This window comes from Prolixibacter sp. SD074 (assembly GCF_009617895.1).
In the GTDB taxonomy this organism is placed as follows: domain Bacteria; phylum Bacteroidota; class Bacteroidia; order Bacteroidales; family Prolixibacteraceae; genus Prolixibacter.
Genome location: NZ_BLAW01000001.1, coordinates 518,701 through 576,371, shown reverse-complemented (window position 1 = coordinate 576,371; position 57,671 = coordinate 518,701). Strand labels below are relative to the sequence as shown.

Sequence of the window (57,671 nt, the reverse complement as noted above, 5' to 3'; positions counted from 1 at the left end):
ATCCGTCATGATCCGGATATTCCGCCACCGGATTTGCTTACCGGCATGTGCCTGATCATCGCCAATGGAATGTACCTGCAAAGCAATAAAACCTTCGGGGTCCATGTCGTCCACCAGGTTGGCACAGGGCACACCGTTCAACCAGGTCCGGATAGTATTGCCAATGGCCTCGACCCGGTATTTGTTCCAGCCACCTTTTTTGAAAGCCGTCTTCGCCTTCTGATTATACTCCATCGGATAGAGCCAGCCACGACGAGCTTCGTCATAAATTCCAGCCGACCAGGCCCGCTCCGAATCGTCGCACTCCACCTGGTAGCCATGTACACGGCCATTTTGATAACCCGGTGTACTCAAACTACGGATCTGTACGCCAGAGTTCAGGCCTTCATCCATTTTCATTTCATACTCGAGAATGAAATCACCGTAATTTTTCGTGGTGGCCAAAAACGAGTTGGAAGTATTGGTAACGGTCGTTCCCACAATCTCTCCATCGACAACTTCATAGGGAGCTTTACCATTTAATTGTTCCCAACCGGATAAATCTTTGCCGTTGAATAGATTCTGCCACTGACCGTTTCCCGCGAGAGCGGGTGTAGCTATTAAACAAAAAAACAGGGAAAATAATGTGTGTGTTTTCATACGATTAGTTTTGTTTATCGGTTAAGTGTCCGTATTGAATTCGCATGGTTCCAATCATTACCTGTTGAAGTTGATTTTCTGTCATGCTCATTTCACGTGTCCGGTTTGTTCGCTAATTGATCCGATGAAGACGAAAATAACAGAAAATCATGGATTTTCGTTAGCACAAAAGGATTTTTTGCCTCCACATGACGTTATAAAAAAAGGGCTATTATTCCAACTTCGAAATAATTGCCCTTCCCGATATAACAAAATGACGACTTAACCCCTTCAGACTGCTTGCATGGTAACAGCTTCAGACGAAGCTGATTCCCCTTGCGTATCAACGCTTCTCATCACATAACTATGCGCCTGATTATCGTTTACCACGTCTTCGTAAACAAAAGGTTCCATGGTGGTTTGCGGGCGATAAGGCACTTGTCCTACCTTTTCGCCATCACGCCATACATCATACCGATCGAGGGGCGATGCACCGGCATACGCAGTTTGCCAGGTCAGGACCGCTTTCCGGGCACTACCTTCATTTCGTTGCTGAAGGGCCACATCCCGTGGAGCTGACAGCGGCTTGTAGCTCATCTGAAAATAGTTGGTCTTTCCGCTTTTCACCATGTTCGCCATCTTTTCAATCTTATCCCGGTCGGATAGCGACAAACTATCCGGTCCCACTTGAGCTGAAGCTAAGTTTTGGGTCAACTGACAATCGTGGTGCGTTTCACTGATGTGACCAATTCCGATAATGGCGGTGTGAATGCCGGGTGTGGTGAGCGAGTACTGGACCAGTGGCGTACTGGGCAGCGAGGAACTTCCCACGGTCCGCACCACATCTTCCGGGTTGTTCGACCACGTGGCCGGCTTGGTGTACATGGCACCATCCGCAAAAACCTTCATGGCAATTACACCCATATTTTTGGCTGCTGCCACCGGAATCACATTGTTCTGCATATTAAAGTTCAGCTTGTCGTTGGCATTAATCGCCACCAACATGCCATCCAGCAATTCGTATTTATCCCGCTGAATCATCGCCATCATCAAAGCGGCGTCGTAGTGTCCCGAAAAGCCAATGTGCCTGATTAGCTTCTCTTCTTTCGGATTGAGGCCGGTCAAATTGGTGCCATCGCGCACATCACGCAAAGCTGCCAATGCGCCGATCCGGTCCGCATTCGGGTCCGGGTTATCCAGGCCTTCGTATACGGCATCCAATTCCTGCCATGTCGACAAACTGTGGATCAGCACCATATCGAGGTACGCGCCTTGCGGATAATTGCCTTTGCCATCGCCAAATATCTGCGAGAGCGAACGGTGGACATCATCCAGGGTCTTCGAACCATCGGGCCCGTTGGTACCGTTATGGATTCCCTCCACGTTATCGCCACCTTTGGCATAGCGAAGGTGCGTTTTGGAAGTCAGAAAAATATCCCGGCGGGCGTTTTCCCGATATCCGGGCAAACCGGGAACCATATTTAACTTACGGAATGCCTTTCCGTAATTCATCTGGCTGGGACCGTATACATTCGAAGTATCGTAATAATTCACGCCCAGTTTGTGCGCTTTCAGAATAATGGCCACCGGATCAACATCCGACGGCGTCCACTGAATCGATGCCTGGCCGCCCAATCCAAGGGTAGTGACTTCGAAACCCGTGCGGCCAAATACCCGTTTCATTGGATTTTCGACCACCAGGCTACCCCGGCTGATGTAGGGAATCATGGAAATGCCAAAAGCGGCCGTTGCTGAAGTACGGATAAAACGGCGCCGGGAAATGTTTTTGGTTGAATTTGCTGCCATCCTGAACAAGTTTAATGTGTTTTGAACATCGTTAGTTATGCTACTTTCCGGGAATAAAAGCCATCAGTGCCCCGGCAGGCGGTGCACGTCTCCCCGGTATCACACTTTCGTGAAGCTCTTCTATTCTCCTCCGTAGAATTCACTTTGTATCAACAACAAAAACAAAGGAAAAGTTCACCTTGCGTGCTGGAAATCAACACAAAGCAACAAACACCAATGAAAGTAAGGCGTTACAAAGCTTCGGCAACCGGATGTTCTTCAAAATAGCGATACACCTCGTCGTAATTCTTCGTTTCCATGAGTGCTGCCCGTATGTGAGCCGCATTGGTAAATTGATTGAGGTAGATCTTGTAGAAGCGTTTCAGGATATTGAAATTCTTTTTACCACTCCAGGTTTGTTCAAAAAGCCGGGTATGGTATAGCAGCATGTCAGCGCGCCCGGCGGGTGTTGGCGAAGTCCTGCCGGGTTGAAAAAACCAGGGATCATGAAAAATACCACGTCCAATCATCACACCGTCCACACCGGTTTGTGCCACGCGGTCGATTCCCTCTTTCCAGGAAAAAACATCACCGTTCCCCAAAACCGGGATATCGGTTTCCCTTTCGTTGCGTATCCGAACGGCCTTAGCAATTTCGTTCCAATCCGCCCTTCCATCCGATTGCTGATTTTGGGTACGGCCATGCAGGGTAAGGGCCGCCGGATGGGTATCGAGCAATTGATTGATCCACCGCTCCGTCTCGTGCTGACGAATTCCGGTCCGGGTTTTTACACTCACCGGAAGATGCGTCCCCTCTTTGGTTGCCAAAACAATCTCCTTCGCCAAATCGGGTTGGTCAATCAGCGCACTGCAAGCTCCCTGCTTCACAATTTTCTTCACCGGACATCCCATATTGATATCCAGGCCATCGAAATCGTAATGCCTGGTAATAAACTGTGCCATATCGTGGTAGATCTCCGGCGTTTTTCCCCAAACCTGGGCCACCAGTTTGATGTTGAGCTTTCGCAACAGTTCCCGCTCCGACTCATTTACAATCAGACGCTCACTTACGCGCTCACGTCCTGCCGGGTGGTTCAACCCTTCCACCGAAGTGAACTCCGTAAAAATCACATGCAATTTTCCCGGATCGGCCATCTTCATCACCACTTCCCGAAAAACCGTATCGGTTACATCTTCCATCGGGGCCAAACAAAAAATGGGCCCCTCAATCCGGGTCCAGAAATTCTCTGCCACTTGCTGCATGTCACATCTAAAAATTAAGAATGGTCCTTAATAACGGAATGCAAAAATAATCCATCCGTCCGAAACTGCAAATGAGAGAACAACCCAAGGTTAAAGTTGCCAAAGTTAGAGGTTAAACTTCGTCGTTACAAGGTTTCTGTTGCTCGAAGAGTTTTAAGGGCCCGGGCGTAAGGGTTAAGAAAATCCATGGGACACCGTCACTGCAAGGCCGACATAAGAAGCCGCGGCAATCTGTTCGTAATTCCCCTGGCTTAAGACGTAAGGTGAAGGGCCTTCAGCATTTTCCTTCCGAACGTTCCCGCCCCATGTAAAGGGCGCTAAGATTTTCGCGGAGAACGCAGCATCCGTCCACCAAGACATTGTTCCCAAAACAGTGACCACATGGCACAGGCCTGTCAACTGCATGTGCCCCACAACAGTCACCGGGTTGGTTTTAGTAGCGCCACTTGGTTTTCTCTCCAAAAGTATAGCTGACTTTCACCTGGATGGTCATAAAATGCTCCTTGGCTTTGAAGTACGCAAAATCAATTTTGCCCGTGGTTTCATTTACATGATAATCCTGAAAGCCATCCAATCTATCCGTATCTACCAGTGTCCATTGTCCTTCCAAACCGGCCCTCCAATGATCATCAATATGATATTTCAAACCACCTGAAAAGAGATAAACCAACCGACGCTGATTATCGTCCGGCGGCAATCCCTCCCAGGAGTCAATCAGGTTGGTGGTCAGCTGGCCAATGCCGGCCTTCACAAAAACATCTGTTTTTTATTTTGCCTGGCCGGCATGAAGAATGAACTTAAATACCCTACGGCTGACAATGAATAGCAGGTTGTACCCGTAATAAAGGAGAGCGGAGGAAACTTATCCTTTGCCGGGTCATAGTCTTGCCAACACTAAACAATTAACAAAACGAACGATCCCGCCAGAAATTGTGAATGCAAATCTAATTTATTTGTTACGTTGGATTACTTATATGTCTTCTAAATTGCGTAAATGATATGGGATCTTATTATTGACAAGGTTTAAAAATAAAAAGTCCGGGCAATGACTGCCCAGACCTTCTTTTGGTGATCCCAGCGGGATTCGAACCCACATCGTCAGAACCGGAATCTGAAATTCTATCCATTGAACTATGGGACCAATGGTATGTTTGCAAATATGACAATACGCCGTGATTTTGCGAACACAAAAATAGCAATATTCTTCAAACCCAAAATCCTGCGTTCCGTATTTTTCTCGGGACCCCCGAAATTATTCAGCCTGTCAGCCCATCGTTGGCCAGAAAAACCTGGAAACCAGCGGGGCTATTTCAACAAAAAATTAAATAAATTCGGGATGGCGTAATATACACAAGAAAACCATAATTTTGGTAAATACTGCTTAACACGAAATTTATGATTTCGCAAAAGACACTTGAACAATTCCGCGAGGAATACAACCAGATTCTGAGTTCAGTTGAAACAACTGGTTTTACACAACAACAACAAACTTTTGAGCAATGGAAAACGCACAATGAAAAAGTAGTGGAAAATATCCTGCTGCTGGGGCAATCGTTGGATATGGAGGATGGGGAAATGCGCATGGCCGAAATTCTGGCGTTGTTTCACGACATTGCGCGCTTCCGCGATGTTTCAACCTCGCCGTATTACCCAAAATTAACTGAAACAGGGCACGCTGAAGCCGGTGCCGAATTGCTGTCGTTGCTTCCCCCGTTTAAAGGGCTGGAAGCCGCCAAACAGGAGATATTGCAAAAGGTTACCATCTTCCATAACAAACCCGAGTTGCCCAAAAAAGAAAATGAGTTGGTGCTGTATTACCTCAAACTGCTGCGCGACGCAGATAAGCTGGATGCCCTGCGCATGACAGCGGAATTTCTGACCTTCCGGGATGTCAGGCTGGACCCGGCCGACACATTGCATTTATCGAAAAGCCCGGCCATCTCGGACAACATTTGCAAAGCCATCATCAATGATATGGTGCCAAAGAAGGAAGAGATCGTCACGTATAACGACTACGTTCTGATGCAGCTCTCGTGGGTTTTCGAGTTAACCTACCGGAAAACCTACCTGATGCTGAACCAGAGACAATACATAAAGCGGTTGTACGACGCGCTGCCCAAAAACGATAATATTATTGACATATACCGAAAAATACGTATTCATATCGAAAACCAACTTTTCTGATGATGCAACAGATCATCCACATCGAAACCGACAAACACAACGGATTACATGGTCCGCGTAACTACCGTTCGGTTGTCGTAACCCTGATTGAAAGCCGTTAGCCTATGACCCGTCAGCTATTCTGTTTGTGTAACGAAGTGGAGGAACCGGAAGTGAGAAAAGCTATACGGAAGGGAGAACTTTATTTTGTCCCTGCCGTATCGGAGGCCACCGGTGCCGGTACAGGCTGTGGCCGGTGCCGTTCGCGCATTCAGGAGCTAATCGACGAAGAAAAGGAACGGTTGCCCGCCATCCGGCAGCTGAAGTTAGAGTTTTAACTTCGTTTCAGGTTGCGCTGCGCGATTGCCAAGGTTACTGGTAGTTTCTGTTACCACTATTGTCCGGTTCTCAACAACGACTGCTCAGTTGCGGTCGAAAGGACATTTCTATTTCAATCTCAATTAGCGTAATTTGTGCGGGATTGGCCTGTGCGTTGGAAAATTCAGGTAATCCGTTTTTATAAAGAAAAGGGCAGCCCGAAAAACAGGCTACCCTTGAATATATCAATCAACTCTTTTTCTACATGAGGAAGCTGAGCAAGACACCGGCAGCCACTGCCGAACCGATCACACCGGCAACGTTTGGCGCCATGGCGTGCATCAGCAAGTGGTTTGAGGGATCTTCCTTCAGTCCCATTTGTTGTACCACACGGGCCGAATCGGGCACAGCCGAAACACCGGCAGCTCCAACCATCGGGTTAATCTTGTTCCCTTTCTTAAAGAAAAGGTTCATAAACTTCGCTCCCAAAACTCCTCCTGCTGTAGCAATAACAAAGGATAATGCCCCCAGGACAAAAATCTTGATAGACGAAGGCGTCAGGAACACGTCAGCCTGCGTAGAAGCACCAACAGTGATTCCCAACAAGATGGTAATGATATCGATCAACGCATTGGAAGCCGTTGCAGCCAGTCGCTTGGTCACACCCGATTCTTTCAGCAGGTTACCGAAAAAGAGCATTCCCAGCAACGGGAGCGCCGTCGGGGCAATGTAAGCCGTCAGCAATAGTCCCACAATCGGGAAGAGTACTTTCTCCAGCTTGGTTACGGCGCGTGGAGGTTTCATTTTGATGAGACGCTCTCTTTTACTGGTCAGCAATCTGATAACGGGCGGCTGAATTACGGGGACCAGCGCCATGTATGAATATGCTGCAATAGCAATGGGGCCAATCAGGTTTCTCACCACATGTCCGTTGGCCATCACATTAATACCGTTGGCCAGCTTGGATGAAATAAAGATAGCGGTTGGACCGTCAGCGCCACCGATAATACCGATAGCACCAGCTTCCGGCGGAGCAAACCCGAGATACAATGCACCAATCAATGTGAGGAAGATACCAATCTGGGCAGCTGCTCCCAACAACATTAATTTCGGATTGGAAATCAACGACGAGAAGTCGGTCATGGCCCCAATGCCGAGGAAGATAAGCGGCGGGTACCACCCCTGTACCACTCCCTGGTAAAGGTAGTTCAACACCGAACCCGGTTCGTAAATTCCCAGTTGCAGGTTAAAATCGGTTACCTGGAACATCGGGATATTCCCGATAAGGATACCGATACCGATGGGAATCAGCAACATCGGTTCAAAATCGTAACGGATAGCCAGGAAGATAAAGAGCAATCCCACGATGAGCATGACAAAGTGTCCCCAGGTAAAGTTGGCAAAACCGGTAAATTCCCAAAAATTAAACAATCCGGAGAGTGCCCCGTCAACATTTTCATATACCTGGCGGCTATCACCCGGTTGGCCCACCAGTTCTCCGTTTTGAAGTGCCAGGGACCGCTGGGGAAGCTGCAACGTAAAATTCTGAGTAGAATAACCTGAACGCTGATTCGGATTGGTGTTTTTCCGAAGGTGCATCAGTTTTTTGGGATTGAAGCTCATGATGATGTGATCATCAGCTATCCTCCATTTTCCTGTATATCGTTCCTTGGCCGAGTCCAGGGTAAATGAACCACTGCCATCAAACTCCAGGGTTTTAAACCGCTCTACCATGTCCACACCGGACCGGGCCGTAACCGTATCGGGGTCGATTATCGGGTTAGCGATATACCCACTCGAACGGTTAACCCACTTCCCTTCCGTTAAATCAGAAGGTTTCACCTGATCCTGGGCGAAAAGGCCGGAAACAGCGAGAAACAAGGTTAAAATTGTTAATCGTAATTTATTCATTTCAGCAAGTCTTTTCCGGGTTAAGCAATTTCGACCAAAACATCATCCTGGAGAACACTTTGTCCGGCAGAAACTTTAAGGGCAGCTACGGTGCCATCAGCTTCGGCCATAATCAAGTTCTCCATTTTCATGGCCTCCATCACCATGAGGGTCTGTCCTTTGGTGACAGTATCCCCTTCCTTCACCGCGATACTGAGAATGGTTCCCGGCAACGGGGCTTTAATGGCTTTGGCCTTCGAGCTCATTTTCCGGATTTCGCCTTCGCCGGGCGCTTTTTGAACAGGTTTCCGGACAAGCTTAGGTGTTTTGTTTCTTTTCACCTCCTGGTGAATTTCCACCTTGTATTGGGTGCCATTCACCTCCAGATCGGCGATATTATCCTCAATATCATTAATCTGAACATCGTACTGGTTTCCGCTTATGGTAAATTTGAACTTTTTCATTTTGTGTCAGTTGTGAATTTAATTTTGACAAGGACAAGGATTAGCGTGCCCAGCGGTCGTAAACTCCGTAAATTTTCGAACTCCATGGAGAATAACGCCTTCTTACCCGCTTTATCGTTACCACGTTACTTTCTTCGTCGTGCGCTGCATTCAAATACATATGAATAGCCAGCGCGATGGCGGCATTGACGTTTCCTTCGAGGTGAACTTCTTCCGCAGGTTCATCCGGACCATCCCCTTTTTTTCTTCGGAACCCTTTTAGTTTAAGAAGTTTTGGGGCATTGGTAAAAACCAATACGAGCAGTGACAAAGCAATGAAAACAATGCCAAAACCAACCACTGCAATGGTTAATCCCAATCCCTGAACATCCGCTAGTAGTATGCTTGCTATATTCATCGGTCAGTTTTTTACAATGGTATGTTCGAATGTTTTTTGGGCGGATTGGTCAACTTTTTGGTTGCCAATGCCTGTAATCCACGAACAATGCGGAAACGCGTGTTGCGTGGCTCAATCACATCATCGATGTAACCATATGATGCAGCCTGATAGGGATTGGCGAAGTTGGATTTATATTCATCCTCATGCTGCTGAACGTATGCAGCCCGCTCTTCCGGGTCGGTAATCTCAGCCAGCTTCCTTCCATGCAGGACCTCCACAGCACCCGATGCACCCATAACGGCAATTTCAGCAGAAGGCCATGCATAGTTCAGGTCGCCGCGCAACTGCTTACAAGACATCACATCGTGCGCCCCACCGTATGATTTACGCAGCGTCACGGTAATTTTCGGCACGGTGGCTTCGCCATAGGCAAACATCAGTTTCGCACCGTGGATAATAATACCAGCGTATTCCTGTCCGGAACCGGGGAGGAATCCGGGTACATCAACCAACGTGATAATCGGAATATTGAAGGCATCGAGGAAGCGAACAAAGCGAGCTGCTTTGCGCGAAGCATCCACATCAAGCACACCCGCCAGGTAGTTCGGCTGATTGGCCACGATACCAACAGGCTGTCCATCAAACTTGGCAAAACCGGTTACGATGTTTTTTGCATAGTTCCGGTGTACTTCCATAAATTCACCCACATCAACGATGGCATGAATAACATCTTTCACATCGTACGGCTGGTTCGGATTATCCGGAATAATTTCGTTCAAGGCATCTTCCAGACGATCGATCGGGTCGTAGCAATCGGTAATGGGCGGTTCTTCCAGGTTATTCTGCGGCAGGTATTCCAGCAATTTACGGATAAGCAGAATACCTTCTTCTTCGTCCTCCGCAAGGAAGTGTGCTACACCGGACTTTTGCGCGTGTACTTTCCCACCCCCCAGATCGTCAATAGAAATGTCTTCACCGGTAACGGTTTTCACCACTTTCGGACCGGTAACAAACATGTACGAGTTTTCCTCGGTCATCATAACGAAATCGGTAAGGGCCGGAGAATAAACCGCGCCGCCGGCACACGGACCAAAAATGGCTGAAATCTGTGGAATAACTCCGGAAGCCAGGATGTTCCGCTCGAAAATCTCGGCGTAACCAGCCAGTGAAGTCACTCCCTCCTGGATACGAGCACCGCCCGAGTCGTTAATTCCGATAACCGGGGCACCGGCTTTCATGGCCATATCCATCACTTTGCAGATTTTCTGTGCAAATGTTTCGGACAACGAACCTCCAAAAACCGTAAAATCCTGAGAGAAAACGAAAATCATCCGTCCATCAATGGTACCGCGCCCCGTCACGACGCCATCGCCCAGGAATTTCTTCTTCTCCATTCCGAAGTTGGTACAACGGTGGGTAACGAACATGTCAAATTCTTCAAAGCTACCTTCATCCAGCAGCATCTCGATACGTTCGCGTGAGGTAAATTTGCCTTTTTTGTGCTGGGTTTCGATGCGCTTTTCGCCGCCACCCAATTTAGCTTCAGCACGAAGGTCTATTAGTTTGTTGATTTTATCCTGATTGCTCATTGTGTTAAACTATAGATAGTGAGTATATGAAAGATTAATCACTGCAAAGTTCTGTTAGTACGCCAAAAGTGGATTTGGGGTGTAAGAAACCGATGTTCAAGCCTTCGGCCCCCTTGCGCCCTTGCTTGTCAATCAACCGGGTGCCATTCTCTTCTGCTTCGGCCAACGCCTGGTCAACGTTATCTACAGCAAAAGCAACATGGTGAATGCCAGGTCCTTTTTTCTCGATGAACTTACCAATCGGGCCTTCCGGATCGGTTGATTCCAGCAGTTCGATTTTTGTCTGTCCTACCTTGAAGAACGCCGTTTTTACTTTCTGATCGGCCACTTCCTCTACCGCATAGCATTTTGTACCCAGCAGTTTTTCATAGTAAGGAATAGTTTCTTCCAGCCTTTGAACGGCAATTCCAATGTGTTCGATATGTGATACGCTCATTGTGATTGATGTTTTAAGGTTACATCCTAATGATTAAGAATAGAATAATATCTTACAGAGGTTACATGATATCTGTCGTAGATACTTATTATAAATAAAAGAAAATTTAATTTACTAAATAATGAAATCATTCAAAAACAGAAACGGATTTTCATAGTAATTATACAAGTGCGAAGGGTTCCGCCAACCGGCGCGTGTATTGATGCGACCGGGGTCACGCAACACCTTTATGACCTCAAAAACCAATATTTCCGGGAGTAATTACAGAAATAACAGGAAGGAGGCAGAATGTCGATCCCGCCTTGCTTTCTTTATATGAGATGTATTTACTTCGCGGAAATAAATTTATAGTGCGGCCCGAAGCGTTCGAATGCTGCTTTGTCCAACTCTTCCTGATGATTCGGATGGGCAATAGATATCAACAAACGTGCACGTTCCTGCAGTGTTTTACCGTAAAGGTTTACTGCACCGAATTCGGTTACCACCCAGTGCATATTGGCACGGGTACTTACCACACCTGAACCGGGCAACAACGTCGGCGAAATCTTCGACATACCCTTGGCTGTCACCGAAGACATGGCGATAATAGGTTTGCCCCCTTGGGAATATCCGGCCCCACGGATGAAATCAATCTGTCCGCCCACACCTGAATAATGCTTAATACCTATTGAATCGGCACAAACCTGCCCGGTGAGGTCGATGGCTAAAGCCGAGTTGATAGCAGTAACTTTGTCCAGCTTACGAATGACATTCACACTGTTGGTGTGTGCCACATCCATCATGGCCACCTGAGGGTTATCATCAATAAAATCGTACAATTTCTGCGAGCCCATCAAAAAGGTAGCGACCATTCGTCCCCGATCAATGGATTTTTGTTTTCCGGTTACAACTCCCTTTTCTACCAACGGGAGAATACCATCAGAAAACATCTCGGTATGAACACCCAGATCTTTGTGATTTCCCAACTGGGCTAAAACAGCGTTGGGAATACCACCGATTCCCATCTGCAGGCACGCGCCATCTTCAACGAGTGCGGCAACATTTTTACCAATTTGAATATCCGTTTCGCTCAATTCGCCCATATCGTGCAGATGAAGGGGACTGTCATCTTCCACAAAAAAATCAATGGCATCAGTTTGAACCATTGCATCGCCAAAGGCGCGCGGGACGTGAGGATTAACGGCAGCTATTACAACATCTGCATTCTCAATGGCGGCCAAAGTAGCATCAACGGAAGTTCCCAATGAAACATAGCCATGTTTATCCGGAGGAGAACACATCGTTAAAACTACATTTACTTTCAGGTAGCCATCGCGGATTAATTTCTGTGTCTCACTTAAAAATACGGGGATATAGTCAGCATACCCGGCCTGGGTTTGCTTGCGAAGATTCGCTCCGACGAAAAACTGTTCAACAGCGAAAATGCCTTCAAATTCCGGCTTGGCATAATCAACCTCTCCTTCAATATGAAGGTGTTGGATCTTTACGTCGTGCAACTCTCCGGCACGACCCCGGTCAACCATAGCGCGAATGAGTTTATGCGGGGTTACGGCCACACTACTCAAATGCACTCGATCACCGGATTTAATTACTTTTGCAGCGTCACCTGCGGTTACATACTTGATCGGTTTCATGTGTAAATCTTTTGCATTTCGTTGCCACATGGAACTAGCTATCGTTAATCACGCCTCTATGTAAGATGCACTCCAATCGCTCGTTTCATGTAGAAAAATTTTTCTGTTTTCAAAATCACTGCAAATGTAGAACATATTACAGTTGTGTGGAAAGATTTATGTTCCCAATGTCCTTATTTATTAAAAATCAAAATAAATAAGTAAAATGTTTGAAATGCTTTTAATTTTGGCGAAATAAAACCATTAACAGCTAAGTCTGTTTTACGATAAGAATCAGAATAACAAACTATGGAAAAATACGATTTAGCGGTCATAGGAAGCGGGCCGGGAGGTTTCTCTGCGGCTGTCCGCGCCCTGGATTTTGGAAAGGATGTTTGCCTGATTGAAGCCGGACATGTTGGCGGGGCGGGCGTTATGAACGGAGCGTTGACCTCGAAAACCATGTGGGAGCTGTCGCACGATTATGCAGTTGCCGCAGCAGTCGACAGGGGATACCGTGCTTCAGGGCTTCAGGTTGATTTTACCAAGGTCAATAAATCGGTAATGAAGGCCGCGAAAACCAAACAATATCAGATTCTTTCGCAGATTGAAACCTATTCGAAAAAGCCGGGGCAAAAAGGAAGTTTAACCATAAAATACGGTTTTGCCAGTTTTAAAGATCGCAACACATTGGAGATTAATCATGGGAAAGGTGAAGAAAAGGAACTCATCGGGGCCGACTATATTATAATAGCCACCGGATCCCGTCCGCGGGAACTTGCCGATTTGAAAGTCGACCAAAAACGGATTATCAACTCCGACGGTATTCTTAACCTGAAAAAGTTCCCGGAAAGGATGATGGTTATCGGTTCGGGAATTATCGGCTGTGAGTTTGCCACCATCTTCTCCAATTTCGGGCACACCGAAGTCCACCTGCTCGACCGTGCACACCGCGTTATCCCGTTTGCTGACGATGACGTTAGTGATTTTGTATCCGAAAACCTGCAGAAAAACGGAGTTGTCATTCACCATACAGCCAACTTACGCACCGTTAATAAAAAGAAAGATTACCTGGAGGTCGTACTCGACTACGAAGACGGCCACAGCACCGTTATCGAAGTAGATGTGGTTCTTGTTTCCATCGGCCGCGAGCCCAATACCAATGGTCTGGGATTGGAGAATGTCGATATTCAAACCGCCCCGTATGGTTATCTGAGAGTAAATGAGGAAGGTGCTACCAGCGACTCTGAAACATGCAACATCTTTGCGGCAGGAGACGTCACTGGCCACAAAGCACTCTACTGTGTAGCTGAAGAACAGGGCCGTTTTATTATCGAAGCTATCTTCGGTAAATTGGAGTACCCAACCGATTATTCGCACATGCCTACACTAATGTTCTTCAAACCCGAATTAGCCTCGGTAGGTGTCAACGAGAAAATACTTCATGAGAAAAAAATACCATACAGAGCAGCCTTCTATTCCAATGAAATGGTGAACCGGACCATTGCCATGCGCAACACCAACGGCTTTGTGAAAGTACTGGTTAGCGACGACGGTCAGGGCCGGATATTGGGAATGCAAGCCGCGGGCCCCCAGGCATCTGCTTTCATTGTCTCGGTTTCGTACCTGATGAATTCGAAAAGTGGCATGAATGAAGTGCTCCGAAGCATTCATCCGCACCCAAGTGTAACGGAGGGAATACAGGAGTGTTTCCGGGTGTTTAACAATCGTTCCATTTTTAAACCCAAAGCTTTCCCTGATAAGATAAAAAGCTGGGCATGGAAGCCACTCGAACTGCAAAACGAAAAACCGTGAAATAACGCCGCAGATTGACCAGCTCAGTCTGCGGTTTTTTATGCTGCGAAGGAAACCAAAACAATAGTGATCCGCATCTGCCTGTAACAACAATTGCCCGAATCCATATACCGAATTTCCTTATATTTGTGGCATCCGAATTATCTGATTTCGTAAACGAAAACAACCCACAATGATCCTGTTCTTTAAAGGCAAATCGTACACGATTGCTGTTGATGCACAAGAGGAACTAAACCCACAGGACCTCGAAAAACTAATCTGGCTCTTCGACCATGCGCATCCCGTCGAATCGGGGCACCTGAATAATAATTTTGTCGGTCCGCGCAAAGAGATGGTTACTCCATGGAGCACCAACGCGGTCGAAATCACGCAAAACATGGGGATTAGCGGCATTACCCGCATCGAGGAGTTTTTCCCGGTCGACTCCGATTCCCCGCAATTCGATCCGATGTTGCAGGCATTTTATAAAGGACTCGATCAGCAGGCGTTTTCCATTGACTGGAAACCAGAGCCAATTATTTACATCGACGATATCTCGCAGTACAACCAGCAGGAAGGGTTGGCGCTCAGCAACGAAGAAATTGATTATCTGGAAGGTGTAGCGAAACGAATTGGCCGGAAACTTACTGACAGCGAAGTGTTCGGGTTTTCGCAGGTGAACTCGGAACATTGCCGCCACAAAATTTTTAACGGAAATTTCATAATCGACGGCAAAGAACAACCCTCCACCCTCTTCCACCTCATCAAAAAAACCACCCAAACCAATCCCAATACCATCGTTTCCGCATACAAAGACAACTGCTCGTTCAGCAAAGGCCCGAAAGTGGAACAGTTTGCGCCGGCCACGCAGGATAAACCCGATTATTTTGTTGTTGAAGATATCGATACCGTGCTTTCGCTGAAAGCGGAAACGCACAATTTCCCTACAACGGTTGAGCCGTTCAATGGTGCCGCTACCGGAACGGGTGGCGAAATCCGCGACCGGATTGCCGGTGGAAAAGGAAGTTATCCGATTGCAGGAACGGCTGTATACATGACCAGCTACTCACGCTCGGAGGACGGCCGTGAGTGGGAAGAGGCCATGGAAGCACGTCCCTGGTTGTACCAAACACCGGAACAGATTCTCATCAAAGCATCCAACGGTGCTTCCGATTTTGGAAATAAATTCGGACAGCCCCTCATCAACGGTTCGTTGCTAACCTTCGAACACACAGAGAATTTCAAGAAATACGGATACGACAAAGTCATCATGATGGCTGGTGGAATCGGTTTCGCCCGCAGCGAAGACAGTTTGAAAGATACACCTTCAACCGGCGACAAAGTAGTGCTTCTCGGAGGAGATAACTACCGCATCGGAATGGGCGGTGGCGCAGTTTCGTCAGTCGATACCGGCGAGTTCGAAAGCCACATTGAGCTAAACGCAGTGCAGCGCGCTAACCCCGAAATGCAGAAACGTGCCTACAACACCATTCGCGCATTGGCGGAATCGGGCAAAAACCCGATTGTTTCCATTCATGATCATGGCGCCGGAGGCCATCTCAATTGTTTATCGGAGCTGGTGGAAGAAACCGGGGGAAAAATCCATCTGGATAAATTGCCCATTGGTGATCCAACCCTTTCTGCCAAAGAAATTGTGGGGAACGAATCGCAGGAACGCATGGGACTGGTCGTCCGGGAAGAAAACCTCCAACTCATCCGCAGGATTGCCGATCGCGAACGTTCGCCTATGTACGATATAGGTGAAACCACCGGCGATCACCGGTTCACCTTCGAGGATTTCAGGACCGATGAAAAGCCCATCGACCTCTATTTGGCCGACATGTTTGGAAAACCGCCCGTTACCGTGTTGAAGGACACAACTGTGAATGAAAAATTTGCACCGGTTTCCTACGAAAATGAAAAAATTACCCGTTACCTGGAGCAGGTACTGCAATTGGAATCTGTTGGTAGCAAAGACTGGCTGACCAACAAAGTGGATCGTTCCGTAACCGGGAAAATCGCTAAACAGCAATGTGCCGGCGAACTGCAGCTTCCGCTGAATAACCTGGGCGTAATTGCCATCGATTACCAGGGAAAATATGGCATCGCTACTTCCATTGGCCACGCACCCGTAGCCGGACTGGTTGACGCGCCAAAAGGCTCCATTCTCTCCATTGCCGAGTCGTTGACCAACATCGTTTGGGCTCCATTAACTCATCGCATCAAAGGTGTTTCGCTCTCAGCTAACTGGATGTGGCCGGCGCGTAATCCAGGAGAGAATGCCCGTTTGTACAACGCTGTGGAAGCCGCTTCCGATTTTGCCTGTGAGTTGGGAATCAACATTCCTACCGGGAAGGATTCCCTTTCGATGACACAGAAATATAAGGACGATGTGGTCCTTGCTCCCGGAACGGTTATCATTTCCGCTTCCGGCGAAGTTTCCGATATCCGCAAAGTAGTCGAACCTGTGCTCGTCAACGATGTATCGAAACCGCTGTATTATCTCGATTTATCGGGTGTGCCCAAATCGCTGGGCGGAAGCTCATTTGCCCAGATTGTGAACAAACTGGGGGATGAAGCACCTACCGTGAAAGAGCCTGCTGCTTTTGTGAAAGCGTTCAATGCAGTACAAGATGCGATTGACAATGGATTGGTAGCGGCCGGTCACGACATCTCAGCCGGCGGAATGATTACCGCCCTGCTGGAAATGTGCTTCGCTCAAAACAAAGGAGGTATTCAGGCTGACCTAAGTGCACTGAATGAAGCCGATTCAGTGAAACTCCTGTTCAGCGAGAACCCCGGGTTGTTGATTCAGGCGAACAATGCTGAGAAGCTTGAAGCAATGATGGTAGAAAAAGGTGTCCATTTGATTCAGGTTGGACAACCTTCAGCTAAACGCGAAATCGCCATCACAAACCAGGAAACGGAACTAAACTTCGATATCGATCCGCTCCGTGAATTGTGGTACAAGCCATCCTACCTGCTCGACCGGAAACAAAGCGGAAGCAAACTGGCTTTGGAGCGTTATCGCAACTATAAGAAACAGGCACTTCAATTCAATTTCCAGTCATTTGATGGAAAATTTGCCAGTCTGGGCATCGATCCCAAACGCCGCAAACCTTCAGGAGTGAAAGCGGCTATCATTCGCGAAAAGGGAGTGAATGGTGATCGTGAAATGGCCTGGAGCCTTTATCTGGCCGGTTTTGATGTGAAAGACGTTCACATGACCGACCTTATCAGCGGAAGAGAAACACTGGAAGAAGTCAACATGGTCGTTTTTGTCGGCGGCTTCTCCAATTCCGATGTGCTGGGCTCAGCGAAAGGTTGGGCCGGTGCTTTCCGTTACAACGAAAAAGCACGTACGGCACTTGAAAATTTCTATCGTCGTCAAGACACAATTAGCCTGGGTGTTTGTAACGGTTGCCAGTTAATGATTGAACTCGACCTGATTTACCCGGAACACCGTGAAAAAGGCAACATGCTGCACAACGAATCGCATAAATTCGAATCCGGGTTCATTAATGTGGATATTCAGAAAAACGATTCGGTTATGTTGAAAAATATGGCCGGTAAACGTTTAGGAATTTGGGTGGCACACGGAGAAGGAAAGTTCAATCTTCCGCTTGACGAAAGCAATTACCACATCCCAATGAAATATACGCATGAAGGCTATCCGGGTAACCCGAACGGTTCGGCCTTCAATACGGCAGCTGTTTGCTCTGTTAATGGACGTCACCTGGCCATGATGCCGCACCTCGAACGTGCCATCTATCCATGGCAATGGGGCACGTATCCGTCAGGGCATAAAGATGACGAAGTGGCACCGTGGATTGAAGCATTCACCAACGCCCGAAAATGGATTGAGAACCATCAAAAATAAAGAAAAGGAGCCGACTCAATAGTCCGGCTCCTTTTCTTTATTTCACCATCTGATATTCCCTCAAAGTTTACTAACTTTATGATGAATATCGAAAATGTATCTCTAACCTAACAGAGCTCAATGAACCTTAAATCTGTTTTTGTTGCTGTTATTTTCATGTTTATCGGCCTGGCGGTCCGAAGTCAGCCATTGTCTGTTCCCGATTCGCTGAAACAAAAACTAAATGGTTTGTCTGACGCAGAACAGGCCCAAACGCTTATTGAGAACTCCACCTCCTTTCTGCCGGCCAAATCCGGCCTGGCCCGTTTTATTTGTAATGAAGCGCTCACCAAACTGGAACAAACAGAAAAAGACCATCCCAAATTAGTCGCTAAAGCGAATTACGTCATCGGGGAATCCTATTACTACGAAAGCGATTTTAAAAGCGCCCGCCCCTATTATGAGAAGGCATGCAATATATTTCAGCGTGTTGGCGATACTTCCTTGTGCGCTGAAACCAAAAATTGCATCGGTTTGACCTACTATTACACCGGTGAATTTAACAAAGCCATCCAGGAATTTATTAATGCCTACAACCTCTACTCCGACCTGAAACAAAGAAGTGACATGGCCGATATGCTGACCAATATTGCCATGATTCAAAAGGAAACCGGAGACAATGAGAAAGCGATGGAAAATTATGTCGACGCCCTGGCTGTGGAAGAAGAGTTGGGCGACAGTGCCAGTATCGCGAGCATTTCCAATGGTATCGGTTTGCTAAATATGGAGCGTGACAGCCTCGACCTTGCATTACAATATCTTAACCGGGCAAAAGATATTTTCCATCGCCTCGGGCAGGTTTCGCGTGAAGCTTCGGTATTGCATAACCTGGGGATGATTTTTCAAAAAAAGAATGAATATCAGCGTTCTCTGCCTTATCTCCGCAAAGCAAAAGAGATGTTTAAACAGGAAGGTGATATAATGGGAGAAGCTTACGTTTTACATGGTATGGGCTCGGCAATGGCCAAATTGAAGAGGTATGGCCAGGCAGAAAACGATTACCTCGAAGCATTGTCTCTCGCGAAAGGGCACAATCTTCCGCTACTCATCCGGGATACCTACAAAAATCTGTATGAATTTCACAATGACAGAAACGATTACAAAAAGGCATTGGAATATCATGTAATGTACACTCAACTGAAAGACAGTCTTTTTAATAAAGAAAAAGCTGACCAGTTGGCCAAAATACAAACACTGTACGAAACAGAAAAGAACGCCAGAGAGGTACAGAACCTAAAACTCGAAAATGAACTAAAAGAGAGCCGGCTGAACAGGAACATCCTTGAAAATAAAATTGCATATGGCCTGGCAGGTATCTTTCTCATTATCTTGATCATTTTACTGTATCGTTTTCTGGAAAACCGGCAAGCGAACAGGCTACTCGAATCAAAGAACAAGGAAATAGAAGCGCAAAAAAAAGAGTTGGAAGGCCTCAACCAGGCTTATCGGGAAATGAACAAGGAATTGCGTACCCTGAATTCGGAAAAAGATACCTTCTTCTCCATTATCGCCCATGACTTAAAAAATCCTTTTCATGCATTGCTGGGCCTATCTTTTCTACTGAAAGAAGATTATCCAAAACTAACTGACAACGAGCGGGTAAGTTTTGCCGGAGAGATCAACCAGACCAGTATCAAACTATTCCAGATACTCGAAAACCTGTTGGCGTGGGCACGTACCCAAACCAATCAAATTGAGTACAACCCGGAATACATCAATCTAAGTGATTTTGCAGAAGAAGTGTACGAGAATACCATTACGCAAGCTCAGCAAAAAGATATTTCCCTTTCGGTTGACATACGGAAACAACATCAGGTATTTGCCGATACCTTAATGCTGGAAACAATCCTGAAAAACCTGATATCAAACGGAATAAAATTCACTTCCAAAGGAGGAGCTGTCCGGTTAAAATCAGAATTGGAACCAGAAAGCGATTTTCTGAAAATATCAGTATTCGACACGGGTGTAGGGCTAACTCCGGAGGAACAAGGCAAGCTGTTTCGTATCGACAGGCATTTGCACAAAACAGGAACCGAAGGAGAAGAAGGTTCCGGACTTGGCTTACTTGTATGTCAGGAATTCGTTAAAAAAAACGGAGGGCAGATTGGAGTAAACAGCGAACCCGGCAAAGGCAGCCACTTCTGGATTACATTGCCCATCTCTAAAAAATCTTCTGCAATATAATGCTTAAAATAGACTACCTCCCATTTCCCTTTCGATGAACAGATCCATACGTTCGTCAGAAAGTTTTCGACCTTTATCAACAAAACTTTTATCTCGCTTCCCCTTTTCATAAAAAAAAAGTCAAATTAAATCGATGATGGGGCATTTCCGTAAAATAAATTATGCTCATATAACGGATTCTATTTCTTTTCGGAGCAAAAGAATATCTTTTATAAATACGAACACGCCGCTGTTACTGTTTAGGTAATTTTCGTACTTTGCGGGGTCAATCGTATACCATGGGAGTTTTGATCAGAAAGAATGATCCAGTGGGAGCTGCCATATGGGATTATTACACAGCTGCCGGAAAGCATTTGATTACAGTAAAGACAGATATTGCGGAAGATGAGGAGCTTTCCCCCGAATACCTTTTAAGGGATTTTAGTCAGATGCCCGATATCGAGCAAACGGCCCTGGAAAAAAGCACGGGGCATGTGCTTGATGTAGGTGCAGGTGCAGGTTCACATGCGCTTTGGCTACAGGGAAAAGGGTTGACAGTAACTGCCGTAGATATTTCGCCATACGCATGCCAAACGATGGAAGAGAGAGGAGTCAGAGACGTCCGCCTTCTGGATGTCATGCAGCTAAAGAATGAACAATTTGACACCATTTTGTTGTTGATGAACGGCCTTGGTATAGCTGGCACTCCCGAAGGATTGAACCTCCTCTTCAAACACCTGAAAACATTGTTAAAACCAGGCGGCCAGATTCTGGCTGATTCAGCTGATTTGCTTTATCTCTTTACCGATGAAGCCGGTGAAACCTGGATAGATTTGAATGCAGATAAATATTACGGACAAGTTGAGTACCGTTTAAGCTACCTGGATATTAAAGGCAATCCTTTCAATTGGCTTTTTATCGATCAGGAAACACTCACCGTTATTGCACAAGAAAACAATTTACAGGTAATCGAAATGATAGAAGGTTCCAATCATAATTACCTAACTGCATTAAAAAATATTTGAAATGGACCACACCAACAGAAAACTGACATCTGAAGAAATTGAACAGCTGGAACAACGTCACTGTACAGCAGAAAATTGGAATCAAATCAGCGTTCCGCACGACTTCGACATCAAAAACCTCCGAAATGTGCATTTCTACGGAACCAATGTTCTGGGACGGTTCGATAAAAAAATAAAATTCTTTAACGGAATCGAAAAACCCTCCGGGATTTATGATGCTTCGTTACACAATTGCAACGTTGGAGACAATGTACTTATCCGTGGCGTACAACACCTGATAGCCAATTACGATATCGAGGAAGATGTCGTTATTAAAAATACGAACCAGGTCGTGGTGACCGGGCCTTCCACCTTTGGGAATGGCACCATGGTAGCCGTTCTTGATGAGGCCGGCGGACGCGCCATCCCTATCTACGACCATCTTTCAGCGCATTTGGCATACATGATGACGCTGTACCGCCATCGTCGTGATTTGCAGGAAAAACTGTTCAGTTGGGTGGAGAAGTATGCCGAAAGCCGTCGCTCAGATAGAGGGTTTATTGGAAAAGGGACCAGAATTCTTAATTGCCATTCCATTATCAATGTGTATTTTGGTCCATATGCCGTAGCTGAAGGTGTTCACCGGTTGGAAAATGCCACCTTAAACAGCAAGATGAAATCTCCGGTAGCGCTGGGTTCAGGTGTGATTGCCCGCAATTTTATCGTCAGTTCCGGTTCCGAAATCTCGGATGGTGCCATTGTCGAGAATTGTTTCATTGGACAAGGCTGCCAACTAAGTAAACAGTATTCGGCTGAGAATTCGCTTTTCTTTGCGAATTGCCAGGGCTTTCACGGTGAAGCCTGTTCCATATTTGCAGGACCGTATACCGTGACGCACCATAAATCCACATTGCTGATTGCCGGAATGTTCTCGTTCCTGAATGCCGGTTCCGGTTCCAATCAGAGCAACCATATGTATAAACTGGGCCCGATTCACCACGGCATCGTGCAGCGAGGTTCCAAAACAGCCAGTGATTCCTACCTTCTTTGGCCCGCCAAAATTGGCCCATTCACGCTGGTTATGGGGCGTCACTATAAAAACTCCGACACATCCGATTTGCCCTTCTCTTACATGATAGAAAACAAGGATGAAAGTTACCTGATGCCGGGAATCAACTTACGTAGTGTAGGTACCATTCGCGATGCCATCAAGTGGCCCCGAAGGGACAAGCGGACTGATCCGGATATACTCGATTTCATTAATTTCAACCTGCTCAGTCCGTTTACGATTCAAAAAATGTTACGGGGCCAGCAAGTTCTGGAGGACTTGCAGAATATTTCAGGGAGAACCTCCCAAACCTATTCCTATAGCTCGACCATTATTAAAAATTCATCCCTCCAGAAAGGCTGGCAATTGTATAACATGGGAATCACCAAATTTTTAGGTAATTCCGTAATTACACGACTGAAAGATTCCGGGATAAAGACAGAAGCAGAGATGCGCCAGCGCCTTACCCCCAGCACTAAGATTGGCGAAGGAGAATGGATTGATCTGGGCGGGTTGATTGCACCGAAACGCGAAATTTCTTCACTGATGAATCAGATTGAATCCGGTGCAATCGAAGATCTAACCACGACATGGCAGTGGTTCGCCCGACTTCATCAAAATTACTACGAATACGAATGGACCTGGGCTTCTCACCTTTTGGAAGAAAGACTCGGGAAAACGATTTCAGAAATGACCGTCAGCGATATCAAAGGAATGGCAGAACGTTGGAAAGAAAGTGTCGTTTCGCTCGACCGTATGCTTTATGAAGATGCCAGGAAAGAGTTCACCCTCAAGTCACAAACAGGGTTTGGCTCAGACGGAAATGAAGAAACCCGTTCGCGAGATTTCGAAATGGTCCGGGGAACGTTTGAAAACAATCAGTTTGTCAGGGAAATTCTGGATCATATCGAACGAAAATCCCGTTTGGCCGATATCATGCTCGAACAGTTAAGTCAACTCAAATAAATGAAAGTGGGTATCCGAAAAGTTGAATTGAAAAAGTGCTAACTTTCAAATTGAAAACAATCTTGGATTTACCCCTCCTCCCGACGTACATCGCGGATAGGGGTAAATAACTTAAGCTGTACTTACAATTTTATAGTTCTGAAAATGCCCTTTGGACTTTTCGGACACCCTCTTTCATTTATCTCTTTCTTTGTCACTTATTTTTCCATCCTTTTTAGTAAACGAAATTCCGTTCTCCGGTTACGGGCCCGCCCATCTGCCGTCGCATTGTCGGCAACAGGCTGAGTAGCTCCATAACCCTTGGCAACCAAACGCTGTCCGGAAATACCTTTTTCTTCCAAATAACGAACGGTTGATTGCGCCCGTTGTTTTGACAAAGCGAGATTATGAGCGTCTGTACCGGTATTATCGGTATGGCCGGCAATTTCCACTACCCACTGCGGGTTCTTCTCCATAAATGTGACAACCTGTTTCAACTGCAGGAAAGATTCTGTTTTTAGCGTTGCCGAATCCGTATCGAAAAACACATTTCGCAAAGCGGTTACACTTCCGGCTTTCACTGGCTGAAGTGCAATTTCCAACTGAAATGGTTTCGATTTTTCGTAGGACTTTGTTAAATCAAAATGTTCGGAATAAAACAGGTAGCCGGGAGTTTCTACATTTAGTCCATAGTCTTTTCCTGCCGGAAGGCACAAAAGGAAATGTCCGTCAAAAACATCAGGCCGGGATTGCTGGTAAACACTGTCATTCTCCATGTTAATAATTTGAACAACCGGAGCCAGTGGTTTGGATGTTTCCGCATCGAACACTTTTCCGGCAACGTAGCTAACGGCATCAGGCCGTAACTCTTCCGGAAGGATAAAATGAAAAATATCTCTTCCTCCATATCCTTCCCGTTTCGAAGCAAAATAAGCATTCCGGCCCGTCACATCCACAATCAGTCCGTCATCATCTTCATTCGTGTTAATTGGGTAACCCAGATTTTCGGGAACAGACAAACCGTCTCCTACATTTCTGGATACAAACAAATCCTTCCCACCCAAACCGGGCCAGTAATCAGAAGCAAAGTAGAGTGTATTACCATCGGCATGAATAAACGGTGATGATTCATTTCCGGGCGTATTAACCGCTTCCTGATTGGTTACTTTTCCATAAACTGGTAACCCCGATGGCGTGATGCTGGTCCGCTCAGCACGCCAGATATCCATTTTCCCTTTTCCACCTTTCCGGTTACCGGCAAAATAAAGATAGCGGCCATCGGCTGAAACGGATGGCTGCGATTCCCAGCCGCTGGTATTCACAGGCGACATCAGGTTGAGTGGCTTCATCCATTTGCCGTTACGCTTTACCGCAAAATAAATATCACAACTCCCATAGCCATCCTTCCGGTTACAAGCCGTGAAAAACAATAATTTTCCGTTTGCCGAAATGCATTGTGCACCTTCATTATCCGGAGTATTCACCGGTTTCCCCAAGGGTCCGGCCACCGGCCAACCGGCACTGTCCAGATGCGAAGAATAGAAATCTTCCTGGGGAAAACGCAACAGCTGTCCGGTCGAATCGACGGAAATCAGCCGGGTAAACACCAATTGATTCGCTTCCGCATTCAGGCTTGGCCAATATTCGTTTTCGCTGGTATTAATTGCCGGGCCAAGATTCTCTGGATGAAAAGGAACCGGATGCTGCACGGCATAAGCAGCAAATTCGGCCGCGTTCAGCAAATGCCTTGCACCATTCTCCTTTTTTGGCGAAAGCCGGAAATAACGTTTTAGGTTAACAACAGCTGTATCGTACACTCCTTTTTGATATTCCAGCAATGCCAGGAAATAGAATCCCTGCGGGTAACCAATCGAATCAACCGCCAAACCAGCCCTTAAATGTGCTGCTTCCAAGTCTGTCTTCTTTTCCCAATGATAAATATCGGCCAAAGCAAAGTGAGCCAAAGCAAAGTGATTATCCATCCGAAGCACAACTTTAAGTTTAACAACCGCTTCATTGTTTTTCCCTTGCTGAAACAGCTGTTTTGCCTCGTTAAACTCACGCTGAACACGGAGATTTACTTTTTTTTGTGACTGCCCATTGCCAGAAACAGAGAAGCACAATACAAAAAACAGAATAAAAAATAGGTGGCGCATATAATGTTAACAGATTCTTCCCGTTATTATAGAGAGTGTTACAATGAAATAAATGTTTATTTTTTCGATTTTAGATTGCAAACTAATTAAAAAGATTTGTATAATTACCAATAAATAATCAAAGTCGCATCTACGAACATAAACACTTAACAACTAACAAATTAAAAATTAAAAGAATAAATAAGCACCCAGAACAGGACAAACGCCAAATGATGAAAAGGCGATATTCCTTCAGCCCTGGAATTATTCCAGAAGATATCCATCCGAATTAAGTTTAAAGGACATATTTTTTCCTTGAATTTAGATGTAAATTTTAAGTTGAAATTAATATCAGAATTTGATCGTTTTATTCCGATATCGCAAGCCGAAACGGATATTAATCATCACGTTATGAAAAAAAAGAATTTTAAAAGAAACCGGGATGTAATGGATGGCCGAAATGATTCGCCCCGTCCGAAAAGAATTCGCAGAAAAGAGAAAAATGCCTATCTCTTAAGCGAAGAAGAACTAAATGAAGATCTGGACGATTGGGAAGAAATTAAGAGTTATAATCAATTAAATGATGACGACGAAGATGATTTCGACGACGAGGATGATTTTTAGTCAGACGCTCCGTCATTCCTAACCATTCAAACCAACTAAAAATATACAGAGGAGAGGCTACTCTCCTCTTTTTTTATCCTTCTCGCCGACATAGCGATGCCATACAGCATGCAAACCATGTTTCACTCTTGTATGTTTCATAAATTAAAACAGTCACATATCATGATATTTTGTTAATTTGGTACATCGGCTGTACACAAGTCAAACACTAATAGGAACGTCATGAAAACAGAAGCCATTACCGTTGATGAGTATCTGACAATGATTCCCGAAGATCGGGCGCAGGTTATTGCCAGGGTCCGTTCGATGATTCAAAAGTACTTTCCGGATATTGAGGAAACAATGGAGTATGGAATGCCTACATACAAGCCGTTCTGTGCCATTGCCTCACAACAGAAATACCTGACGTTCTATATCTTTGATGGCCGAAAAATTGAAAAATACCGTGACAGTTTTGTCAATGCCAGCAGCATCGGACGAAGTTGCATTCGTTATACCCATCCGGAGGAATTGCCGCTGAATGTGCTGGAAGAAATTTTTGAGGAATTGAAATCGTGAAGAATGAAATCGTATTGGTTTGCCCGTATTTATGATCCTTTAGTGGAACCTGTGTTACACGGATTAAATGGTGAGTTAACCCATATTATTGATGGCCTGCCCATGAAGCATCACTCTTCCCGGAATTTTGCCGGCTGAACCATTGCTCTCTACTTCTATCAGCCCGCATAATCCGGGCACTTAAAAGCCTGGTTGCGCCTCATTTGAAAGGTTTGCACAAAGTACCCGGAATATGCATGAGGTAAGCCTTTTGTTTTCATTCCCCAAGGTTTCTCCGATGTCCGAAAAAGGCTATCTTTGCCCACTCAAAAGTTAGTTATGGGTTTTAAAGAAGAAATAAAACGCCGCAGGACCTTTGGAATTGTGAGTCACCCTGATGCGGGTAAAACCACATTAACCGAAAAGTTATTGCTTTTCGGGGGTGCCATCCATACGGCCGGAGCAGTGAAAAGCAATAAAATCAAGAAAAGTGCTACTTCTGACTTCATGGAAATTGAACGTCAGAGGGGAATTTCGGTGGCTACCTCGGTAATGGGTTTTGAATACGAAGGCTACAAAGTCAATATTTTGGATACACCCGGTCACCAGGATTTCCAGGAAGACACGTTCCGTACGCTGACTGCAGTCGATAGCGTGATCATCGTAATCGATGCCGCCAAAGGTGTGGAGCCGCAGACCGAAAAGCTGATGAACGTCTGCCGGATGCGCAAAACGCCGGTGATTGTCTTCATCAACAAAATGGACCGCCCGACGAAAGACTCCTTTGACTTGCTGGACGAAATTGAGGAACAGTTGAAAATCAAGGTTCGTCCGTTAAGCTGGCCCATTAACAACGGTCCCGATTTTAAAGGAGTTTACAACATCTTTGATAAAAATCTAAAACTCTTCAATCCCAGTATTACGGAAATCGAAGAAGGTATCAACTTTGAGGATCTCAATTCACCCGAACTGGAAAATTACATCGGGAACGATGCAGATGTGTTGCGCGAAGAGTTGGAGCTGGTAGAAGGCGTATATCCCGAATTCGATGCAGAAGAATATCTTGCCGGAGATTTGGCGCCCGTCTTTTTTGGAAGTGCGTTGTACAACTTCGGTGTACATGAGTTGCTGGACACATTCGTGCGCATTGCGCCACACCCACGCCCGAAAGACGCTAAAGAACGCGACGTTGAACCGTGGGAAGAGAAGTTTACCGGTTTTGTTTTTAAAATTCACGCCAACATTGATCCCAATCACCGAAGCCGGATTGCATTTGTCAAAATTTGCTCCGGTACCTTCCAGCGGAATACCAATTACAAGCACATGCGGTTGGGTAAGAATTTCAAATTCTCCAGTCCGACAGCCTTTATGGCTTCCAAAAAAGAAATTATCGAAGAAGCTTATCCAGGCGATATTGTCGGTATTCCTGATACCGGACATTTTATTATTGGTGATACGCTTACCGAAGGTGAAGACCTGCATTTCAAAGGAATTCCATCATTCTCACCCGAAATTTTCCGTTACATCGAGAATGCTGATCCGATGAAATCCAAACAGCTAAATAAGGGTGTGGACCAGCTGATGGATGAGGGTGTTGCTCAGCTTTTTACCAGCCAATTAAATGGCCGGAAAATAATTGGAACTGTTGGAGCACTTCAGTTTGAAGTAATTGAATACCGGTTAGAACACGAATATAATGCCAAGTGTCGGTGGGAAAATCTTTCGATGTACAAAGCATGCTGGATTGAGAGTGACGACAAAGAGAAACTGGCCGATTTCAAAAAGCGAAAACACAACAAGATGGCCAAGGACAAACACGGACGTGATGTCTTTATGGCCGATTCGCCATTTATACTGGATATGGCACAACGTGATTTTCCGGAGCTAAGCTTCCACTTTCAATCAGAGTTTTAAAAGATACTACCCGGGACAATTTCCCGGTTTTTTTCATACTTTGCCAAAAACTAAAACCAACAGGCCAATGGATGCTAACTTCGTGGATTCAAATCTGTTTAATTACCTACTCCTTCCGTTGATGATATTCTTCGCACGGATTATGGATGTTACCGTAGGAACCATTCGCATTGTTATGGTGTCGAAAGGAAAGAAAAATATCGCACCGATACTGGGTTTTTTTGAAGTGTTTATCTGGATACTGGCAATGAGTAAAATTATCCAAAACCTCGACAATTGGGTGTGCTACATTTTCTATGCAGGAGGTTTCGCTGCCGGAAACTTTATTGGCCTTATAATTGAAGAGAAACTTGCCGTTGGCACTGTCCAGCTTCAAATTATCACCCGGATGGATTCAACCAAACTGATTAATGCCCTAAAGAGTGCGGGATACGGCATCACACATCATAATGCGGAAGGAGCTACCGGAAAATGGGTCAGTGTAATTTACAGTATTGTTAAGCGAAATGATTTAAACAATGTGGCTGAAATAATCAAGCAGTATAATCCCAATGCGTTTTATTCCATTGCCGATGTCAAGTTTGTTAACCGGGGAATAACCGTACCGCCAGACGCTCTTTCCGGAATTAGAATGGGAAAATAACCCAAGAATAAACAAGAGAACATCAAAAAGTGATCCCTTGCTTATCCTTATAAAGAATCAAATGCTATTTGCTCCGGTTTAACAACCATTGTCTCACCCCCGTAATAAGCGGTAGCAAAGCTTTGGCCATCAAACTTCTCGCAATATTTTCAGGACTCATTTCATTCCGAATGGATAACCAACTGATATTCAGTCGATGCTCAGCCATTAATACTTCGTACTCCATCCTGAGACGTTCCATCTCCACATCTTTTAAACTTCGCAGCTTTCTATTCTTCTTCATCTTCATCCTGTTGCATTTTTTTCTGAGAGAAAACCATGTTGTAGATATTGGATAGAACTGATTGTTCTATCCACTTCCTGCTTAACAGGTAGAATATAAGTCCAAAAAACACCAGTCCGGCGGCTAAAATAAAAAATCCAAAGGCCGGATTTTCGAGCCACTGACCAATGAGAATAGCCAATCCGATAAAAGCAAAAAACAATACCAGAATAACCAATAGCCAAATGATGGTCGTTGAGAAAAACCGTGAAAAAACACGTGCACTTTCCTCTACAAACGTCATCTTCTGCAATTCTATCCTGGCCGAAACGTACTCTTTCAGGTTTTTGCTTAGCTTTTCTGCATCTTCTGTCAGGTTATCTTTCATAAGCGTTTAATTATTGTCTGCAGATACTTACTTGGCTTCACTTGCTGTTTTAGACTTCTTCAGCAAGTCACTCAGCTGCTTCTCCAGATCCTGAATTTTCTTGTTTAATACCTCTTCAGTTTTTGATTCCTGTGTTTTTAGTTTCTTGCCCATAGCTTCAACTTCGCCTTCAAGCTCACCCAGTTTATCGCCAATCCACTTGCGGGTGTCTTCGCCTTTCTGCGGTGCGAACAGTAGTCCCAGGGACGCTCCGACGACTGCTCCAACCACAAATGTTCCGAGAATTCCATAACCATATTTGTTCATAGCCTCAAATTTTTAGTGATTAACTTACTAAAGACAACAGCTTGAAGACAAATATGTTTACTGAAGAAGCCTAAATCCAGTGAAGGGGGCTTTAAGCCTCACCTTCAGGGAGGGACCGATGGACGTGGGGAGGAGGGGTAAATCCAAGATTACTTTCAATTTGAAAGTGGGCACTTTTTTCAATTCAACTTTTCGGACACCTCTTGTCAATTTGGCCCTTATTTTGATACTCCGTATAAATCATAATCGTTGGTATGGGTAATTTCCACCTGACAAAAGGTTCCAACTTCCAGTTCTTTCCCCTGGCTATCGATGTACACTTCACCATCCACTTCGGGTGAGTCAAATTCGGTACGGCCAACATAAAAGTCTTCTTCTTTTCGGTCGATGAGAACCTTCATTTCTGTTCCGGTTTTTTCAGCCGTAATTTCTGCCGCGATTTGCTGCTGAATTTCCATTAGTTCAGCGGCACGTGCCTCTTTCACCTCCCGGGGAACATCGTCCTGGTAATTTTCGCCGGCATAAGTATCTTCTTCAAATGAATAAGGGAAAACCCCCAACCGTTCAAAACGCATGTCCCTTACAAACGCTTTCAGATCTTCAAAATCCTCTTTCGTTTCGCCGGGATGCCCAACCAGCATGGTTGTACGAAGATGGATTCCGGGAACTTCTTTTCGGATACGGTCCAACAATTCGATGGTCTTTTCCCGGGTAATATTCCGGCGCATAATCTTCAGCATCCGGTTACTCGAATGTTGTAAAGCGATATCGAGATACCGCGCAATATTTTTCCGCTCGCTGATTACCGGCAGAATCTTGTGCGGGAAACCGGCCGGATAAGCATAATGTAGCTTGATCCATTCGATTCCCGGAATATCGGCCAGCTTATTGAGCAACTCATCCAGCATACTTTTTTTGTACCGGTCCATACCGTAAAAGGATAAATCCTGTGCAATAATCAGCAACTCTTTTACACCTTTCCCCGCCAGCAACGTTGCCTCCTCAATGATGTCCTCCATCGGTTTGGAAATATGTTTTCCGGTCATGCGCGGAATGGCACAATAAGAGCAAGTCCGGTCGCAACCTTCCGATATTTTCAGAAAAGCATAATGAGACGGCGTTGTTAAGTAACGCTCATTACTGAGGCTCATGTAGTAGTTGGCCTTCAAATCGGTAATCATTTTCTTCACCTCGAACTTTCCATAAAACCCATCCACCTCAGGAATTTCGGCAACCAATTCATCGCGATAGCGGGCCGACAAACAACCGAAAACAAAGATTTTATCGACCATACCTTTATTCTTGGCGTCGACAAAGTTCATGATTGCTTCCACTGATTCCTCTTTCGCATCCAGAATGAATCCGCACGTATTGACCGCCACAATCCGGGCATCGGTATCATTCGAGTCATGCACTACATCATACCCATTGTGCTGGAGCTGGCTCAAAAACAATTCTGAATCGACCAGGTTTTTCGAGCATCCCATGGTTACCACATTCACTTTTTTCTTCATTACTATATCCTGTTTACCGGATGTTTTCCGGCATATACAAAAAAGGATGCACAAACGGCATCCCACAAGCTATCGATTTACCGAACCCGTTAGCTAAACAACGAATCAACAAATTCAGTTCGGTTAAATATCTGCAAATCTTCTATTCCTTCACCAATACCAATGTACTTCACCGGAATTTTAAACTGATCAGAAATACCAATCACAACTCCACCTTTAGCTGTACCATCCAGTTTGGTTAAGGCCATAGCGGTTACTTCGGTAGCCTTGGTAAACTGCCTGGCCTGTTCAAAGGCATTCTGTCCGGTTGAACCATCAAGGATGAGCAATACTTCATCGGGGGCACCCGGATACACCTTCCGCATCACATTCTTGATTTTCGAAAGCTCATTCATCAGGTTAATCTTGTTGTGCAAACGTCCGGCGGTATCGATAATTACCACATCGGCTCCATTGGTTTTGGCCGACTGAAGCGTATCGTAAGCAACAGAAGCCGGATCGGAGCCCATTTTTTGTTTTATCAGCGGAACGTCAACCCGGTCAGCCCAAATCTGCAACTGGTCAATAGCCGCAGCACGAAAGGTATCAGCAGCGCCCAGGTAAACTTTTTTCCCGGCAGTTTTAAACTTATGAGCCAGTTTCCCGATGGTAGTTGTCTTCCCTACTCCATTCACCCCGACGACCATTATCACGTAAGGTTCCGGACGATCGGGCAATTCAAAATCGGATACATCGGTCGAATTGTTCTCTTCGAGCAAGGCGGCAATTTCTTCCCTCAGGATAATATTCAATTCATCCACGCCGAGGTATTTATCTTTCGAAACACGTTCCTCGATGCGCTCGATAATCTTCAATGTGGTGTCTACGCCTACATCGGAAGTAATTAATGCTTCCTCAAGGTTATCAAGAACTTCGTCATCAACCTTCGATTTGCCAACCACGGCACGCGAGAGTTTGGAAAAGACACTCTCTTTGGTTTTAGCCAAACCTTTATCCAGGTTCTCCTTCTTATTCCTGGTAAAATTAAATATCCCCATGGCATCAGATTATTGCAGGGCGAAGATACAAAATTGCCGTTAAAAAGCCCCGGTTCAAATTTACTGCTGGATATAAAAAAAGAAAGCCTTCATCAGCGATTGACGAAAGCTTTCTTTTTGAGTACGGAAATATGATTTACTTTTTGAAGTAGTCATTAACCATATCGTTGGGAACCATTTCCTCAACGAATGTGTAAGAACCGGTTTTTTCCGATTTCACCATTTTGATTACTTTCGAATATGCTTTTCCGGCACCTTTCTGAAGTGTTGCAACTGCTTTCTTAGCCATGATTCAAATTATTTTATTTCCCGGTGAACGGTTACACGTTTAAGAATCGGGTTGTATTTTTTCAACTCCAGACGATCCGGAGTATTTTTCCGGTTTTTGGTGGAAATATAGCGGGAAGTCCCTGGCATTCCACTTTCTTTATGCTCGGTGCACTCCAGAATTACCTGTACACGATTACCTTTCTTTGCCATTTTTCAAGCTCCTTTTTAGATGTTATCAATATAACCTTTTGCTTTCGCATCCTTCAGGGCAGCATTCAATCCTTTTTTATTGATGACACGCAACCCGGCGGCAGAAACATTCAGGTTAATCCAACGATCATCCTCGGGAAGGTAAAACCGCCTGTGGAAGAGGTTCACCTGGAACTTTCTCTTAGTTCTGCGGTTTGAGTGAGAAACATTGTTCCCTACCATCACCTTTTTTCCGGTTATCTGACAAACTCTTGACATTTCAGTATTTTTTACTTCCGTCCGTTACATTTTTCAAACAGTTCGCAAAGTAACTACTTTTTGATTAAAATATCAAACTGTTATCTGATTTTTTACTTCCGGTTTTCAAAAAGAAAACAAATTCTCCGAAACGACCACTTGCAATGGTTTCAGGAACCAATAATGTACGAAAAATCGGACTGCGAAATGGTGGACTTTTACCTGGCGAAAAAGAACGTCTAAACTTAACTATGAAATCACTGTTTTATAAGGAGGAAGCCAAAAGGCCCCTCCTTTTTTGGGTTAAGCACATCAGATCATACTTTTTTAGTTATATTCAATCATAATTCTCCCGAGTTTGAGCAAAAGACAAACGCGATACTACCCCACTTTTTGGGCGGCAGTCCACCTAGTTGTACTGTATACATTTATACAGACTCTTGTTGATTTTCCTCTTGCCCTATACGATTATTATCACGGTACCGACTGGCTGTATGAACCTTGGGTAAAGGTCCCGGTTTTCTTTGGCTCAACGCTTTTCATTTTATATTGGGGATACCGAAAGACCGGACTAAAAATTGGCAGCGTTTTTCCGTTTAGGCTTTTCAATATTTTTGTCATTCCCGGACTATTACTGATGCTGGCGGCACTCCAGATTTCGCTGGGGAAAATCAATGCTGCTTTCGAAACGTTACTTCCACCGCCGGGATGGTTTATCGAGATGTTTTCGCGGCTCTTCGACTCCGACCTGGGGGTATGGGGTGGAATTATCCGGGCAGTCATCATTGCACCCATCGTTGAAGAACTAATTTTCAGGGGGCTTATCATGCGGGGTTTCATTCGGAACTACCCAAAGTTCCTGGCCATATTTTATACGGCATTGCTTTTTGCCCTTTTTCACCTCAATCCCTGGCAGTTTCCAGCAACATTTTTACTCGGCCTCATTCTGGGCTGGGTGCGCATACGGACCGGCTCAATACTGGCTGCCATTACGGGGCATGCTATGCACAACGGCCTGGTTTTTTTAACGGTTTACTATCTGACAAAACTGCATAAGGCGGGCGTTGTTCTCCCTGATTACAAGCTAAATATTCCGGCGGTAGTTCTGTTGTTCCTTTTCGGTATGGTAGTTACGTTCCTGGCAACGTTCACCAGAAAGAAGCCTGTAGCTTAAGTTTTTCTTTTACTAAAAGCTACCGTATCTTAGATCATCCTGTCAATAGTACGATCGGTAATCATTAGGCCAATATTAAGAAACTACATCAAAATAATTCCACTGAAATCAGTAAAACTAAATTATAAAACGATGAAATCACACCTTGGATTCTTGCTCATCCTACTGCTGGCAGCAGCCACATCAAATGCACAAATTGCTAGTCCATTGTGGCAAACTGACAGCGTATTAAAAGTACCTGAATCGGTGATGTACGATGCCGGCCAGAATTGCCTGTTTGTTTCAAATGTTAATGGAAATCCTACCGGGAAAAATAGCAAAGGCTTTATTTCCAAGCTTTCCCCTAACGGCAAGGTTATCGATTTGAAATTTGCCACGGGTCTGAATGCCCCAAAAGGAATGGCCATCTATCAAAATAAACTGTATGTTTCCGATATCGATCGGCTCGCCGAAATATCGCTGACGAATCCCCGGGAAGTTAAATTTTATGATGCCCCCAAAGCACAATTTATGAACGACGTTGCAGTCAGCAAAAACGGGATAATCTATGTTTCCGATTCCGGGACAGGCAGAATTTACAAATTAGAGAATGGTGTTTTTGGAATCTGGGGAAAATTGGCCCCTCTTTCCAATCCGAATGGGCTATTATACGAAAAAGGACATTTACTAATTGGAACAAATAACGGCATCTTTTCTGCCGACCCGGTTCGCGGCAAGGTAGAAAAACTGGTATCACTGTCAGGAGGGATTGACGGCTTAAAAGCGGTTGGAAATGGCAAGTACATTGTCTCGGACTGGAAAGGAAAAGTCCAGGTGGTTTCGGCAACAGGTCAATCTGTCTTATTCGACACTACCGACAAAAACATCAATGCAGCCGATATTGAATTTATACCTTCGAAGAACGTTTTGTTGGTTCCAACGTTTGCGGATAATCGGGTGATGGCATATAAAGTCAAACTGTAATTCATCTACCCTTATGTTTGAAAAACTTCATCCCGTTTGCCCGCGATGAAGTGGTTGTTTTACGTTAATGATTACCCTGATGATAAAGTAAAGAAACAGCGAATTTTCCATGGATGTATTTCCAATAAAATCGCTATTTTGTCGTTTGGAATACGAAAGCCTTAATCAACTAAATCACTTAGTGTTATAAAAAACATCAAACTTAACTTCCCCCAATGCAACACCTTGAGAACTGATTTCAGGAGTTACAACTGGCGATAAAAAACAAATACAACGCAGATGAAAGCAAAAATTTTGATTATTGAGGATACCGAAAACGTACGCGAAAATATTGCCGAAATACTGGAAACCGAGAATTTCGAACCACATACCGCAGAGAACGGTGAAATTGGCGTGGAAATGGCCCGCAAAATTCAACCCGATTTAATTCTTTGCGATATTATGATGCCCGGAATGGACGGATATGAAGTAATCAGAAGACTTCGGGAGAATGAAATTACTGCTACAACTCCGTTCATTTTTCTCACGGCAAAAAGTGCTGTAGGGAATATCCGCGAAGGTATGTTGCTGGGAGCTGATGATTATATTCCCAAACCATTTACCATTGAACAGCTTCTGGATGCTGTAAATACGCGTCTGGATCGCATCGGTTCAATGAAGAAAAAAGCTGACGAAGCAGTAAAAAACCTGACCAATCGTATCGGATTACCCTTCGCTTCCGAACTTCAGGATCCAATGAAAGCAATCGTTGGATTTTCGGAATTGATTGCCACCGGATATCCTAACATGGAAAAACAGGAGATTGTCGACTTTGTCAACATGATACTGAAAGCCGGAATTAAACTGCGTAAAACGGTTTCCAAAACGTTGGTATTCTACCGTCTCGAAGCTTTATCAAACAAACCGGAAGAACTGAAAACACTTAAGGATTCAGCGACTCAAAATGTTTATGAAATAGTTGAACAAACGGCACAATCGGTTGCCAAAGAAGCAAAACGCGAGAGCGATCTTCGTCTGGCCCTTGTCGATGCAGAAGTGCGGATTCCAAGAGACCTAATGGAGATGGCTGTTGGCGAACTAGTCGAAAATGCATTTAAATTCTCGACCCGCAAAACCGATGTCAAACTGGTGGCCACGACGGACGACAGTACATACCGTCTTTCCATCGAAGATGAAGGAATTGGAATGAGTGATGAACAAATTCTGAAAGCCGGTGCTTTTGTAGGTTACGAACAACGTGAAAGTAGTGAAAGTGGATTAGGATTGGGGTTACACAATGCCAAGCAGGTCATTGAATTATTCGACGGTACGTTTAAGATCAACTCTGCACCCAACCAGGGAACCATTATAAAAATAAGCCTGCCCCTGATTTAATCAGAGGCGGTGCTCTTTAGCCTGTACCGAGGATTTACTCGGATTCCATGCATCATTATAAGACGAAGATGTAAGCCACTCCCGGAAATAAGCAACTGTTCGGACAATACGAAGGTAGTAACCATCGTAAATGGACATGAACGGAATATACATCAACAGCTTAATCTCCTGACGGCCTCTTTCTGACATCAGGCACACCAGAATCACCTGAACAAAATTACTCATCCCGTAAAGGAACATCTTCATCACTATCATCAGGAAAATGATATCAGGATTCTGAACAACCAACCGAATAACATAGTAAAACCAAAGTGCATCCAAAACAACATTGTAAAACAAGTTTTCGAGACTGGAGAAAAAATTGCTAAACTGGAAGTTCTGATCGGGAACAAAAATATCGGCGTGTTTCCTCAGGCGGAACCGGATCAAAGAACGGGACCAGCGAAACCGTTGGTTCGTGAGTTTCTTTATTGACGTTGGGACATTTGTCAAAGAAACGGAGCGCGGCTCAAAAACAATCCGATACCCCATCTTCCTGATTTTAACCGTGATATCACCATCGAGGCCCGGACCAATATCCCAACCGCCAACGCGATCGAGCAAATCTTTACGAAAAGCACCAAACGCCCCGGAAACAATTTTGTAAATACCCAGATACGACGCGACCATACGCCCCATGGTGATCGTCTGCAGATATTCAACTGCCTGAAATCCGGCAATCACAGCTTCTTTTGCATTCCTTACTTTTACGTTTCCTCCCACCGCACCTATATCCGGATCAGTGTAGAACGGTGTCAATATCTTCTCTATCGCATCGCGATCAAAAGAGGTGTCGGCATCAAGGTGAACAATATATTTTCCTTTGGCAAAACGCAACCCCAGGTTGGCTGCGCTGGCTTTCCCCCCTCGCTCTTCATTTCTGAGAAACAGGTCAATCTTTCCTTCCTGCTCCAGTTTGCGGCAAATTAGAGGCGTATTATCGTCGGAGCCATCATCGATGATAATGAGCTGATAATTTTGGTAAGTCTGTTCTGTCAGGCTCTCCACCAGCTTTGGGATGTGTTTTCCTTCATTTTTCGCGGGCACAATGATGGAAATCAAAGGATTTTCAACAAACAATTGACTGTTGGCCGCCTGATAAGATGATGAATTCCACAACCGTTTCAACATGAAAAGTATCACCACAACCAGGTCGAACAGCAAATATCTGGGTACCTCCAGTAAGAAGAAATACCAGAAAAGCCTGACGATCCGTTCGGGGGAAACATTCAGCCAAAAGTCGAAAAACCATTGCCAGAATTCAATCATTTAAACAGGGTTAGATGGTTTTTACCTGGTTAATCAGTGCCGTGTATTCAGTATCAGCATTCAATGTTTCAAACTGAGCTGTCAGGTTCCATTCCGGTTCATTCTCAAACGTATTGACCAGCAATTTTTCAATGGAATTTCTGAAATCATTCAGCATTGTCGCTACAGCCGTATCACCCTTTTCAGGGAAAATCATGAAGAAAGTATTATCGCTGGCAAAGGATAAAATGTCACTGGAATCGGTATTATTCCTGATAAAATCGCTAATATCGAGCACCACCCGTTCAAATTGCTGTCGATTGGAACGCAAACGGGCCGGAAGATTCAAGCTGACACTTCCCATCTGGCTCTCTTTACCCGAAACCTTAATGCGCTCTATTTCAAACCGGAGAAAAGTTAAAAACGTTCCAAAATTTACAAATCCGGGAATCGTGAACTCACGCTCCTCACCTTCCACTTTAATTCCAGTACGGGCAGCATCACGGCCCAAATCAGTCAGCACGTATTTATCAAGTACGATTTCCTTAAGATTTTCTACCGGCGTTAGGGTTTTACAATTCAAACACAAAGCTGTAATATCCGGTTCCTGGAATTCATGACGACAATCGTGACAACGATAGATAACCGATGGTTTATCGTAATCGACTCCAATATGCCTGAGCTGCCTGTTACATTTTGGGCAAACCAATCCTTGTTTCGTCATAAAATCACCCTCCGGTCCCATATAGGCACAAACAAAGTGATGAATCAGATTCTCTGATGAGATATGAGCCGAAGCACATTGGGTACAAACCTCTCGCAAATTCAGGTGGCCCGAATGACAACTCGGACAAATATGGGTCTTGTCGACAAACGTACCCTGAAAAAAGTCGTTATCTGTGCCTCTCCTGAGAATCTTCAGCATCTCCATCGATTCTCCTGCCGGGTAATGAAGCCTGATAAGTGGATATTCATAGCCCATGTGAGCCATTACATCCACTTCCGGGCTCAACGCCTTGTCCCTTGTATACATATACCGGAATAGTTTCGTGAGTATCCGGTTTTCAGAACTATTCGTTTCATGCGGCGTAAAATCCTCTCTCCTCTTTTTCACCTGTCGGATGACTTTCACGATAGGTTCTTCCTGCACTACGGACAATTCACCGTCGGAGAGCGCTCTTTCCGTGTCTCCTACGATACCGTCAGCATTAAAAATAAATACCGGCAACAGATAAATAGATTCGATGAATGAAGATCGAATTTTCTTTAATAACGCCGTAGTATGGTCCGGTTGCTGCCAGTCGAGAACTAATGCATCGGCCAGCGCAAAATTCCGGATATCCTGATCCTGGTAATCCGCAATCAAAAAGATTTCGAAACCACCTGCATTCTGTATTTTTTTTCCTCCGGGAATCATAAGCATTCGTTTTAAATAGACTACTGCCCGCTAATTAGTTTGTGATTTTCCGGTTAATTCGATGAATCATCATCAACGTGCTTCTCTCTGTAATTCAACCACCAATGGTAAAACATTTTAGGACGATATATGGTAACTCCCATTTTATAATAAGGCTTCCAATCGCAATCATTTTCAGCATTGACGGGGATGATTCGGGCCAAAACGGTCCGTGGTGTTTTTTGATAGGTTTTATGGAATTCACTGGGTAACTCAGCTGTATTCATATAAATGTTGTTAATTACCCCCAGGCTTTTCATGCCATTACTAAATTTCACACCAACTGTATCTCCTGCACTGAAGTATTGAAAATACTCCTGCCCGAGGTACGCCATGATATACACCTTATTCAAATTGATAAGCTCCATTGCCACTTCCTGTCGATAATTCACCTCATTTTCACGTGACAATATCTGACTAACAATTCCTCCCACCGGTGAAATGTAGGCAACGCTTTGTGGAACAACTACCGTCTGACTGGAAACGGCACTCCTTTTCCTTTCCATTTCTCTAAGGCGAATCAAATAGGTGTTCAGATATCGGATCTCCTCCCGAAGCATTTTCTCATCCGACTTCAGACTTTGCAGATTCTCATTGGTAGTGGTTAAAACACTTGCATTAGACAGGCCGAGATAAACTTCATCGCGTTGCGCTTGTAATTGCCCTTCGCGGCGGGCATATTCAGCGTTGCTACCCTCCAACTCAATTTTCTTCAGGCTGATATTTTTCTGAGTTGTAATTTTCTCACGCTCTATCCAGTCAGTGTTTCGCTCATCGCGTTGGCTTGTAATCAACCCCAGCGTATCCTTGGGAGAAATCTCCGGACGCACAATCAAGAGGGTGTCTCCTGGTTCGACCAGATCATTCTCGCTGACCAGGTATTTAATTATCTTCACATCATCCGAGAATTTCACTTCGAACTTGCTGGTAATAACTTCTCCGTAAGAAGAGACAAAATAGGTTCGGCGAAAAATGTAAATCACCAAACTGGCCAGGATAATAAAGAAAACGATCAGATAAATAATCCGATCCCAGTTAACACGGCGCTTCGGCAGAGGTTCTTCTTTATAACCCCTGATTACTTTTTCGTTTTTATTATATCGAAATGGTTTCAATACGCTACAGATTAGTTAGTAAACAAGATTCTTCAATTCAATTCACAGATGGTTCTTCCATGTCTGTCCTCAAAAGAAAAACTCCTGAAAAGCGGGGTGCCCCGCGAAACTGCTTCATTACTTCGAGGCCGTCTTTCAGACTGTCAAAAGTTCGGATACAGTATTTGTAGTACCCGTCCTTATGAACAACGATCAGATTTTCATCAATATCCAATTTTTTCTTTATTTCAGCCGGATCAAGCCAATACTTCGATGCGGCCACCTGCAAATGATACACTGCTTTTACCTGAGGCTTATTGAGTGCCAAATGCGCTTTTAAAACGGAAGTATCGCCCAACGATTGTACTTTATCCATCATGTGTAGCGATTTTAAGTCGTGAATCGCAACTTTTCTGATCCCGGTAGAATCGAGCACTTTTTCAATAACTGATTCCATCTGAAGACGTGTAACGAAATCAGTAGGACTTACAGCCAACACCGTTTTCTGCGGATCGATCGCTACTTCCCCGGAAATGCGCCGGATAATGGTTGAAGGCTTATTGGAACCGTATGCCATCAGAAAAACCTGATCGCTGTTACGGTAAATCTCTTGCACGTAGTTTTCCGGGAAAAATACTGGTATAGAAACGCAAAATTTCAGGTTATGCGAAACAGCAAATGCATGAGCTTTTGAATAAAGTTCAACCAATTTAGCCAGATATTCCTCCTTTAGCGAATCCCATTCCGGTAAGGCCTGTGGCTCCACATCCAGATGAATTCCGCTGAAGCCTTTGTCAACAGCCTCCTGCAGCCGTTGGTTAATTTCTTCAGTCGAATCAAAAATCAGTTGGTTGTTTCCAATCAAATCATACACCTCAATTCCTGCTGCCTTTGTTTGATTCAGAAACGCCGTTAACTTTCCGGTAGCACATGGTTGACCCGGAGAAAGAAGCACTTCACGTGTTTCATTCATATCCAAATCGGCAATCAACGTATGAATATCCTTCCGGCAGAATGTATTCGACCAAATATAAACAGCCCGCTTTCCGGGAAACCGTTTAACATATTCATTCATTTCCATCGGTTGGGTAAACAAGGTAACCGGTACATCGTTCAACACTGACTGAATCTTCAGGATATCGAGATACATTTCCTTCTTCAGATCAACCAGCTCTGTTTCGACAGCCAGTTTTTGATCGATATCCACCAACAACTGAACCGGACTGAATGCCGGGTTTTTCAGCTGGAGAAACACCTGTTGTTTTCGGATACGTTCGTCTATCTGCGCACGTTTGAAATAGAATTCCAGCAACTGGTATTTTTTATATTGATGATCGTAGAAGTAATTGAACAAATCCAGCTTCCGCTGAGAAATCTGATCCTTTTCCTTTGATTCATAAAGTATTTCTTCTGCTTCAGCAACACGGTCACGTGATGGCCCAAAGCGCAAAGGAATAGCCGCCGAGACACCTGCTGAACCATACTTACGCCAACTGTCATTTACACCTTGCTGGAAGTTATAACGGATAAAAGGACGCACAATCCATCCTTCCAGGCTCCGGTATTTTTCGCGGATGTTAGCTAAGTAAACGGCATTTTTTAAACTGTCAACCGAATGAGTCTCGTACAATACCATCATCTTCGCCGGATCGACATCCAGAAAAGGAAGACTATCCTTTTCTGCAGGCAGTTCGCCGTAAGCAGGCAACTGGTGGTCCAACTGATAATTATAATCGTTGTAGCTACGTTGTATTGACTTCATTTGCGATTCCAGTCCTTTCACTTTCAAAACATCTTCCCAGCTAACCCGCCGGATATAGAAAAGCTCATGATAAATTTTTTCGAGTCCCTGAAGAAGATCAAGACGGTTGGCAACCAGTTGCAATTTTTCGCTGTTGAAAACATAAATGAGGTAATTGTACCGATACAAAAAGTTGTTGCGGGCAGTTTGTTGTGAACGATTAAGCTGATCCACCTGCAACGCAGATTCCAGCTCCTTCGCCTTCAGCTGATTTCCAAACAAGCCACTGTTACCTAACAAATTCCAGTCGAGTCCGATGTAGGCCCGTTGCCTGTAATACACATCCTCTTCGTCAGCAAATCCCGGCTTGAAATTATAGTTGTAATATCCGGCAATCCTTAAACCATAGTCGCGTTTCAATCGCTTAATCCGGTAGTTGTAGAATGAATCAAATCCCTCTTTAAGGCTGTCGGATAAAAAACGGACAGAATAAAGGTCGTTGACCTGACTTGTATCGAAAGCTTCGGAATAGACATCACCTAACCGGTAATGCAAAGTCAGCATCGAGTCGACGTACGAAACAATTTTGGTATAACCCGGGAAACCCTTTCCAATGGGAACAATATTGGGCCCAGTTGGACCAGAAGCACTTGTTTGTCCGGCAGAAGGAAGAGAAAAACAAGCAAACAAACACAATAATGTTAATGGGTTAATGTTTTTAAAGGGGATGCTCATAAGGTTAATCAAAGTGTATATTTTTAGCTTTGGTTATGTTTTCTGAGAAATCAACAACTTGCAAATCGCTAGTTAAATTTACGGAAAAATAATAAAGTAAAAGATATGCGGCACTCAATTCTTATCGTTGATGATGATATAATTTCGGCACGACTTTTACAAAACATTCTACGCCAGAACGATTACATTGTTCTTTCTATAGCCAATAACGGCGAAGAGGGCATAAAAATTGCGTCAGAAGCGCATCCTGATATCATTTTTATGGACATCCAGATGCCTGGTAAATTGGACGGCATCGAAGCAGGGACATTAATCCAACAGAAATTAAATATTCCGGTTGTTTACATCACCGGTGACGACGACCAGCGGACCTTCTCCCGTGCACTAAAAACCAATCCCACCGGCTATATCATCAAACCTTTCCAGGCCGACAACCTGATTATGGTGCTGGAAATGGCCATCTTCCGCCATACCATGACGGAAAAGCTCCGGGAAAATGAAGAATTACTGTCGGTTACCATGAAGAGCATAGCCGATGGTGTTATTTCAACCGGCCAGGATGGAAACATTATTTTTTTCAACGCTGCAGCGGAAAAGCTAACTGGTCTTCAATTAGAAGAAGTTCAAAACATCAATTTCCGGAAAGCACTCAATCTGGAGGACGAAAAAGGGAAACCACTTTTCCCGGAAGGAGATGAAAAATCCGGATTGGGAGAGACTATTTACAAGGAAGCAGTTCTCATTCGTGAGGATAAAACGCACCTTCCAATTTCATACAGCCTGGCCCCGATTCGCGATAATAATAACGAATTTCGCGGCTACATTTTCTCCTTTCGTGACATTTCTCTTATCAAAAAGGCTGAAAATGAGCTGAAAAATATGAATCGGATTCTGGAAGTGAAGGTAGCGAAGCGTACCGAACAATTGAAGGAAAAAAATATTCTACTAGAGAAAGCACTGGAAAAAGAAAAAGAGATCAACGAGTTTCGTGCGAAAATTGTTACCACGATTTCACACGAGTTCAAAACGCCGTTAACCACCATTTTCAGTTCGGCCGAATTACTCGAACGATATTTGGACAACGACAAACTACGGGCCAAGTCACTGCGTCACTTTTCTTTGATAAAGGACTCGGTTAACCTGCTGAGCAGCCATCTCTCCGATATCCTCAAATTCCGTGAATACGAAACGTTGAATGAAATTCATCCCGAGCCAACGCAAACAGTTGCATTTCTGGACAAGATGCTGCAATTTTATCAATCGGGAGTGGGCAAACACCACCAATTGGTATTTACGCACAATTCACTCCCCCGAGAATTGTTGCTGGATCAGAAACTGGTGCGGGAAATTGCCGGTAATTTTATATCCAATGCCATTAAGTATTCCGATAAGGGAACAACCGTTGAATTAACTGCCGGTTATGCTAATGGCAATTTAACGATTTCTGTTCGTGACCAGGGAGTTGGCATTTCAAAAGAGGACCAGGAAAAACTATTTGAATACTTTTATCGCGCTAAAGCCACTGAGAACATTGAAGGTTCGGGAGTAGGACTGGCCATTGCGCGGCAGTCGGTGAATTTGTTACAAGGAAAAATCAATGTAGAAAGTGAACCGGGGAAAGGTTCCATCTTCACTGTTGAGTTTCCGGTACAGGAAGCTAATTGAGTTATCAAAATCAAATGTGAAAAACAATCCGCTTGCTCCACTTCCAACCATCCAAAATATTTGCTAATTTTGCGACAACTTGGTTCCCGTATTGGGGGATGAAAAGGGAATCCGGTGAGAATCCGGAACAGTACCCGCTGCTGTAATTTCCGATTCTGCTTTTGGCAGAATAGTAAGTTTTCGGTTAACAAACCACTGTTTTTTAAACGGGAAGGTAACCGAAAATCGGAATAAGTCAGAAGACCTGCCAGGTTGGTTTAAGCTTTCGGGATCAAAAGCGTGAAAACAGCCATCGCAAGTTTGTTTTTCTTCCCCTTAGCTTAGAATCAATTATTCAATGCCAAACAATTGATTTTAAGTATAATGAAAAAAAGAATTTCACTCAGCTACACCCTGTTTGCAGGGCTGCTCTTTTTGATCTCCTGCAGCAAAAACAACTCCCCGCTTCTACCTGAAATTACCATGGATATTCCCAGTCAGGGATACGAGGTAGCAGCTGGAGATCAACTTTCGCTGGTGGCACAAGCCAGTAATGCCGATGGTGCATCTTATCGCTGGACCAGCAACGGGCAGGTGGTATCTCAGGAACAAACCTACAATTTCAGCTCTGATGTTCCGGGCGTTTATCAGATCGGATTAAATGTGGCTACGGCACAGGGGGCCGCCTCAACTCAGTTCAAGGTAACAGTTACCTCGTCTCCTTATATCACAAAAGTGTTCGAATACCAATACGGTCCGGGGCAGCACGCCTCCATTTTAACAACCAGCGAAAGCAACAATTTGGTTGGCAGCCCCTGGGCCGATGGTAAAAGTTTTGTGCATCTCGGAGGTTGGGGCGGATACATCGTTGCCGGTTTCGACCATAAGGTAAAAAACCGCGATGGCTACGATTTTGCCGTTTATGCGCAACCGGGTGCTTCCTCCGAGCCGGGTGTGGTTTACGTGATGAAGGACACCAATGGAAATGGAAAGCCCGATGATGGCAATTGGCTTCAGTTGAAAGGCAGCGAATATGACAATGCAGAAACGGTCCACAACTACGAAGTAACCTATTACAAGCCCGCAAACGGTGGCAATGTAACCTGGGAAGACAACCAGGGCAACACGGGCGAACTGGTTCCCAATTACGGTACCGATAGTTGGTGGTGGGCAGGTTACGGCGATAAAACCGAAGTAAATTTTAATGGCGAACGGCTTCCCGATGCTTATGTGAATACCAGTACCAACGATAGTACAGAAAACTGGGCATTAGGCGATGGCTTGTTTGCCTGGGGATATGCCGAAACTTACAACAATCAGGATTACGATACCAGTCTGAAAGCAAACCGTTTTGACATATCGAATGCTGTGAACGCCGATGGCCCGCCGGCCAACCTCGATGGCATCGATTTCATAAAAGTGCAGAGCAGTGTGTTCCAAATTTCCGGATGGCTGAACGAGGTTTCAACCGAAGTGAGTGGCGCTGCCGACCTGAATATGCTGGACAATGCAAACTAAGTCGGAGCCAGACGTACAGGCAACTCGTATTTGCAACGGTTTTATGAAGCGCCTGCCCATCGTGTTGCTGCTACTCATTCCTTTCTGTCTGGAGCTGCGGGCACAGTCACTGTCGGATACCCTGAAAATAAAAGAGGTCACCGTCATTAGCAAGCATCTCCAGAAAAAGGAGGAAGCGGGATTAATTCGCTCGGACGTCGATTCGGTGGCCATGATAACAGCCATGAATGCAACCCTTTCGGAGCTCATCTCCGAAAATACACCCATATTCATTAAGACCTACGGGCGCGGAGCACTGGCCACCGCTTCCTTCCGGGGAACCGCACCATCGCATACACAGGTGGAATGGAACGGTATCAACCTGAACTCACCCATGTTGGGAATGGTCGATTTTTCCACCATCCCGGTTTATTTCATCGACAAGGTCAGTATTCTGCACGGTTCGGGCTCGCTCACCGAAAAGAGCGGAGCGCTGGGCGGCACCATCGATCTGCAAAGCAATGTCGACTGGAACAACCGTTTTTCGGGAAGCGTCCTCTCCGGTATCGGCAGCTATCAATCGTACGACGAATTCTTCCAGGTGAAAACCGGAAACCGGAAAATACAATTCAAAACCAAAGCCTTTCTCAGCCAGTCGGCCAACGATTTTCCTTACCGAAATAAATTCATTGCTGGCATCGACCCGGAAACGGGAAAGTACATTTACCCCGAAGAGCGAAACAAAAACGCCGATTACCGCAATTACGGCGTATTGCAGGAAATTTATTACCGCCCGGATGACAAGGATATTATTTCGGGCCATTACTGGTACCAGCACAATTCGCGCAGCATTCCGCAGCTGATGACCAACGAAACCTCAGGCGACGGAGGCGTTAACCGGCAAACCGACCAGATTCACCGTGTGGTCGCCGAATGGAATCACTACGGTGCCAAAACCACCTTGAAAGTAAGCAGTGGCGTTAACTTCGACAAGATGAACTACTGGCTCAAAGCCAACGTCAACGGAACATCGGGGCAGGTCATTGTCGATTCTTGGTCGAATGCCAAGAGCTGGTTCAACAAGGTATTGTTCACCTACCGGGAAAGCCAGGATTTTTCGGCCTCAGCCGGAATTGATGTCGACCGGCATGAGGTCAACTCCCAAAATTATGCCCCACTGGCTTCAGACTATGGTTATCGACAATCGCGGCTCGAAAGTTCGGCCCATGTGCAGTTCAGCAAGAAACTCGGGGAGCGGTTCACTTCCACCTTCCTGTTAAGGCAGGATTTATATGACAGCAAAGCCGCCCCGATTATGCCTTTAATTGGGATGGAATACAAACTACTGGCGAATAAAAACCTCTACCTGAAAGGAAATGTGTCCCGCAATTATCACCAGCCTTCGCTGAACGACTTGTACTACATCCCCGGAGGAAACCCCGACCTGAAACCGGAGGAAGGTTACACCGGCGATTTGGGATTCACTTACGAAGAAAACTTGGTGCATATCCGTCTATACACGGCGTTAAGCGCCTATACGTCGAAAATCGACAACTGGATCATCTGGCTGCCCACCAACAAAGGTTACTGGGAGCCATCGAACATGAAGAAAGTAGATGCCAGTGGCCTGGAATACCAGCTTTCGCTGGAAGGAGAAAAAGGGCTATGGCACTGGCACTTCAACGGGAATTATGCTTACACCCGCTCCATCAACCGTGATGAGCCGGTGAACTGGGCCGACGAGTCGATTGGCAAACAGTTACCATTTATTCCGCAGCATTCGGCCAACCTGTCGGTAAATCTTTCCCGGAAGGGATACCACATTACCTACCAGTGGAATTACTACAGCGAACGCTACACGACCACCAGCAACGAAAAAACCACCTCACTCGATTACCTCTATCCTTATTTCATGAACGACCTGTTTGCCGGCAAAGACTGGCACTGGAAAACGTACCGGTTGGGGGTGGAATTGAAAATCTTTAACCTGCTCAACGAAGAGTACCGCACCGTGTTGCAACGCCCCATGCCACGCCGGAATTACACGCTGTTGGTTCGGTTTGACTTTTAAATCCAATGAAAAAATGAAGAGAAATTTCCTCCATATATCCGCTGCAATTTTCCTGCTAAGTACTCTACTTTCGGGATGCATGAACGACAATGCCTGGATAGGTGCACACCGGCAGGGCCAATCCGGCCAGTTGCTTTCCAACTTCGGGGTATTCATTGTCAACGAAGGGAATTTCATGTCGGGGAATGCTACCCTCTCCTTTTACGATAAAGCCACCGGCCAAACCATCAACAACCTGTTTTACGCCACAAACGGCCTTCCCCTGGGCGACGTGGGCCAATCGATGAGTATTCTCGATTCGCTGGGATACATTGCTATCAACAATTCGGGGAAAATCTATGTCATCAATACCAAAACGGGGGAATATTCCGGGAAAATCACCGGCCTAACTTCACCGCGCTACATCCATTTTGTTAATTATGAAAAAGCCTACGCGACCGATTTGTATGCTTCCGCAATTACTATTTTCAATCCGGCCACCTTCCGGGTAACCGGGACCATACCCACGCCCGGTCATACCTCGACCGAGCAAATGGTACAGGTTGGTGCCACGCTTTATGTCACCTGCTGGTCGGCGGATAATACCATTTTGAAAATCGATACCGGAAACGATACCGTGACCGGAGAAATTAAGGTGGGTACGCAACCCAAAGGACTAGTGAAAGATAAAAACAACCAGCTCTGGGTTTTGTGTGACGGGAATTACGGAGGGACAACATCCGGTAGTCACCAGGCCAAGTTGCAGCAGGTTAATCCGGAAACCGGGCAAATTGAAAAGTCGTTCGCGCTTAGCTCCGAAAATATTGCTTCGGATTTGACCATCAACGCCACACGCGACACGTTGTATTTCATCAATAACGATGTGTGGCAAATGCCCGTCACCGCATCACAGCTTCCGGCGGCGCCGGTATTAAAAAACCCCGGGACCATCTACTACAGCCTCGGGGTCGACCCGGACAACTCGGACATCTATGTGAGCGATGCCATCGATTACCTGCAACGTGGGTTGGTGTACCGGTTAACCGCCAAAGGAGTTCCTATTGATACACTTAAAACAGGAATCATTCCAGGAGCCTTTTGTTTCAAATAGAACTATTTAACAACGACTTTGAGGCCCAAAAGAAGAACGATGTAATTTAAACCAGCTTTACTCCCCGAGGAGAATTTATAATTTTAATCATTTCCCTCTTCGTAAATATATAAATGCTTTTTGGCATTGGACTTTACGACCCTAAGCTTTTTCAGATCAGACTCTTTAACTTTCGTCAAAAATTTATCCGGAATAATAATTTCGAATGGGTGATCCGTCTTTAATTTTCCACTTAATTCATCAAAAGAAACACTCTTTATTTTTCCATGACTGTAAAACTGGCTCGAATAACTTTTTTTACCGAAATAGTAAAGGTTTACATCTGAATTCTGCACTTGCCCTTTGAGTAAAAATTTATCGGTATTGCTGTATTGCTCTAAATTATTGTTTACAAGCCCAATTAGAAGAGTAACAATAACTAAAAATGGCACAATTAAGCTTGTAATAACCATCATTCTTTGACGCTTAATACTATCACTATCCCAAAAATGAACAACCAGCAAGGCAACAGGCACCATTACAGGAAGTATATAAGTATGAATAAGACTTTTTGAGAATGTGAAAAAGAAAGGAGTCCACAATAGCCAAAACAACAAAAAAACCAGCCATTTATCCTTACTTAAATTTGCCCTGAATTTCCAAAGTTTAAAAAATACTAGTTGTATCCACGGAAGGCTAAAAATGAACAGAAAGACCCAAATAATTCCGAAAGGTTGTGTCTTTGGAAAACCATATTTGTCGCCTTTCCAGCTGGAATCAAAAAATCGTTTAAAATGTTCTCCTACGATAAAATAATCAAGAAATCCTTTGGTTCTTAACTCTGCCAAATAATACCATGGAACTGCTATTGCTAAGGCAATAAGAGCGCCTAATATCCAGGGAAATTTCTTTATTCCACTGCGATACTCATTAAACAGTAGCACCCAAAGAATAATTGGGGGCATGGTAAGTATCAGGACAATTGGACCTTTGGCTAAAAAACCAAAACCCATTGCCACAAAAAAGAGGTAACGCCAATATGATGGTTTTTCCTGGTTCATGGTAATCCAAAAGGAAAGCATCATAATAGTTACACAAAAAGCCAGAGAAACATCAGTGGAAACTACTCCTGCATGTAATAAAAATTCAGGAATCGTTAAAAGAATAAAACCGGGTAAGAAAAATGGTAATTTCTTTTGTTTTGCAAATTGACCTACTAAAATTACGATTACGATACTCAATATCAGGGATGGCAGCCTTACGGCAAACTCGTTAATACCAAAAATTTTCATACTAATCGCGGAAAGCCATGTAGACAATGGTGGTTTAGCCCAAAAAGGAACCCCATAATCAATTTGAGGAGTTACCCAATTATTTGAGTCCACCATTATTCTTGCAATTTCAGCATATCTGGCTTCTGTTTTATCCATTAGCGGAATAATCCAGTTCGAGACAGCTCTTAAAACGATTAAGCCAAGAACACCAAAGGCATAAAAATTTGAATTCTTAATAATGCTAATTTTTCTTCCCATTATATTTTCTGTAAATGAAAAACAAATCAAACCACATCCGAAAAAAATAAGTAATCTTCACCTTTGACTCAGCTCCCGCTATCCATGATTTCAAAGGAATCTCCTTTGAAATGTTTTGGATTTTTACTCTATCGTATAGATGGATTATTCGATAAAATATTTCCACATCAAATAACCATTTGGAAATGAATTTCTCTCTGAATACTTCCTTTGCCAGGCTTTGCTTAAAGACCTTACAACCACATTGCGTATCGTAGACTGTAATTCTCAGCATCTCAGAAATTATGGTAGCAATTATTCGTCCGGTCAGGTGCCGAAACAACTTTCGCTCAATATTGGTATCTATTTTTAAAATTCTTGACCCAAATGAAAATAGGATATTTTCATTTATTTCATTGCTGATGAACAGACATTCCTCCAGAGAGGTTGAAAGATCAGCATCAAGATATGCGATGCTATCAAAATCCAAATCATTTCTAAAACAAAACAAAACACCTTCCCTAACAGCCTCAGCCTTACCTTGGTTTTGATTTAATGAGACAATAAACACTTTGTCCTTGTTTGAGTTTTGAATTTCCTTAAGAACTTGAATTGTATTGTCCGTAGAACCGTCATCAGAAAATACAATCTTTGTATGATTGTCTTTTTTTAAAAAACTGATAAATTCATTTGTAGGAATCCTTTGTGATTCATTGAAGCAAGGAACTACTATTATTAGGGTATTCTTTTTTATTTCTTCCATAAGAACCCGTCAAGGCATTTATTTGGTTAGTTCAATAATATTAAATCTGATTCCTCAATCTCTTTAAAATGTATAAGCAAGCGCAACACCGCCTCCTTTGTGATACATCGTCGGAGCAAACACCAGGTTACTTTTCTTTCCCCAGCGGTGTTGATGTGTGAGGTATACAAACTCCACCGAGAGAATTCCGATACCAGCCCCGGCCAGTACGTCCGAAATCCAGTGCTTATTGTTCATCATGCGCAGGACGCCAACGCCGGCAGCAGTAACATAACCTCCCACACTAATCCACGGGGAAATATGACCGTATTCTTTGGCCAGGAAAGTGGCCGAGAGGAATGCCTGGGCAGTATGACCAGACGGAAAGGATGTGAATACTCCTCCATAAGGACGCTCTACTTTAGAGGTTCGTTTGATTCCCTGAACCACCAACGTCATCAACAATTCAGACTTGGCGAGAATTAAACTCTGGTTAAGCAAATCGTTGCGGCCTTTTAAACCAGCGGCACTAAGGCCCAGCGTTATCACTGCCGGCGCATATTGCAGATAATTGTCAGCCGTTGTATGAAAATTAGGATTCCATCCATGCATGGTATCATGAATGGTGTATTTACTTAATGCGGTATGACTTGGAACAGCCATGGTAATCAATCCTGCCGCTATTAACCCGGTAGGAAGAATGGCTTTTCGAACAAAGACAGGACACGTTTTATTTCCGGGCTCTTGCTGAAGACTGTCTTTTTGCATCTTCTGCTGCCAGTAACCATAAACATCGGTTTGCGTTGTCAACAAAGAGTTGGTATTACCGGATACACCAACATTTTCAGTGATGATTTTGCTACCCTCCCCCTTCTGCATGTGAAATTCCGTGGCTGCACGGGCATTTCCCATCATCATCGTCAGAAAAACAAACAACAAAAATCGATTAGCCATCTTCATATAATTCATTTTAATCCGATTACCGGAACTGTCAATTGACAGATTACAAAGTCGCGACAAATTTTCCAGTTGGCTAAAGAACGTTAAAAAAATCCGACCAAAAAATTAGGAAACGGTTAAAAATTATTAATACTCTCTCCACCACTCCTAAGACCAACACATACATACAACACAATTAAGCACAACGTATTACACACCGAAAATTAGGATAATCGGCTCTTATACCCAAAAATGATAAGCATTCATGGTGTAAGTTTTGTATCAACCGTAAACAACAAATATTGATTACAATTTACGAGAGAAGAAACAACAGGATTGTCTAATATAAAAAATTGACGTCATGAAAACTAAAGCAATTATTATGATGATGAGTATCATGCTCGGACTTGGAGTCATGACACAAAGCTATGCACAGGATACGCATACTAACGTTGAAAAGAACCTGTCGCGGAAAGCAAGAAGAGAACTACGGAAAAAAGAACGAATTGCCGCTGACCAGTATATGTTTCAGAGTGCAAAAGCTGCATTGAAAGATGGCAATTGGGTATTGGAATCCAATCGGTTAATTACCAAATGGGGAAACACCATACCTGTTGATAGTAACACAAATTTTGTCGAACTACAAAATGGTACAGCCTATATGCAATTAGCCTTTGCCGGACACAATGGTCCAAACGGAATGGGAGGAATTACGCTGAAAGGCAAGCCTACTCAAATCAAAATGAGCACGGATAAAAATGGGGACGTATACTACCAAATGTCCGTAATTGGCAATGCACTAACTGCTGATATCATCGTCAGGCTAGGAAATGGAGATAATTACGCGAGCGCCCAGGTAAATGCAATTACCAGTGGTGCCCAACTCGAATTTGCCGGACAACTGGTACCAGCGAGCGATTCGACAGTTTACAGAAGTGGAATGGATTTCTAATTATTAAAAATCAGCATTAATGAAAGCGAGGCAGAAACCCCGCTTTTGTTTTGTCAGAAAAGTGTATTAGCATCCTTTCAATAACTGGAATAGACAACAAACATCAAAATTTACGAACTCGAACTTCTTAACATAAAGGATGGGCTACAAAACCCGGCATCCCTTCCGGCAGCAATCTGTAAAAAATCCTAACCCTACCAACCCTATGGTTAAAAAATATTAATCCTCATTTCGGGTACTCACTTATCTAAAAGTGGTGAACCTCCTTAAAACACAACAAATTCAGAAAATAAATAATTGCCCCATATTACTCATCTAATTAGGAGAGAGTAAATCATGGTCTGAGTTTTGTTCTAAAAGAAATGTAGTTTATTAAACACGACAAGCGCAAGAAAAACGAAAGAATTGTATAACATAAAAAATTTAACGTCATGAAAACAAAATTAGTCATAATGCTGATGGGAGTCCTGCTGGGACTTGGTACCGCCACGCAGGTATATGCGCAAAACTCAGACTCAATGATGACACGTCAGGAGAAAAAAGCGATAAGGAAAAAGCAACGCGAAGCAGCTAACATGTCTCAATTCGAACAGGCCAAACAAGCGCTCGAAAACGGCGACTGGGTGTTGGAAGCCAATCGCCTCTACACCAAATGGGGGCAGCTGATCAATGTGAGTGATCAAACCAATTTCGTTTCGTTGGAAAATAATACTGCTTATATGCAATTGGCTTTTAACGGTTATACAGGCCCAAACGGAATCGGAGGTATTACACTCAAAGGAAAACCCACTCAAATCAAAATGACAGAAGACAAAGATGGTAATATCACTTACAAGATGTCTGTCATCGGCAACGCTTTAACAGCCGATATCACGGTGAAGTTGAGCAAAGGAAATAATTTTGCCGACGCAGAAGTCAATGCGGCAACAACCAGTGCCCGGCTCCGTTTTGCCGGCCAGTTAGTTCCACTCGACCAGTCAACCACTTACCGAAGTGGGATGGACTTCTAATACAAAACAGATATCAATACAGCAAAAAACGGGGCCCGAAAGCCCCGTTTTTTAATATGGTCAAAGCGAGGGAACCGAGGCTCCCCCGGCAATATAAACTACTAGTATCAGAGATACTAAATGAAAGGTCAGGTTAGGTTTATTTCTCCCACCACAACTTTGTGGCTTGTACGTCAGGTCCCTGATCGGTAATTGCTTTTTGCAGGTTGTCGTTGTTGGTACTGTATGGGCTGGAACCATAGCGCATACGCTGTGGGTAAAGTCCGTCTAAGTCACCCATAGCATAGATGTCTCCGTCTTTTCCCTGAACGCCCTGAGCAAGAGAGGCTGGATATCCCAATTTACGGACAACCGCCCACGCTTCGAAACCTTCGGTATAGTTAGCCAACCAACGCTGTTCGGCTACTTTTTCCATATCGTTGGAACCGTCCAGGTTGGCCATTGGTGAGGTAGCAAGAAAATTATCAATATCAGTCTGATCAACGCCCCAAACCAGCATTGCCTGCCTCAAACCTTCGCGATAAAGCGTATTGGCATCGCCGGAACCATATCCATCCAAAGCCGCCTGTGCCTGCATGAAATACGATTCAGCGGTGGTCATGACGATCTCCGGAGCAATCGGCTCTCCCTCGTTTTTCGCCTGGATAATGTATTGAGCAGGGCTACTAAACAGCTCATACCGGGCATAATTCATCATAAATCTATTCATACGGACCGGTTGACCAATGTAGTATTTATTCTTATCCAATGAAAGAACGGTTTCACCATCTCCATTGGTCCATTCTGTATAGGTTGCACCAGCGTCATCTAACGCAGCCAGGATAAAATCCTTACGCTTCTGATACATGGCATCATCGTCTGAATCCGGATGTGGAATAGTAAGGGTATCACCACCAGCAGCCGGCTGAGCATATTTAGACAAGCGCGGGTCACCATTTTTCTGCAACAGGTCGATCAACGGCTGACTAACGGTCCATTTGGAACCCAGGCCACCAAAATTATACCACACATCACCGTAACAGGAACTGTTCCACTGACTGATGATGTTATCTTTCGGCAACAACGCGTTATCAGGCTCATCAGACAACAACGGAGCAGAGAGCGCCTCGTTGATAGCCTGATCGACAAACGAAGCACCGGAAGCACCGCGGGCACGCAAAGCAACCTTCAACTTCAGGGTATTTGCTAACTTTTTCCATTTTTGCAAGTCTCCGTTATAGAAAAGATCATTGCTCGTCAATTCCAATTCCCCATCACCTGTTTTGGTTGCATCACCAATCAAAGACATCGCCTTGTCCAGGTCATTAATAATCCCATGGTATATTTCGGCCTGCATATCAAACTTCGGCTGAAGAATATCCAGGTTACCACTCTCAGAATAAGGTACTTCACCAAAGGTATCGGTAAATTTCTGAAAAAACATGCTCTTCATGATCAGAGCAGTAGCATAATAGAGGGAATTCTCCTGTACGCCCCCGGGCTGTGTCAGTTCGAGATATGAGTCAATAGTACTGTTATACCCTTCATAATAATCCCAGGCGGCATCTGTATAACCTGGATCATAGGTATAACCCAATCCATCGGACCACCAGGAACCGGCAAATCCGAAACAGAACATTCCGGCATACCGATCGGCGTTAATCAGCTGGGCTCTCCAATAGGGATATCGATCGGGAGCAAAAAGATTCACTTGCGCACGTGTAACGAAATACTTAGCAGTAACCTGATCTCCCTGCACTGCATTAGGGTCTTTGTTGATATCCACAAAATCGGATGTACAGTAAGTTAACCCCAATACAGCTACAATTGCTAGTAGGAATTTATTTAATTTCATAATATTCAGTCATTAACGATTAAAACTTCACATTCAGGTTGAAACCGAGACTCCGGGCCGTAGGCAAAGGATAGTATACTACCCCCTGGGAAAAAGAAGAAGCACTATAGGCTGATTCCGGATCAAAATTGTCCACTTTCTTATAGATAAAGAAGAGGTTCCGACCCACAACGCCAAAGGATGCACTTTTCACTACGGTACCGCTCAACCAACTACCAGGGAGGTTCCATACCAGTGAAAGTTCACGCAAACGCACATTGGTTTGATCGTAAACATATTCTGAAGCAATACCGCTAACAGCCCCCCAGTATTGTTGGGCCGTAATTTGTTTTGTGTTGGCTTCGCCACTTTCAAGCACACCGTCAACAACGACTCCGCCTTCGCGGTATTGTAAAGAACGCTTGCTCGTTCCGGCACCGTCCATTCCGGCATCCGTTCCCGAATACACTTTTCCACCAAAACGTGCATCTACTAAAGCACTCAAGCGGAAATTCTTATAGGTTAAGGTATTGCTCATACCTCCCGTCCAGTCGGGCTGATAATTTCCCAAATACACCTTGTCACTACTGGATTTTGGCAGTCCGTCCGCATTCACAATGACCTGACCATTATCGTTCTTTGCCCAGGTAGTACCGTATATATCACCAAATCCGCCGCCAACAGTTCCCTGCACAATGACATTTCCACTATTAACAGTAGAGAATACATAGTTATCGGTACCTGCAATCAGCGATTTCAATTTATTTTTATTCGTCGCAAAGTTGACCGAAATATCCCAGGTCACGTTTGATGTGCGTACCGGTGTCGCTCCCAGCATCGCTTCAAAACCTTTGTTTTCGATTTCGCCGACATTCTCCAATAACGTGCTATATCCGGTAGAAGCAGAAATCGGTACTTTCATAATCAAATTCTTCGATTTGATATTATAGTACGACATATCAAGATGTAAGCGATTATCGAAGAACCGGAATTCCCCCCCCACTTCCGTGGACGTAATCTGTTCCGGTTTTAGATTTGGATTATATTTAGTAGTACTTCTCGAGACGGTTGTCTGTCCTAAATACGAGTCGTTCACCCCTGCCAGTGAGTAAGTATCGTATAACTGATACGG

49 protein-coding genes, 1 tRNA gene and 1 riboswitch (2 of these 51 only partly in view) are annotated in these 57,671 nt (G+C 44.5%); of the genes, 21 read left to right on the top strand and 29 right to left on the bottom strand.

Annotated elements, in window-relative coordinates; all coding sequences use genetic code 11:
• From GJU82_RS02430 to GJU82_RS02410, 5 genes are all read right to left on the bottom strand, one after another.
• Positions 1–639, bottom strand: partial view of a DUF1080 domain-containing protein gene (locus tag GJU82_RS02430; protein ID WP_153630696.1) — the beginning only. Its footprint begins 744 nt before the window's first position; 639 of the gene's 1,383 nt are visible here — the first part of the coding sequence; it begins with the start codon at positions 637–639; its stop codon lies beyond the left edge, outside the window.
• 270 nt (positions 640–909) lie between these two features.
• Entirely contained in the window at positions 910–2,424 is a 1,515-nt protein-coding gene (locus GJU82_RS02425) for an aldo/keto reductase (protein WP_153630695.1), read from the bottom strand.
• A gap of 230 nt (positions 2,425–2,654) precedes the next feature.
• Complete coding sequence (locus GJU82_RS02420) at positions 2,655–3,665, bottom strand: tRNA-dihydrouridine synthase (RefSeq protein ID WP_153630694.1); 1,011 nt, start codon at positions 3,663–3,665, stop codon at positions 2,655–2,657.
• A gap of 433 nt (positions 3,666–4,098) precedes the next feature.
• Positions 4,099–4,416: a hypothetical protein gene (locus tag GJU82_RS02415; RefSeq protein WP_153630693.1), complete on the bottom strand. Its 318-nt coding sequence runs from the start codon at positions 4,414–4,416 to the stop codon at positions 4,099–4,101.
• Between the two features lie 315 nt (positions 4,417–4,731).
• Positions 4,732–4,806, bottom strand: a tRNA-Arg gene (locus tag GJU82_RS02410).
• 254 nt (positions 4,807–5,060) lie between these two features.
• Between GJU82_RS02410 and GJU82_RS02405 the strand changes: the two genes are divergently transcribed.
• Positions 5,061–5,849, top strand: a complete 789-nt coding sequence (locus GJU82_RS02405) for an HD domain-containing protein (protein WP_153630692.1) — start codon at positions 5,061–5,063, stop codon at positions 5,847–5,849.
• Positions 5,850–5,953: 104 nt separating this feature from the next.
• Complete coding sequence (locus GJU82_RS02400; RefSeq protein ID WP_153630691.1) at positions 5,954–6,166, top strand: (2Fe-2S)-binding protein; 213 nt, start codon at positions 5,954–5,956, stop codon at positions 6,164–6,166.
• 241 nt (positions 6,167–6,407) lie between these two features.
• On the opposite strand, the gene GJU82_RS02395 is transcribed toward GJU82_RS02400, so the two are convergent.
• The 6 genes from GJU82_RS02395 to GJU82_RS02370 all read right to left on the bottom strand — a co-directional run bounded on the left by GJU82_RS02395 (position 6,408) and on the right by GJU82_RS02370 (position 12,538).
• The gene (locus tag GJU82_RS02395) at positions 6,408–7,520 is read right to left on the bottom strand and encodes a sodium ion-translocating decarboxylase subunit beta (RefSeq protein ID WP_373921446.1); all 1,113 of its coding nucleotides are present in this window, start codon (positions 7,518–7,520) and stop codon (positions 6,408–6,410) included.
• 557 nt (positions 7,521–8,077) lie between these two features.
• Entirely contained in the window at positions 8,078–8,500 is a 423-nt protein-coding gene (locus GJU82_RS02390; protein WP_153630690.1) for a biotin/lipoyl-containing protein, read from the bottom strand.
• A 40-nt stretch (positions 8,501–8,540) separates the two neighbouring features.
• Positions 8,541–8,897, bottom strand: a complete 357-nt coding sequence (locus GJU82_RS02385) for an OadG family protein (RefSeq protein ID WP_153630689.1) — start codon at positions 8,895–8,897, stop codon at positions 8,541–8,543.
• An 11-nt stretch (positions 8,898–8,908) separates the two neighbouring features.
• A complete protein-coding gene (locus GJU82_RS02380) occupies positions 8,909–10,468 on the bottom strand; it encodes an acyl-CoA carboxylase subunit beta (protein ID WP_153630688.1) in 1,560 nt (519 codons plus the stop codon).
• Positions 10,469–10,502: 34 nt separating this feature from the next.
• A complete protein-coding gene (gene mce, locus GJU82_RS02375; RefSeq protein ID WP_153630687.1) occupies positions 10,503–10,904 on the bottom strand; it encodes a methylmalonyl-CoA epimerase in 402 nt (133 codons plus the stop codon).
• Positions 10,905–11,230: 326 nt separating this feature from the next.
• Complete coding sequence (locus tag GJU82_RS02370; protein ID WP_194830946.1) at positions 11,231–12,538, bottom strand: acetyl-CoA hydrolase/transferase family protein; 1,308 nt, start codon at positions 12,536–12,538, stop codon at positions 11,231–11,233.
• Positions 12,539–12,826: 288 nt separating this feature from the next.
• Between GJU82_RS02370 and GJU82_RS02365 the strand changes: the two genes are divergently transcribed.
• The 5 genes from GJU82_RS02365 (at position 12,827) to GJU82_RS02345 (ending at position 23,411) form a co-directional block, all read left to right on the top strand.
• Positions 12,827–14,332, top strand: coding sequence for an NAD(P)/FAD-dependent oxidoreductase (locus tag GJU82_RS02365; RefSeq protein WP_153630685.1), 1,506 nt, complete (start codon positions 12,827–12,829; stop codon positions 14,330–14,332).
• Between the two features lie 172 nt (positions 14,333–14,504).
• Positions 14,505–18,191 carry a phosphoribosylformylglycinamidine synthase gene (gene purL, locus GJU82_RS02360; protein WP_153630684.1) on the top strand — a complete coding sequence of 1,229 codons (3,687 nt, stop codon included), beginning with the start codon at positions 14,505–14,507 and terminating at the stop codon, positions 18,189–18,191.
• 120 nt (positions 18,192–18,311) lie between these two features.
• Positions 18,312–20,414, top strand: coding sequence for a tetratricopeptide repeat protein (locus tag GJU82_RS02355; RefSeq protein WP_153630683.1), 2,103 nt, complete (start codon positions 18,312–18,314; stop codon positions 20,412–20,414).
• Between the two features lie 278 nt (positions 20,415–20,692).
• The gene (locus GJU82_RS02350; RefSeq protein WP_153630682.1) at positions 20,693–21,418 is read left to right on the top strand and encodes a bifunctional 2-polyprenyl-6-hydroxyphenol methylase/3-demethylubiquinol 3-O-methyltransferase UbiG; all 726 of its coding nucleotides are present in this window, start codon (positions 20,693–20,695) and stop codon (positions 21,416–21,418) included.
• A 1-nt stretch (position 21,419) separates the two neighbouring features.
• The gene (locus GJU82_RS02345) at positions 21,420–23,411 is read left to right on the top strand and encodes a DUF4954 family protein (protein WP_153630681.1); all 1,992 of its coding nucleotides are present in this window, start codon (positions 21,420–21,422) and stop codon (positions 23,409–23,411) included.
• Between the two features lie 197 nt (positions 23,412–23,608).
• Here the strand turns inward: GJU82_RS02345 and GJU82_RS02340 are convergent, their stop codons facing one another.
• Positions 23,609–25,372: an OmpA family protein gene (locus GJU82_RS02340; RefSeq protein ID WP_194830945.1), complete on the bottom strand. Its 1,764-nt coding sequence runs from the start codon at positions 25,370–25,372 to the stop codon at positions 23,609–23,611.
• Between the two features lie 564 nt (positions 25,373–25,936).
• Between GJU82_RS02340 and GJU82_RS02335 the strand changes: the two genes are divergently transcribed.
• From GJU82_RS02335 to GJU82_RS02320, 5 genes are all read left to right on the top strand, one after another.
• Positions 25,937–26,149, top strand: coding sequence for a hypothetical protein (locus GJU82_RS02335; protein ID WP_153630679.1), 213 nt, complete (start codon positions 25,937–25,939; stop codon positions 26,147–26,149).
• A gap of 222 nt (positions 26,150–26,371) precedes the next feature.
• Complete coding sequence (locus GJU82_RS02330) at positions 26,372–26,707, top strand: iron chaperone (protein ID WP_153630678.1); 336 nt, start codon at positions 26,372–26,374, stop codon at positions 26,705–26,707.
• A gap of 3 nt (positions 26,708–26,710) precedes the next feature.
• Positions 26,711–26,845 carry a hypothetical protein gene (locus GJU82_RS17640; RefSeq protein WP_255473917.1) on the top strand — a complete coding sequence of 45 codons (135 nt, stop codon included), beginning with the start codon at positions 26,711–26,713 and terminating at the stop codon, positions 26,843–26,845.
• 180 nt (positions 26,846–27,025) lie between these two features.
• Complete coding sequence (locus GJU82_RS02325; protein WP_153630677.1) at positions 27,026–28,600, top strand: peptide chain release factor 3; 1,575 nt, start codon at positions 27,026–27,028, stop codon at positions 28,598–28,600.
• Between the two features lie 67 nt (positions 28,601–28,667).
• Positions 28,668–29,243, top strand: coding sequence for a DUF2179 domain-containing protein (locus tag GJU82_RS02320; protein WP_153630676.1), 576 nt, complete (start codon positions 28,668–28,670; stop codon positions 29,241–29,243).
• A gap of 64 nt (positions 29,244–29,307) precedes the next feature.
• On the opposite strand, the gene GJU82_RS02315 is transcribed toward GJU82_RS02320, so the two are convergent.
• The 8 genes from GJU82_RS02315 to rpmB all read right to left on the bottom strand — a co-directional run bounded on the left by GJU82_RS02315 (position 29,308) and on the right by rpmB (position 33,488).
• Positions 29,308–29,526 (bottom strand): hypothetical protein, encoded by a 219-nt coding sequence (locus GJU82_RS02315; protein ID WP_153630675.1) that lies wholly within the window; start codon positions 29,524–29,526, stop codon positions 29,308–29,310.
• Complete coding sequence (locus tag GJU82_RS02310; protein WP_153630674.1) at positions 29,513–29,893, bottom strand: phage holin family protein; 381 nt, start codon at positions 29,891–29,893, stop codon at positions 29,513–29,515. The genes GJU82_RS02315 and GJU82_RS02310 overlap by 14 nt, the downstream gene beginning before the upstream one ends.
• A 27-nt stretch (positions 29,894–29,920) precedes the next feature.
• Positions 29,921–30,199, bottom strand: a complete 279-nt coding sequence (locus GJU82_RS02305; RefSeq protein ID WP_153630673.1) for a YtxH domain-containing protein — start codon at positions 30,197–30,199, stop codon at positions 29,921–29,923.
• 218 nt (positions 30,200–30,417) lie between these two features.
• Positions 30,418–31,713, bottom strand: coding sequence for a 30S ribosomal protein S12 methylthiotransferase RimO (gene rimO, locus GJU82_RS02300; RefSeq protein WP_153630672.1), 1,296 nt, complete (start codon positions 31,711–31,713; stop codon positions 30,418–30,420).
• Between the two features lie 89 nt (positions 31,714–31,802).
• On the bottom strand, positions 31,803–32,750 hold the full coding sequence (gene ftsY, locus GJU82_RS02295; RefSeq protein WP_153630671.1) for a signal recognition particle-docking protein FtsY: 948 nt from the start codon (positions 32,748–32,750) through the stop codon (positions 31,803–31,805).
• A gap of 136 nt (positions 32,751–32,886) precedes the next feature.
• On the bottom strand, positions 32,887–33,039 hold the full coding sequence (locus GJU82_RS02290; RefSeq protein ID WP_153630670.1) for a DUF4295 domain-containing protein: 153 nt from the start codon (positions 33,037–33,039) through the stop codon (positions 32,887–32,889).
• A gap of 8 nt (positions 33,040–33,047) precedes the next feature.
• Positions 33,048–33,230, bottom strand: a complete 183-nt coding sequence (gene rpmG / locus GJU82_RS02285; RefSeq protein ID WP_106542190.1) for a 50S ribosomal protein L33 — start codon at positions 33,228–33,230, stop codon at positions 33,048–33,050.
• Positions 33,231–33,245: 15 nt separating this feature from the next.
• On the bottom strand, positions 33,246–33,488 hold the full coding sequence (gene rpmB / locus GJU82_RS02280; protein ID WP_153630669.1) for a 50S ribosomal protein L28: 243 nt from the start codon (positions 33,486–33,488) through the stop codon (positions 33,246–33,248).
• 337 nt (positions 33,489–33,825) lie between these two features.
• Between rpmB and GJU82_RS02275 the strand changes: the two genes are divergently transcribed.
• The 3 genes from GJU82_RS02275 (at position 33,826) to GJU82_RS02265 (ending at position 36,978) form a co-directional block, all read left to right on the top strand.
• On the top strand, positions 33,826–34,641 hold the full coding sequence (locus tag GJU82_RS02275) for a CPBP family intramembrane glutamic endopeptidase (RefSeq protein ID WP_153630668.1): 816 nt from the start codon (positions 33,826–33,828) through the stop codon (positions 34,639–34,641).
• 132 nt (positions 34,642–34,773) lie between these two features.
• Positions 34,774–35,604 (top strand): SMP-30/gluconolactonase/LRE family protein, encoded by an 831-nt coding sequence (locus GJU82_RS02270; RefSeq protein WP_153630667.1) that lies wholly within the window; start codon positions 34,774–34,776, stop codon positions 35,602–35,604.
• 279 nt (positions 35,605–35,883) lie between these two features.
• Positions 35,884–36,978, top strand: a complete 1,095-nt coding sequence (locus GJU82_RS02265; protein ID WP_153630666.1) for a response regulator — start codon at positions 35,884–35,886, stop codon at positions 36,976–36,978.
• On the opposite strand, the gene GJU82_RS02260 is transcribed toward GJU82_RS02265, so the two are convergent.
• Genes GJU82_RS02260 through GJU82_RS02245 form a run of 4 tightly spaced genes read right to left on the bottom strand, consistent with a single transcriptional unit; the run spans position 36,979 to position 43,246 of the window.
• Positions 36,979–38,286 (bottom strand): glycosyltransferase, encoded by a 1,308-nt coding sequence (locus GJU82_RS02260; RefSeq protein ID WP_153630665.1) that lies wholly within the window; start codon positions 38,284–38,286, stop codon positions 36,979–36,981.
• A 10-nt stretch (positions 38,287–38,296) separates the two neighbouring features.
• A complete protein-coding gene (locus tag GJU82_RS02255) occupies positions 38,297–39,682 on the bottom strand; it encodes a hypothetical protein (protein WP_153630664.1) in 1,386 nt (461 codons plus the stop codon).
• Between the two features lie 53 nt (positions 39,683–39,735).
• A complete protein-coding gene (locus GJU82_RS02250; protein WP_153630663.1) occupies positions 39,736–40,836 on the bottom strand; it encodes a hypothetical protein in 1,101 nt (366 codons plus the stop codon).
• A gap of 37 nt (positions 40,837–40,873) precedes the next feature.
• The gene (locus GJU82_RS02245; RefSeq protein WP_153630662.1) at positions 40,874–43,246 is read right to left on the bottom strand and encodes a hypothetical protein; all 2,373 of its coding nucleotides are present in this window, start codon (positions 43,244–43,246) and stop codon (positions 40,874–40,876) included.
• 150 nt (positions 43,247–43,396) lie between these two features.
• On the opposite strand from GJU82_RS02245, the gene GJU82_RS02240 reads away from it, so the two are divergent.
• From GJU82_RS02240 to GJU82_RS02225, 4 genes are all read left to right on the top strand, one after another.
• Positions 43,397–44,956, top strand: coding sequence for an ATP-binding protein (locus GJU82_RS02240; protein WP_153630661.1), 1,560 nt, complete (start codon positions 43,397–43,399; stop codon positions 44,954–44,956).
• Positions 44,957–45,019: 63 nt separating this feature from the next.
• A riboswitch (cobalamin riboswitch) is annotated at positions 45,020–45,223 on the top strand.
• Positions 45,224–45,319: 96 nt separating this feature from the next.
• The gene (locus GJU82_RS02235; RefSeq protein WP_153630660.1) at positions 45,320–46,453 is read left to right on the top strand and encodes a PKD-like domain-containing protein; all 1,134 of its coding nucleotides are present in this window, start codon (positions 45,320–45,322) and stop codon (positions 46,451–46,453) included.
• A complete protein-coding gene (locus GJU82_RS02230; RefSeq protein WP_153630659.1) occupies positions 46,443–48,503 on the top strand; it encodes a TonB-dependent siderophore receptor in 2,061 nt (686 codons plus the stop codon). The genes GJU82_RS02235 and GJU82_RS02230 overlap by 11 nt, the downstream gene beginning before the upstream one ends.
• Before the next feature lie 13 nt (positions 48,504–48,516).
• Positions 48,517–49,593, top strand: coding sequence for a YncE family protein (locus GJU82_RS02225; protein WP_153630658.1), 1,077 nt, complete (start codon positions 48,517–48,519; stop codon positions 49,591–49,593).
• A gap of 83 nt (positions 49,594–49,676) precedes the next feature.
• Here the strand turns inward: GJU82_RS02225 and GJU82_RS02220 are convergent, their stop codons facing one another.
• From GJU82_RS02220 to GJU82_RS02210, 3 genes are all read right to left on the bottom strand, one after another.
• Positions 49,677–51,104, bottom strand: a complete 1,428-nt coding sequence (locus GJU82_RS02220; RefSeq protein WP_153630657.1) for a glycosyltransferase family 39 protein — start codon at positions 51,102–51,104, stop codon at positions 49,677–49,679.
• Complete coding sequence (locus GJU82_RS02215) at positions 51,088–51,846, bottom strand: glycosyltransferase (protein WP_153630656.1); 759 nt, start codon at positions 51,844–51,846, stop codon at positions 51,088–51,090. The genes GJU82_RS02220 and GJU82_RS02215 overlap by 17 nt, the downstream gene beginning before the upstream one ends.
• Positions 51,847–51,909: 63 nt before the next feature.
• Positions 51,910–52,779: a phosphatase PAP2 family protein gene (locus GJU82_RS02210; protein ID WP_228488530.1), complete on the bottom strand. Its 870-nt coding sequence runs from the start codon at positions 52,777–52,779 to the stop codon at positions 51,910–51,912.
• A 346-nt stretch (positions 52,780–53,125) separates the two neighbouring features.
• Between GJU82_RS02210 and GJU82_RS02205 the strand changes: the two genes are divergently transcribed.
• Both GJU82_RS02205 and GJU82_RS02200 read left to right on the top strand, forming a co-directional pair.
• The gene (locus tag GJU82_RS02205; RefSeq protein WP_153630655.1) at positions 53,126–53,716 is read left to right on the top strand and encodes a DUF4251 domain-containing protein; all 591 of its coding nucleotides are present in this window, start codon (positions 53,126–53,128) and stop codon (positions 53,714–53,716) included.
• A gap of 431 nt (positions 53,717–54,147) precedes the next feature.
• Entirely contained in the window at positions 54,148–54,726 is a 579-nt protein-coding gene (locus tag GJU82_RS02200) for a DUF4251 domain-containing protein (RefSeq protein ID WP_153630654.1), read from the top strand.
• Between the two features lie 139 nt (positions 54,727–54,865).
• Here the strand turns inward: GJU82_RS02200 and GJU82_RS02195 are convergent, their stop codons facing one another.
• Together GJU82_RS02195 and GJU82_RS02190 are read right to left on the bottom strand one after the other, a co-directional pair.
• Entirely contained in the window at positions 54,866–56,560 is a 1,695-nt protein-coding gene (locus GJU82_RS02195) for a SusD/RagB family nutrient-binding outer membrane lipoprotein (RefSeq protein WP_153630653.1), read from the bottom strand.
• Between the two features lie 19 nt (positions 56,561–56,579).
• Positions 56,580–57,671, bottom strand: the final stretch of a protein-coding gene (locus GJU82_RS02190) for a SusC/RagA family TonB-linked outer membrane protein (protein WP_153630652.1). Its footprint extends 1,986 nt past the window's final position; the window shows 1,092 of its 3,078 coding nt (coding positions 1,987–3,078); its start codon lies off the right edge, out of view; it ends in the stop codon at positions 56,580–56,582.

What these genes read in the sequence shown, in the direction of transcription:
- GJU82_RS02305 (WP_153630673.1), bottom strand. Translation starts at nt 30,199, where the DNA reads ATGAACAAATATGGTTATGGAATTCTCGGAACATTTGTGGTTGGAGCA.
- GJU82_RS02260 (WP_153630665.1), bottom strand. Translation starts at nt 38,286, where the DNA reads ATGATTGAATTCTGGCAATGGTTTTTCGACTTTTGGCTGAATGTTTCC.
- GJU82_RS02315 (WP_153630675.1), bottom strand. Translation starts at nt 29,526, where the DNA reads ATGAAGAAGAATAGAAAGCTGCGAAGTTTAAAAGATGTGGAGATGGAA.
- GJU82_RS02355 (WP_153630683.1), top strand. Translation starts at nt 18,312, where the DNA reads ATGAACCTTAAATCTGTTTTTGTTGCTGTTATTTTCATGTTTATCGGC.
- GJU82_RS02220 (WP_153630657.1), bottom strand. Translation starts at nt 51,104, where the DNA reads ATGGGAAGAAAAATTAGCATTATTAAGAATTCAAATTTTTATGCCTTT.
- rpmB (WP_153630669.1), bottom strand. Translation starts at nt 33,488, where the DNA reads ATGTCAAGAGTTTGTCAGATAACCGGAAAAAAGGTGATGGTAGGGAAC.
- GJU82_RS02325 (WP_153630677.1), top strand. Translation starts at nt 27,026, where the DNA reads ATGGGTTTTAAAGAAGAAATAAAACGCCGCAGGACCTTTGGAATTGTG.
- GJU82_RS02335 (WP_153630679.1), top strand. Translation starts at nt 25,937, where the DNA reads ATGAAAAAAAAGAATTTTAAAAGAAACCGGGATGTAATGGATGGCCGA.
- GJU82_RS02255 (WP_153630664.1), bottom strand. Translation starts at nt 39,682, where the DNA reads ATGATTCCCGGAGGAAAAAAAATACAGAATGCAGGTGGTTTCGAAATC.
- GJU82_RS17640 (WP_255473917.1), top strand. Translation starts at nt 26,711, where the DNA reads ATGAAATCGTATTGGTTTGCCCGTATTTATGATCCTTTAGTGGAACCT.
- GJU82_RS02240 (WP_153630661.1), top strand. Translation starts at nt 43,397, where the DNA reads ATGCGGCACTCAATTCTTATCGTTGATGATGATATAATTTCGGCACGA.
- ftsY (WP_153630671.1), bottom strand. Translation starts at nt 32,750, where the DNA reads ATGGGGATATTTAATTTTACCAGGAATAAGAAGGAGAACCTGGATAAA.
- GJU82_RS02265 (WP_153630666.1), top strand. Translation starts at nt 35,884, where the DNA reads ATGAAAGCAAAAATTTTGATTATTGAGGATACCGAAAACGTACGCGAA.
- GJU82_RS02235 (WP_153630660.1), top strand. Translation starts at nt 45,320, where the DNA reads ATGAAAAAAAGAATTTCACTCAGCTACACCCTGTTTGCAGGGCTGCTC.
- GJU82_RS02230 (WP_153630659.1), top strand. Translation starts at nt 46,443, where the DNA reads ATGCAAACTAAGTCGGAGCCAGACGTACAGGCAACTCGTATTTGCAAC.
- rimO (WP_153630672.1), bottom strand. Translation starts at nt 31,713, where the DNA reads ATGAAGAAAAAAGTGAATGTGGTAACCATGGGATGCTCGAAAAACCTG.
- GJU82_RS02200 (WP_153630654.1), top strand. Translation starts at nt 54,148, where the DNA reads ATGAAAACAAAATTAGTCATAATGCTGATGGGAGTCCTGCTGGGACTT.
- GJU82_RS02385 (WP_153630689.1), bottom strand. Translation starts at nt 8,897, where the DNA reads ATGAATATAGCAAGCATACTACTAGCGGATGTTCAGGGATTGGGATTA.
- GJU82_RS02330 (WP_153630678.1), top strand. Translation starts at nt 26,372, where the DNA reads ATGAAAACAGAAGCCATTACCGTTGATGAGTATCTGACAATGATTCCC.
- GJU82_RS02380 (WP_153630688.1), bottom strand. Translation starts at nt 10,468, where the DNA reads ATGAGCAATCAGGATAAAATCAACAAACTAATAGACCTTCGTGCTGAA.
- GJU82_RS02345 (WP_153630681.1), top strand. Translation starts at nt 21,420, where the DNA reads ATGGACCACACCAACAGAAAACTGACATCTGAAGAAATTGAACAGCTG.
- GJU82_RS02400 (WP_153630691.1), top strand. Translation starts at nt 5,954, where the DNA reads ATGACCCGTCAGCTATTCTGTTTGTGTAACGAAGTGGAGGAACCGGAA.
- GJU82_RS02395 (WP_373921446.1), bottom strand. Translation starts at nt 7,520, where the DNA reads ATGCTCATCGTGGGATTGCTCTTTATCTTCCTGGCTATCCGTTACGAT.
- mce (WP_153630687.1), bottom strand. Translation starts at nt 10,904, where the DNA reads ATGAGCGTATCACATATCGAACACATTGGAATTGCCGTTCAAAGGCTG.
- GJU82_RS02350 (WP_153630682.1), top strand. Translation starts at nt 20,693, where the DNA reads ATGGGAGTTTTGATCAGAAAGAATGATCCAGTGGGAGCTGCCATATGG.
- GJU82_RS02365 (WP_153630685.1), top strand. Translation starts at nt 12,827, where the DNA reads ATGGAAAAATACGATTTAGCGGTCATAGGAAGCGGGCCGGGAGGTTTC.
- GJU82_RS02420 (WP_153630694.1), bottom strand. Translation starts at nt 3,665, where the DNA reads ATGCAGCAAGTGGCAGAGAATTTCTGGACCCGGATTGAGGGGCCCATT.
- GJU82_RS02225 (WP_153630658.1), top strand. Translation starts at nt 48,517, where the DNA reads ATGAAGAGAAATTTCCTCCATATATCCGCTGCAATTTTCCTGCTAAGT.
- purL (WP_153630684.1), top strand. Translation starts at nt 14,505, where the DNA reads ATGATCCTGTTCTTTAAAGGCAAATCGTACACGATTGCTGTTGATGCA.
- GJU82_RS02370 (WP_194830946.1), bottom strand. Translation starts at nt 12,538, where the DNA reads ATGAAACCGATCAAGTATGTAACCGCAGGTGACGCTGCAAAAGTAATT.
- GJU82_RS02310 (WP_153630674.1), bottom strand. Translation starts at nt 29,893, where the DNA reads ATGAAAGATAACCTGACAGAAGATGCAGAAAAGCTAAGCAAAAACCTG.
- GJU82_RS02210 (WP_228488530.1), bottom strand. Translation starts at nt 52,779, where the DNA reads ATGGCTAATCGATTTTTGTTGTTTGTTTTTCTGACGATGATGATGGGA.
- GJU82_RS02405 (WP_153630692.1), top strand. Translation starts at nt 5,061, where the DNA reads ATGATTTCGCAAAAGACACTTGAACAATTCCGCGAGGAATACAACCAG.
- GJU82_RS02270 (WP_153630667.1), top strand. Translation starts at nt 34,774, where the DNA reads ATGAAATCACACCTTGGATTCTTGCTCATCCTACTGCTGGCAGCAGCC.
- GJU82_RS02390 (WP_153630690.1), bottom strand. Translation starts at nt 8,500, where the DNA reads ATGAAAAAGTTCAAATTTACCATAAGCGGAAACCAGTACGATGTTCAG.
- GJU82_RS02340 (WP_194830945.1), bottom strand. Translation starts at nt 25,372, where the DNA reads ATGGATAATCACTTTGCTTTGGCTCACTTTGCTTTGGCCGATATTTAT.
- GJU82_RS02195 (WP_153630653.1), bottom strand. Translation starts at nt 56,560, where the DNA reads ATGAAATTAAATAAATTCCTACTAGCAATTGTAGCTGTATTGGGGTTA.
- GJU82_RS02205 (WP_153630655.1), top strand. Translation starts at nt 53,126, where the DNA reads ATGAAAACTAAAGCAATTATTATGATGATGAGTATCATGCTCGGACTT.
- rpmG (WP_106542190.1), bottom strand. Translation starts at nt 33,230, where the DNA reads ATGGCAAAGAAAGGTAATCGTGTACAGGTAATTCTGGAGTGCACCGAG.
- GJU82_RS02215 (WP_153630656.1), bottom strand. Translation starts at nt 51,846, where the DNA reads ATGGAAGAAATAAAAAAGAATACCCTAATAATAGTAGTTCCTTGCTTC.
- GJU82_RS02290 (WP_153630670.1), bottom strand. Translation starts at nt 33,039, where the DNA reads ATGGCTAAGAAAGCAGTTGCAACACTTCAGAAAGGTGCCGGAAAAGCA.
- GJU82_RS02320 (WP_153630676.1), top strand. Translation starts at nt 28,668, where the DNA reads ATGGATGCTAACTTCGTGGATTCAAATCTGTTTAATTACCTACTCCTT.
- GJU82_RS02425 (WP_153630695.1), bottom strand. Translation starts at nt 2,424, where the DNA reads ATGGCAGCAAATTCAACCAAAAACATTTCCCGGCGCCGTTTTATCCGT.